Annotated in this window: 54 protein-coding genes, 2 tRNA genes and 2 pseudogenes; 14 read left to right on the top strand and 44 right to left on the bottom strand. The window is 38.9% G+C overall.

Going from position 1 to position 49,772, the window contains the following annotated elements; genetic code table 11:
* Positions 1-451: TonB C-terminal domain-containing protein (locus AVJ19_RS12625; RefSeq protein WP_162626601.1), on the top strand; the 451-nt coding region annotated here is incomplete at its 5' end.
* An 86-nt stretch (positions 452-537) separates the two neighbouring features.
* Here the strand turns inward: AVJ19_RS12625 and AVJ19_RS12620 are convergent.
* The 3 genes and pseudogenes from AVJ19_RS12620 to AVJ19_RS12610 form a co-directional block, all read right to left on the bottom strand.
* Positions 538-626, bottom strand: a pseudogene (locus AVJ19_RS12620) (IS5/IS1182 family transposase); the annotation flags it as partial.
* A 227-nt stretch (positions 627-853) separates the two neighbouring features.
* Positions 854-943, bottom strand: a tRNA-Ser gene (locus AVJ19_RS12615).
* Positions 944-1,041: 98 nt separating this feature from the next.
* On the bottom strand, positions 1,042-3,075 hold the full coding sequence (locus AVJ19_RS12610; protein ID WP_111860047.1) for an NADPH-dependent 2,4-dienoyl-CoA reductase: 2,034 nt from the start codon (positions 3,073-3,075) through the stop codon (positions 1,042-1,044).
* A 235-nt stretch (positions 3,076-3,310) separates the two neighbouring features.
* Here AVJ19_RS12610 and AVJ19_RS12605 point away from each other — a divergent pair, with 235 nt between their 5' ends.
* Both AVJ19_RS12605 and AVJ19_RS12600 read left to right on the top strand, forming a co-directional pair.
* Positions 3,311-4,129, top strand: coding sequence for a hypothetical protein (locus tag AVJ19_RS12605; RefSeq protein WP_111860046.1), 819 nt, complete (start codon positions 3,311-3,313; stop codon positions 4,127-4,129).
* Between the two features lie 68 nt (positions 4,130-4,197).
* On the top strand, positions 4,198-5,013 hold the full coding sequence (locus AVJ19_RS12600) for a hypothetical protein (RefSeq protein ID WP_111860045.1): 816 nt from the start codon (positions 4,198-4,200) through the stop codon (positions 5,011-5,013).
* Positions 5,014-5,071: 58 nt separating this feature from the next.
* Here the strand turns inward: AVJ19_RS12600 and dld are convergent, their stop codons facing one another.
* From dld to lldP, 4 genes are all read right to left on the bottom strand, one after another.
* Complete coding sequence (gene dld, locus AVJ19_RS12595; RefSeq protein WP_111860044.1) at positions 5,072-6,763, bottom strand: D-lactate dehydrogenase; 1,692 nt, start codon at positions 6,761-6,763, stop codon at positions 5,072-5,074.
* 168 nt (positions 6,764-6,931) lie between these two features.
* Positions 6,932-8,086: an FMN-dependent L-lactate dehydrogenase LldD gene (lldD, locus tag AVJ19_RS12590; RefSeq protein WP_111860043.1), complete on the bottom strand. Its 1,155-nt coding sequence runs from the start codon at positions 8,084-8,086 to the stop codon at positions 6,932-6,934.
* Between the two features lie 2 nt (positions 8,087-8,088).
* A complete protein-coding gene (gene lldR / locus AVJ19_RS12585) occupies positions 8,089-8,832 on the bottom strand; it encodes a transcriptional regulator LldR (protein ID WP_111860042.1) in 744 nt (247 codons plus the stop codon).
* Positions 8,833-8,863: 31 nt separating this feature from the next.
* Complete coding sequence (gene lldP, locus AVJ19_RS12580) at positions 8,864-10,534, bottom strand: L-lactate permease (RefSeq protein ID WP_171334209.1); 1,671 nt, start codon at positions 10,532-10,534, stop codon at positions 8,864-8,866.
* A 601-nt stretch (positions 10,535-11,135) separates the two neighbouring features.
* On the opposite strand from lldP, the gene AVJ19_RS12575 reads away from it, so the two are divergent.
* The 3 genes from AVJ19_RS12575 to AVJ19_RS12565 all read left to right on the top strand — a co-directional run bounded on the left by AVJ19_RS12575 (position 11,136) and on the right by AVJ19_RS12565 (position 13,066).
* Positions 11,136-11,837: a PolC-type DNA polymerase III gene (locus tag AVJ19_RS12575; RefSeq protein ID WP_111860040.1), complete on the top strand. Its 702-nt coding sequence runs from the start codon at positions 11,136-11,138 to the stop codon at positions 11,835-11,837.
* A gap of 84 nt (positions 11,838-11,921) precedes the next feature.
* A complete protein-coding gene (locus tag AVJ19_RS12570) occupies positions 11,922-12,515 on the top strand; it encodes a hypothetical protein (protein WP_111860039.1) in 594 nt (197 codons plus the stop codon).
* A gap of 203 nt (positions 12,516-12,718) precedes the next feature.
* Positions 12,719-13,066, top strand: a complete 348-nt coding sequence (locus AVJ19_RS12565; RefSeq protein ID WP_111860038.1) for a hypothetical protein — start codon at positions 12,719-12,721, stop codon at positions 13,064-13,066.
* Between the two features lie 348 nt (positions 13,067-13,414).
* Here AVJ19_RS12565 and AVJ19_RS12560 read toward each other — a convergent pair whose 3' ends face one another.
* Both AVJ19_RS12560 and AVJ19_RS12555 read right to left on the bottom strand, forming a co-directional pair.
* Positions 13,415-14,116 carry a hypothetical protein gene (locus tag AVJ19_RS12560; protein ID WP_111860037.1) on the bottom strand — a complete coding sequence of 234 codons (702 nt, stop codon included), beginning with the start codon at positions 14,114-14,116 and terminating at the stop codon, positions 13,415-13,417.
* Between the two features lie 78 nt (positions 14,117-14,194).
* Positions 14,195-14,270, bottom strand: a tRNA-Arg gene (locus AVJ19_RS12555).
* A gap of 187 nt (positions 14,271-14,457) precedes the next feature.
* Here AVJ19_RS12555 and AVJ19_RS12550 point away from each other — a divergent pair.
* The 7 genes and pseudogenes from AVJ19_RS12550 (at position 14,458) to AVJ19_RS12520 (ending at position 21,274) form a co-directional block, all read left to right on the top strand.
* Positions 14,458-15,393 (top strand): ABC transporter ATP-binding protein, encoded by a 936-nt coding sequence (locus tag AVJ19_RS12550; protein ID WP_111860036.1) that lies wholly within the window; start codon positions 14,458-14,460, stop codon positions 15,391-15,393.
* Complete coding sequence (locus tag AVJ19_RS12545) at positions 15,390-16,163, top strand: ABC transporter permease (RefSeq protein WP_111860035.1); 774 nt, start codon at positions 15,390-15,392, stop codon at positions 16,161-16,163. The genes AVJ19_RS12550 and AVJ19_RS12545 overlap by 4 nt, the downstream gene beginning before the upstream one ends.
* Positions 16,163-16,978 (top strand): NADPH-dependent 7-cyano-7-deazaguanine reductase QueF, encoded by an 816-nt coding sequence (gene queF, locus AVJ19_RS12540; RefSeq protein WP_111860034.1) that lies wholly within the window; start codon positions 16,163-16,165, stop codon positions 16,976-16,978. Before AVJ19_RS12545 ends, queF begins: the two co-directional genes overlap by 1 nt.
* A 22-nt stretch (positions 16,979-17,000) precedes the next feature.
* Positions 17,001-17,652, top strand: a pseudogene (locus tag AVJ19_RS12535) (hypothetical protein).
* 244 nt (positions 17,653-17,896) lie between these two features.
* Positions 17,897-18,745, top strand: a complete 849-nt coding sequence (locus AVJ19_RS12530) for a metal-dependent hydrolase (RefSeq protein WP_111860033.1) — start codon at positions 17,897-17,899, stop codon at positions 18,743-18,745.
* Positions 18,746-19,378: 633 nt separating this feature from the next.
* The gene (gene mltB / locus AVJ19_RS12525; protein ID WP_111860032.1) at positions 19,379-20,380 is read left to right on the top strand and encodes a lytic murein transglycosylase B; all 1,002 of its coding nucleotides are present in this window, start codon (positions 19,379-19,381) and stop codon (positions 20,378-20,380) included.
* Positions 20,381-20,662: 282 nt separating this feature from the next.
* Positions 20,663-21,274 (top strand): septal ring lytic transglycosylase RlpA family protein, encoded by a 612-nt coding sequence (locus tag AVJ19_RS12520; RefSeq protein ID WP_111860031.1) that lies wholly within the window; start codon positions 20,663-20,665, stop codon positions 21,272-21,274.
* Between the two features lie 502 nt (positions 21,275-21,776).
* Here AVJ19_RS12520 and AVJ19_RS12515 read toward each other — a convergent pair.
* From AVJ19_RS12515 to AVJ19_RS12450, 14 genes are all read right to left on the bottom strand, one after another.
* Complete coding sequence (locus tag AVJ19_RS12515) at positions 21,777-22,529, bottom strand: TIGR02594 family protein (protein ID WP_111860030.1); 753 nt, start codon at positions 22,527-22,529, stop codon at positions 21,777-21,779.
* Positions 22,530-22,544: 15 nt separating this feature from the next.
* Complete coding sequence (locus tag AVJ19_RS12510; protein WP_111860029.1) at positions 22,545-22,820, bottom strand: hypothetical protein; 276 nt, start codon at positions 22,818-22,820, stop codon at positions 22,545-22,547.
* Between the two features lie 76 nt (positions 22,821-22,896).
* Entirely contained in the window at positions 22,897-23,304 is a 408-nt protein-coding gene (locus tag AVJ19_RS12505; RefSeq protein WP_162626600.1) for a hypothetical protein, read from the bottom strand.
* A 52-nt stretch (positions 23,305-23,356) separates the two neighbouring features.
* Positions 23,357-23,587 (bottom strand): hypothetical protein, encoded by a 231-nt coding sequence (locus AVJ19_RS12500; protein ID WP_111860027.1) that lies wholly within the window; start codon positions 23,585-23,587, stop codon positions 23,357-23,359.
* A complete protein-coding gene (locus AVJ19_RS12495; protein WP_111860026.1) occupies positions 23,580-25,466 on the bottom strand; it encodes a hypothetical protein in 1,887 nt (628 codons plus the stop codon). The genes AVJ19_RS12500 and AVJ19_RS12495 overlap by 8 nt, the downstream gene beginning before the upstream one ends.
* 12 nt (positions 25,467-25,478) lie before the next feature.
* Complete coding sequence (locus AVJ19_RS12490; RefSeq protein WP_111860025.1) at positions 25,479-25,871, bottom strand: hypothetical protein; 393 nt, start codon at positions 25,869-25,871, stop codon at positions 25,479-25,481.
* Positions 25,868-26,170, bottom strand: coding sequence for a hypothetical protein (locus AVJ19_RS12485; RefSeq protein ID WP_111860024.1), 303 nt, complete (start codon positions 26,168-26,170; stop codon positions 25,868-25,870). The genes AVJ19_RS12490 and AVJ19_RS12485 overlap by 4 nt, the downstream gene beginning before the upstream one ends.
* On the bottom strand, positions 26,167-27,462 hold the full coding sequence (locus tag AVJ19_RS12480) for a hypothetical protein (protein WP_111860023.1): 1,296 nt from the start codon (positions 27,460-27,462) through the stop codon (positions 26,167-26,169). Before AVJ19_RS12480 ends, AVJ19_RS12485 begins: the two co-directional genes overlap by 4 nt.
* A gap of 54 nt (positions 27,463-27,516) precedes the next feature.
* Positions 27,517-29,139, bottom strand: a complete 1,623-nt coding sequence (locus AVJ19_RS12475) for a hypothetical protein (protein WP_111860022.1) — start codon at positions 29,137-29,139, stop codon at positions 27,517-27,519.
* A gap of 7 nt (positions 29,140-29,146) precedes the next feature.
* Positions 29,147-31,135, bottom strand: coding sequence for a hypothetical protein (locus AVJ19_RS12470; protein ID WP_111860021.1), 1,989 nt, complete (start codon positions 31,133-31,135; stop codon positions 29,147-29,149).
* Complete coding sequence (locus AVJ19_RS12465; protein ID WP_111860020.1) at positions 31,125-31,547, bottom strand: hypothetical protein; 423 nt, start codon at positions 31,545-31,547, stop codon at positions 31,125-31,127. The genes AVJ19_RS12470 and AVJ19_RS12465 overlap by 11 nt, the downstream gene beginning before the upstream one ends.
* Positions 31,548-34,592 (bottom strand): tape measure protein, encoded by a 3,045-nt coding sequence (locus AVJ19_RS12460; protein WP_111860019.1) that lies wholly within the window; start codon positions 34,590-34,592, stop codon positions 31,548-31,550.
* A gap of 90 nt (positions 34,593-34,682) precedes the next feature.
* The gene (locus AVJ19_RS12455; RefSeq protein WP_111860018.1) at positions 34,683-35,228 is read right to left on the bottom strand and encodes an antA/AntB antirepressor family protein; all 546 of its coding nucleotides are present in this window, start codon (positions 35,226-35,228) and stop codon (positions 34,683-34,685) included.
* Positions 35,229-35,437: 209 nt separating this feature from the next.
* Positions 35,438-36,304 carry an ORF6N domain-containing protein gene (locus AVJ19_RS12450; RefSeq protein ID WP_111860017.1) on the bottom strand — a complete coding sequence of 289 codons (867 nt, stop codon included), beginning with the start codon at positions 36,302-36,304 and terminating at the stop codon, positions 35,438-35,440.
* Between the two features lie 213 nt (positions 36,305-36,517).
* On the opposite strand from AVJ19_RS12450, the gene AVJ19_RS12445 reads away from it, so the two are divergent.
* Positions 36,518-36,772, top strand: coding sequence for a helix-turn-helix domain-containing protein (locus AVJ19_RS12445; RefSeq protein WP_111860016.1), 255 nt, complete (start codon positions 36,518-36,520; stop codon positions 36,770-36,772).
* Positions 36,773-36,785: 13 nt separating this feature from the next.
* Here AVJ19_RS12445 and AVJ19_RS12440 read toward each other — a convergent pair whose 3' ends face one another.
* The 21 genes from AVJ19_RS12440 to AVJ19_RS12355 all read right to left on the bottom strand — a co-directional run bounded on the left by AVJ19_RS12440 (position 36,786) and on the right by AVJ19_RS12355 (position 49,625).
* Positions 36,786-37,013 (bottom strand): hypothetical protein, encoded by a 228-nt coding sequence (locus AVJ19_RS12440; RefSeq protein ID WP_111860015.1) that lies wholly within the window; start codon positions 37,011-37,013, stop codon positions 36,786-36,788.
* 75 nt (positions 37,014-37,088) lie between these two features.
* Positions 37,089-37,613: a hypothetical protein gene (locus AVJ19_RS12435; RefSeq protein ID WP_111860014.1), complete on the bottom strand. Its 525-nt coding sequence runs from the start codon at positions 37,611-37,613 to the stop codon at positions 37,089-37,091.
* Positions 37,613-37,894 (bottom strand): hypothetical protein, encoded by a 282-nt coding sequence (locus AVJ19_RS12430; RefSeq protein WP_111860013.1) that lies wholly within the window; start codon positions 37,892-37,894, stop codon positions 37,613-37,615. Before AVJ19_RS12430 ends, AVJ19_RS12435 begins: the two co-directional genes overlap by 1 nt.
* 59 nt (positions 37,895-37,953) lie before the next feature.
* Positions 37,954-38,532: a hypothetical protein gene (locus tag AVJ19_RS12425; protein ID WP_111860012.1), complete on the bottom strand. Its 579-nt coding sequence runs from the start codon at positions 38,530-38,532 to the stop codon at positions 37,954-37,956.
* A gap of 22 nt (positions 38,533-38,554) precedes the next feature.
* Complete coding sequence (locus AVJ19_RS22680; RefSeq protein ID WP_265736088.1) at positions 38,555-38,686, bottom strand: hypothetical protein; 132 nt, start codon at positions 38,684-38,686, stop codon at positions 38,555-38,557.
* Between the two features lie 105 nt (positions 38,687-38,791).
* On the bottom strand, positions 38,792-38,950 hold the full coding sequence (locus tag AVJ19_RS22245) for a hypothetical protein (RefSeq protein ID WP_171334208.1): 159 nt from the start codon (positions 38,948-38,950) through the stop codon (positions 38,792-38,794).
* A 224-nt stretch (positions 38,951-39,174) separates the two neighbouring features.
* Positions 39,175-39,915, bottom strand: a complete 741-nt coding sequence (locus AVJ19_RS12415; protein ID WP_111860010.1) for a hypothetical protein — start codon at positions 39,913-39,915, stop codon at positions 39,175-39,177.
* A complete protein-coding gene (locus tag AVJ19_RS22240) occupies positions 39,905-40,075 on the bottom strand; it encodes a hypothetical protein (RefSeq protein ID WP_171334207.1) in 171 nt (56 codons plus the stop codon). The genes AVJ19_RS12415 and AVJ19_RS22240 overlap by 11 nt, the downstream gene beginning before the upstream one ends.
* 7 nt (positions 40,076-40,082) lie before the next feature.
* On the bottom strand, positions 40,083-40,520 hold the full coding sequence (locus AVJ19_RS12410) for a hypothetical protein (RefSeq protein WP_228203360.1): 438 nt from the start codon (positions 40,518-40,520) through the stop codon (positions 40,083-40,085).
* Entirely contained in the window at positions 40,510-41,007 is a 498-nt protein-coding gene (locus AVJ19_RS12405; RefSeq protein ID WP_111860008.1) for a phage virion morphogenesis protein, read from the bottom strand. The genes AVJ19_RS12410 and AVJ19_RS12405 overlap by 11 nt, the downstream gene beginning before the upstream one ends.
* A gap of 6 nt (positions 41,008-41,013) precedes the next feature.
* A complete protein-coding gene (locus AVJ19_RS12400) occupies positions 41,014-41,460 on the bottom strand; it encodes a gp436 family protein (protein ID WP_111860007.1) in 447 nt (148 codons plus the stop codon).
* Between the two features lie 7 nt (positions 41,461-41,467).
* The gene (locus AVJ19_RS12395; protein WP_111860006.1) at positions 41,468-41,752 is read right to left on the bottom strand and encodes a hypothetical protein; all 285 of its coding nucleotides are present in this window, start codon (positions 41,750-41,752) and stop codon (positions 41,468-41,470) included.
* A 9-nt stretch (positions 41,753-41,761) separates the two neighbouring features.
* The gene (locus AVJ19_RS12390; protein WP_111860005.1) at positions 41,762-42,838 is read right to left on the bottom strand and encodes a major capsid protein; all 1,077 of its coding nucleotides are present in this window, start codon (positions 42,836-42,838) and stop codon (positions 41,762-41,764) included.
* 12 nt (positions 42,839-42,850) lie between these two features.
* The gene (locus AVJ19_RS12385; RefSeq protein ID WP_111860004.1) at positions 42,851-43,228 is read right to left on the bottom strand and encodes a hypothetical protein; all 378 of its coding nucleotides are present in this window, start codon (positions 43,226-43,228) and stop codon (positions 42,851-42,853) included.
* Between the two features lie 3 nt (positions 43,229-43,231).
* Positions 43,232-44,188: a hypothetical protein gene (locus AVJ19_RS12380; RefSeq protein WP_111860003.1), complete on the bottom strand. Its 957-nt coding sequence runs from the start codon at positions 44,186-44,188 to the stop codon at positions 43,232-43,234.
* Between the two features lie 3 nt (positions 44,189-44,191).
* Positions 44,192-44,368 carry a hypothetical protein gene (locus AVJ19_RS22035; RefSeq protein WP_162626599.1) on the bottom strand — a complete coding sequence of 59 codons (177 nt, stop codon included), beginning with the start codon at positions 44,366-44,368 and terminating at the stop codon, positions 44,192-44,194.
* The gene (locus AVJ19_RS12375; protein ID WP_162626598.1) at positions 44,365-44,616 is read right to left on the bottom strand and encodes a hypothetical protein; all 252 of its coding nucleotides are present in this window, start codon (positions 44,614-44,616) and stop codon (positions 44,365-44,367) included. Before AVJ19_RS12375 ends, AVJ19_RS22035 begins: the two co-directional genes overlap by 4 nt.
* 76 nt (positions 44,617-44,692) lie before the next feature.
* Positions 44,693-45,970 carry a phage minor head protein gene (locus tag AVJ19_RS12370; protein WP_111860001.1) on the bottom strand — a complete coding sequence of 426 codons (1,278 nt, stop codon included), beginning with the start codon at positions 45,968-45,970 and terminating at the stop codon, positions 44,693-44,695.
* Between the two features lie 2 nt (positions 45,971-45,972).
* On the bottom strand, positions 45,973-47,430 hold the full coding sequence (locus AVJ19_RS12365) for a phage portal protein family protein (RefSeq protein ID WP_111860000.1): 1,458 nt from the start codon (positions 47,428-47,430) through the stop codon (positions 45,973-45,975).
* Between the two features lie 15 nt (positions 47,431-47,445).
* Positions 47,446-49,122, bottom strand: a complete 1,677-nt coding sequence (locus tag AVJ19_RS12360) for a terminase (protein ID WP_111859999.1) — start codon at positions 49,120-49,122, stop codon at positions 47,446-47,448.
* Complete coding sequence (locus AVJ19_RS12355; protein WP_111859998.1) at positions 49,119-49,625, bottom strand: DUF2280 domain-containing protein; 507 nt, start codon at positions 49,623-49,625, stop codon at positions 49,119-49,121. Before AVJ19_RS12355 ends, AVJ19_RS12360 begins: the two co-directional genes overlap by 4 nt.
* Between the last annotated feature and the right edge of the window lie 147 nt (positions 49,626-49,772).

Here is a 49,772-nt window from a genome sequence, read left to right as displayed (position 1 = left end):
AGATGCTGCTGCAAAAGCCAAGCAAGAGGCAAATGAAAAAGCCAAAGCAGATGCTGCTGCAAAAGCTGAAGCAAAACGTAAAGCCGATGCAGAAGCGAAAGAAAATGCAGCAGCTGAAGCTAAAGCCTCTGCTGCCCAAAAAGCCAAAGAAGAAGCGGCAACTAAACGTGCTGAAGCGAAGAAAATTGCTTCTTCTGCAAAACGTGATTTTGAAAATAAAGTCCGTAGTGCATGGCGTATGCCAAGTGGCTCTTCAGGACAAAAAGCTTCTGCACGCGTGACATTAACTGAAAGTGGTGCTGTTGCCTCTGTGGTTGTGAATGCTTCTGATCCAGATGTAAAAGCAAGTGTGGAACAAGCAGTACGAAATGCTGCACCATTCCCGATGCCTTCTGATCCAGATGCACGACGTGAAGCTCGAAGCTTTACTGCAAGCTTTACAGTAAAATAATCATGAAAAATAAACCCTGTTTCGACAGGGTTTGTTTTTCTTTATATCAGGAAAATATCTTTGAAAAATTAGGGGCTATTGATACTTTAAGTATAGAATCTACCCGATAAAAGTGCCAAACAAATATACAGACTAAAGCAACCTCCCCCTCATAACTACACTTTAACTTATCGTATTAAAATCTCCCAAAAGGAAGTCTCCTATAATTTCAGCACACATCACAAAGCAAAGGTGTAAATTAAATGTGAAGTTGAATTTTTGGGTTTATGATAATTTCGATTTCACATTTGAAACTGAAACCCAATTCAAGATTAAAGTCATCCAATGCTTAATGTAGTTTAGGTTATGGGAAAATATATAGACAATAAAAAAGCCCTTGTTTTCACAAGGGCTTTTTGAATTTGGCGGAAGCGGTGAGATTCGAACTCACGGAGGACTCGCACCCTCGTCGGTTTTCAAGACCGGTGCATTAAACCGCTCTGCCACGCTTCCATGTGCGCCATAATACGAAGCTTTTTCGATTATGACAAGTAAAAATTACAGCCAAAGCATTCAAATGCATAATGTTTCATCAAATGCCTCGGTTTTTCTTAAAGTTTGGCTGCTATTTCAGCACCTTCACGAATTGCACGCTTTGCATCAAGCTCACCAGCCAACTTCGCACCACCAATAATATGATACTGTGCTAAGGTAGATTCACCCTCTTGCGGCATTAAATCTTTTACAGATTCCTGTCCTGCACACACCACGATTGTGTCTACACGAAGCAATTGATCATGCCCATTGGTTTCAATCCATAAACCTTCATTGGTCACTGCTTTATACTGCACACCACGCATCATACGGACTGCATGCTTTTTCAACTGTGCACGATGTACCCAACCTGAGGTTTTTCCTAAGCCAATACCCAATGGCGTAGTTTTTCGTTGCATCAAATAAATCTGACGAATTGGTGCTTCAACTTCAGCAGGCACAGAACCGCCTTCGGTCATATAGTTTGGATTTGGGTCTACGCCCCATTCACGTTGCCAATCTGCCAAAGGCTGTGGTTGAGGCTGATGTTCAGGTTTCAACAAAAATTCTGATACGTCAAAACCAATCCCGCCCGCACCGATCACAGCAACACTATGACCCACAGGCGCACCGCGCAATACTTCTGCATACGACAACACTTGTGGTGCATCACTGCCTTCAATTTTCAGACCACGCGGCACAACACCTGTTGCAATCACGACTTCATCAAAGCCTTCACGTTCCAATTGTTCACGATTCACTTTGGTATTTAAGCGTAAGTCCACACCTGTTTTTTCGATTTGAACTTTGAAATAACGAATAGTTTCATGGAATTCTTCTTTCCCCGGTACCACTTTCGCCAAGTTAAACTGACCACCCACTTCACTCGAAGCTTCAAACAAAGTCACTTGATGACCACGTTCAGCCGCTACAGTTGCCGCAGACATCCCCGCTACACCACCACCAACAACTGCAATTTTCTTCGGCTTTTTAACTTTTAAATAAACCAATTCAGTTTCATGTGCTGCACGAGGATTCACTAAACAACTTGCACGTTTATTTTGGAATGAGTGATCTAAACATGCTTGGTTACAAGCGATACAGGTGTTAATTTCATCAACACGATTGGTCGCAGTTTTATTCACCCAAAATGCATCAGCAAGTAATGGGCGTGCCATTTGCACCATATCCGCTTTGCCTGCTGCCAAAATTTCTTCAGCAGTTTCAGGCATATTAATACGATTCGATGCAATTACAGGCACAGAAACATGCTTTTTTACTTCTGCGGTGTAATCAACAAATGCCGCTCGAGGTACCGAAGTCACAATCGTAGGAATGCGTGCTTCGTGCCAACCGATACCTGTATTTAACAAGGTAATGCCTGCTTTTTCCAAAGCCTGCGCAACAGTGATCACTTCATCCATGGTGTTGCCATCATGAACTAAATCAAGCAATGACAAACGGAAACAAATAATAAACTTTTCACCGACTTTTTCACGAATCGCTTTCACGATTTCCACAGCAAAACGCATACGGTTTTCAATCGGACCACCCCAACGGTCTTCACGCTGATTGACATGGCGACTTAAAAATTGGTTGAGTAAATAGCCTTCTGAACCCATGATTTCTACGCCATCATAGCCGGCTTTTTTCGCTAAACTCGCTGTTTTTGCATAATCCTGAATAGTATCCAAAATCAGACTATCGCTCATTTGACGTGGTTTAAACATCGAAATCGGTGATTTGATCGGGCTTGCAGACACCACAAAAGGTTGGTAGCCATAACGCCCTGAGTGCAAAATTTGCATCAGAATTTTCGCACCATGCTTATGAACTGCATGCGTCACAAGGCGATGTGGTGCAACATCACCCAAGGTATTCATCGTACCACCTGCGGGTAACAACCAACCTTGGCGGTTTGGCGAAATACCACCTGTGATAATCAGCCCAACACCACCTTTGGCACGTTCACCAAAATAGGCTGCAAGTTTTGGATAATTATAAAAACGATCTTCCAAACCTGTATGCATCGAACCCATCACGACACGGTTTTTGATGGTCGTAAATCCCAAATGCAATGGCTTTAAAATATGTGCATAGCTAGTTGTCATGATGAATCCTTTTAGTTTGGCTTTGCAACTTGTTGCATACTACTTTATCGAGTTTTAGAAATTTTGTGATGACTATTTATGATTTTTTCATTGTTGATTTTGTCAATTCAGTCAATCCTGTCAAGTCCAATCGCAGTCTTATCAAAGAGATCAATACAGCTTTACAACAATCACGTATAAAAGTTCAGTTAGGCTAAATACACGAATAAAACTTAGAAATGAGAAGATCTTCCCGATGAGCCATCCTGTTTTTTTAACACATTCAATCTTTAACCACATGCCAATGGGCAGTGAAAATCAGTGGCATGATTTTTTTCATACTGCATCCTTTGAATTGGAAGCTGATGCTTTTATTCCGATTTTATGGTTAATGCTATTTCGTCAGGAAAATTTAAAATGGGCAAAATATACGGATGAATTTGATATTTCTAATGCCGATGCTCAAGTGGATTTAGAAGAATACCACGATCAATTTGGCGATGCACAATATGCCTATTTGGTGATTGATCAACAACAAGCTTTGGCAAATTTAACTGAACAAAAATATGTATTTATAGAATTTTTTAGTGCTGAGAATATTGTACATTTTGAACAGTTTAAAACACTCATTGAACAACATTTTCCACAATATATTTTACTTAGACCAAGTGGTTTGGCTTTAGATTTAAATGATGCTGAATTTTTATTGCAACCTTTACAACAACTTGAACATTTTCAGCAAGATCCATCACAGCACTTAGGTTTTGCGGAGTTTCATCGCCAAGATTTCGCTCGTTTTAATGATCATCCTTATTATTTTTATGGCTCAAATCCGATGGAGATGATTACACCCTCTCTCAAAGAAAATGTTGATGAATTAAAAGATATTGAGGATATTAACACCACAACTGAATCATCAAATTGGGCGATTTGGATCTGCACAGCAATTGTTGTTTTAGCCACTTTAGCCGTTTATTTTATGACACAATCAGTGCTGTATTCCGCTGTTGTATTTTTTGTCAGTGCATTTATTTTAGGTTTTATTTCATCGAAAATAGGGAACAAAGAAAATTAATCCAAAACATGAGTAGTGATTCGAAATAAACTCAATGTGAATTTCAAAATCAATATGAGAATAATAAGATGGGATTGTATGCATTTTTAGACAGCTGTGAATTGGATCATATGCCAAATGGCAGTCTAAACGAGTGGGACAGCTTAAAGCCGAATGCATTTTCATTGGAATGTAAGTCTTTTATTCCACTGATGTGGTGGTTACTCTATCAACAGGATAGTATCCAACATGCACGCTATGTCGATGAATTTGATATAGATGACCCACAATCCGATATGGCTCGTGAGGAATGTATCGAGGATTATGGTGATGCAACCTATCCCTATTTTGTTATTTCTCAATCTCAAGCCTTACACAATCTTATACGACGTAAACAGGGATTTTTAAGTATTTTCGGGCAAGATTTCTCAGCATATTATGATGATTTTTATCAGCTCATTGAAATATATTATCCGAACTATATTTTATTCAGACCCAATTATTTAGATTTATCTGAGCAATCAGAACAAGAGTTTCGAGATAAACTTTCTATTTATGAAGCCTTAGAATCCATGCAGATCGAAGCTCATCAAAATTATTGGGACACAGTTCAAACTGATCTATCACATTGGGAAAGCGATTTAAGATATTTTCTGTTGGGTACACGCTATTCAGGCGAAGAAATCGAGCAACTTCAATACATTCAAAACCAATATTATATTGAATCTGCATCTAAAAAGAATGAACTGCCCGAATGGTTATCATGGCTATTCGCTATAATCATAGCAATCCCTGCTATCTTCGTTTGGTTCAAAACCCATTCTACTTTTTATACTGTTATGGCTTTTAGTGTGAGTGCATTCCTCATCGGTATATTACTCATCCGATTTTCATCACATAAATAAAAAACAGTCTGATTAATCAAACTGTTTCGACTATACACAAACAAATATTAATGAACGACTATTTCCAATTTTTTAACTTCGATGTATGCCCAATTCCCACATTAAAGCTATTGGTTGGATCAAGCTTCTGATAATGATTTTTCAAAGCAGGCTTCGCCACATATAAATGTCCGACATTATGTTCCGCAGGATACTCCGCGCCACGATCATCGAGTAAATGCCACATTTCATGTTCCATTGCCAAAGGATCAACACCTTTTTGCACAATATAATCCTGATGAAACACATGGCACAGAAAATGTCCGTAATACAATTTATGGATAATTTTTTCATCCATCGCTTTAGGTAAAGTTTCTACCCATTCACGATCATTACGGCGTAGCGCAATATCAAGCGCGACAATATCTTCCACTTCGGAGCGATGCGTATCACGATAACGAATTGCTGCGCCTGCTACCGCAAAACGATGTAAAAAGGCTTTACGCCCTTCTTCATCGGTACATTTAAAATAATTGCCCGAAGTCTTATCTGAAAAATACGTTTTTAAATATTGCTCAACCTGATCAACATCCTGATTTTCAATCCGAATCATCAAATGATGTTCATATAAATCACGAAACTCATTCATACGTTGTGGTAAATGATTTGGCATGAGTTTGGTCACGAGTTGCAGAACTTTATCCGACAAACCACGCAAGCCAACTTTTTCCAGATAACCATCCACTTTATCTTTCATCGCAAATGCAGCAGGTACTTTTGCCGTACCGAATTTTTCAATAAACATAAAACTGTCTTTGCCATATTCTGCACCAATATCATAAGCAACACGGTGAATATACTCGCCTGCAATCGGCAACCGTGGCAAATCTTTCAATAAGAAACGACGAATTTCGGTCAAATCATCCTGTGAGTTTGTACCTACATAAAACACCTGACTTGGAATCTTTTCAAAGGTATCCAGACGCACTGCAAATACACAGACTTTCCCTGCCGAACCTGATGCTTCAAATAGGCGTGATGGATCTGCATTAAAACGTGCAGGGGTATTTTCATCGACCTGTTTCACATCATGTGAATAACGTTGATCGGAAGCACAGCAACTTGAATTGTTAATAATGTCATGGCTTTGATAATTTTTATTTTCAAGCGAAGTTAGAATTTGCTCAGGCGTTTCACCCAAATTTACACCTAAATGATTTACTAACTCCAATTCGCCTAAATCATTAACTCGTGCATATAAAGCCAACTCAGTATAAGCAGGACCACGGCGCACCAATGCACCACCTGAGTTATTACAAACCCCACCAAGCACCGATGCACCAATGCATGAAGAACCAATCACTGAATGCGGTTCACGATTAAATGGTGCTAAATCTTTTTCAAGTTTATCCAGTGTCGCACCCGGTAAACAAATCACTTGTTTACCCTCATTAATGACCTGAATGCCCACCAATCTTCGGGTACTGATTAACACCACAGGACGGTCATAGTCATCACCAAATGGCGTTGACCCACCTGTCAACCCTGTATTGGCAGCCTGCATGATCACCACACAATCCGCTTCAACAGCCGTTTTTAAAACCTGCCATTGTTCTAGTAAACTGCCTGGTGCAACAACTGCAAGCACTTGTCCTGCACCATAACGACGACCTTGTCGGTATAGGCGTGTATCAGCATCGTCGGTTAAAACATGCTGTTTCCCAACAATGTTAATGAGATTTTGAATGGTGTTTGAAGCTGAGGTTTGCATAGTCGATTCATTCCATAAAATGACAGATCGAAAATTTTTTTAATATTAATTTCAGGGCTTTTAATCCACCCCAACCCTCCTTTTAAAAGGAGGGAGTTCCCCTCTTTCATAAAGAGGGGTTAGGGGAGATTTATACGATTTGAATAATCATAATGAATGATGATCAAATCACCCCACCAACTCTTTCTCTAACTTCACCAAACAATCCTCAGTAATATCTGCAATTGTTTTCGCACCTGTTAAAGTCATCGCTACACGCATTTCTTTATCAATCAAATCAAGTAGATTTGAAACACCCTCACCGCCTGCTGCACCCAATGCATAAACAAATGCACGACCGAGCATACAAGTATCCGCACCCAAAGCTAACATACGCACCACATCCAGACCGTTACGAATACCTGAATCCGCTAAGATTTTAATGTCGCCTTTGACTGCATCTGCAATTGGAGGTAACGCACGTGCAGACGATAAAACACCATCCAACTGACGACCACCGTGGTTCGATACCACAATACCATCTGCACCGAAACGTACCGCATCTTTAGCATCTTCAGGATCAAGAATACCTTTGATCACCATTGGACCATCCCAAAATTCACGGATCCACTCAAGGTCTTTCCATGAAATAGAAGGATCAAAGTTATTACCTAACCAACCAATATAATCTTCCAAACCTGTAGGTTTACCGAGGTATTTAGAAATATTACCCAAGTCATGTGGACGCCCCATCATGCCAACATTCCATGCCCAATGTGGATGAAAACAAGATTGCATATAACGGCGCATCGCTGCATTTGGACCACTCATACCAGAGTGTGCATCACGATAACGTGCACCTGGTACAGGCATATCCACAGTAAAAACCAATGTTGAACAACCTGCTGCTTTAGCACGTTCCAAGGCATTTTTCATAAAACCACGGTCACGCAGTACATATAACTGAAACCACATCGGACGGTTAATTGCAGGAGCAACTTCTTCAATTGGACATACAGATACAGTGGATAAAGTAAATGGAATACCCTTTTTATCTGCTGCAACTGCCGCCTGAACTTCACCACGACGCGCATACATACCTGTCAAACCCACAGGTGACAAAGCCACAGGCATCGACAAAGTTTCATCAAACAGTTTGGTTTCTAAACTGAGCTGTGACATGTCATTTAAAACACGTTGTCTTAACGCAATTTTTGATAAATCTTCTACATTACGCTTTAAGGTATATTCAGCATACGCACCACCATCAATATAGTGGAATAAAAATGGCGGTAAACGACGACGCGCGGCTTCACGGTAATCATTCGCAGAAGAAATAATCATAACTATATCCTGTTCAATCGGCTGGCACGCTGACGACGGGCTTCTTCCTCATCAATCATCCGAACCTGCTGTACTACAAATTCTATATGTCCACAAACTGCATTCCGCGCAGCTTCTGGATCATGACGTTCAATTGCATCCATGACCTGAAAATGTTGATCACGTAACTGATCATAACGACGTGCTTCGGTATAGACTTTGCGTCGTCCCAAAACCACGTTGAATTGCAACAAATCGAATAAACCACGCATCATCTGAATCAGCACCAGATTATGTGATGCCTCTGCAATCGCCAGATGAAACTCAGCATCTGCCCTTGAGGCTTTATCATCATCACCCAAAGATTGAAAATGGGTAATCTGATCATAGCAATAGCGAATCTTTTCAAGGTCTGCCTGGGTTGCTCGCTTGGCTGCATACCAAGCTGAGCCTCCCTCTAAAATCAATCGTGCTTCCTGTACATCAAAACGATAAGCAGGATCTTCATCAATCAAATTGCTTAAAGGGTCAACAATCTGGTTTTGCGACCAATTTACCGGCAATTGTTGCAAAAATGTTCCCGCTCCAACTTTGCTGACCAGCATGCCCGTACTGGTCAATTGCGAAATGGCCTCTCTCAAAGAGGAACGGGATACCTCAAGTTGTTCACATAGCTTACGTTCCGCAGGTAAACGGTCTCCGACTTGCATATTGTTGCTTTCAATCAACAACTTTAACTTTTGTACAATTTTGTCGGAGACTTTCATCTGCTTTCCTCAGCTCACATTCAAAGTCGTGTTATGGAATCATCCATGGGAACACATAGGCTTGTAATGTGATAATAATACCAATCATCACCGTAAAGGTAATACTGTGCTTGACGGTAAAACGGAACAAATCAGATTCTTTCCCCACTAAGCCGACTGCTGCACAAGCAATTGCAATCGACTGCGGGGAAATCATTTTACCTGTCACACCGCCACTGGTATTGGCTGCGACAAGAAGCACTTCAGGCACACCGATTTGCTGTGCTGTAGTGGCTTGTAAAGCTGAAAACAATGCATTTGCTGATGTATCCGAACCTGTCAAGAACACACCCAGCCAACCTAAGAATGGCGAGAAGAATGTAAATGCTTGACCTGTATGTGCAAGTGCCAAAGCAAGTGTTGCCGACATCCCTGAATAGTTCGCAATGAAAGCAAAAGCCAACACCATACCAATTGAATAGACTGGAATTTTTAATTCATTGACAGTTTCAGCAAATGTTGCCACCGCATCTTTAGGCTTCATTTTCAAGTAAATGATGGTAATGATCGCTGCAATAAAAATCGCAGTACCTGTTGCTGACAACCAATCAAACTTATAAATGGCATCATAGTCTTTGATTTCATTGACTACGGGTGGCATTTTTTGCACAAGCTGATGCAAAAATGGCACTTTGATCGAAATCACCAAATCCGCAAGCGCACCATCTTTGGCAAATAAAGCTTTAAATGGCTGAATACTCCACACTGTTACCATCGCAGTTAAAATCGCAAATGGTGACCATGCTTTGGCAATTTGACCAATCGTATATTTTTGCTGTTTTTGCTCAGCTAAATTTTCCTGAATCTCAGCATCTTCATTGGCAAAACGGAAAATATGTTTCGGCTGCCAAAATTTCAATAAAATCGTCAATGACACCAAAGCTGCAATTGCGGCAGTAATATCAGGCAATTCTGGACCGACGAAGTTTGAAGTCAGGTATTGTGCCAAAGCAAAAGAACCACCACCAACAATGACTGCTGGCCAAGTTTCTTTCACACCACGCCAACCATCCATGATTGCCATGATCCAGAACAAAACAATAATGACCATAAATGGCAACTGACGACCCACCATTTGACTGATTTCCATGGTGTCCACACCCGAAACCTGCCCTGCCACAATAATTGGAATACCCATCGCACCAAATGCCACAGGTGCAGTATTCACAATCAAACACAAACCTGCTGCATAAAGTGGTTTAAATCCAAGCCCGACCAATAATGCTGCGGTAATTGCCACGGGTGCGCCAAAACCAGCTGCACCTTCAAGGAAGGTACCAAAAGCAAAACCAACGAATAGCATCTGTAAACGCTGATCTTCAGTAATCGACAGGATTGATGAACGAATAATATCGAACTGCCCTGTTTTTACTGAAATTTTATACAGGAATACCGCCCCAATAATGATCCAGGCGATTGGCCACAGACCATATAGAAAACCGTAGACCATTGAAGCAAATGCCATTGCGACAGGCATTTGATAGGCAAATAGCGACACCAAAAGTGCCAATACCACAGTAATTGTGCCCGCTACACTTCCTTTCATACGGAACACAGCAAGTGCAAGAAAGAAGAAAATAATCGGGATTAGAGCAATTGCACTGGAAATCCAGATATTACCCATAGGATCATAAATCTGTTGCCACTGTTGAAGCATTGTCATCTCCTTGAAATGCTTGCTAAAACATTAAAATCGGTCTAAATGCAAACACAAAATCACAATATTGGTCATACCAATATTGTGATTAATAATAAATTCACATCAATATAATGCAATAATTGTAATTTACAGTCGAATAAAAGATCAATAATAAAATTAAAACTCCATATTGGTCATACCAATTTATGATTAATTTTTGAATGCTATATCTTATAAATATTTAAATAAATAATTGATTTTTCTTATATTGAATTTGAAATATCATCTAGCATTAGACTTTAGTCTAGCTTAAATTTTTCTGTATAGATTCAATGCAATGATGTTTCTTGAAGAATTGGTTAACCACTTTTTCAAATCTCTATAATCTGCACTTTATAAAATATCAATGAACTTTCCAAAATCTGTTGCACCCTGTACTCATTCTGTAAACGAAATACTTTTATTTTCTGCATAAATACTTAGGCTATTTAAAAAACTTAGCTCAAATCTAAAATATTGCTTCTTACTTTGCTTAATTTTTCAAGTAATCATCAATAATTTGTGCAGAAAAAAATACTGAATGTTAAAGTAGACAAATTGACTTTTAATAAATATGGAATAGGTTATGCAAGCCATTATTCTTGATACAGAAACACATACATTAAATGGTTTACCCATTGAGATTGCGTATGCACCTATTCAAATCGAACAAGGCAAACTTAGTTTAGACCGTGAGCAAATTTTTGATCAACTTTATAGTATTGGTGATGAGAAAATTTCATATGCGTCTATGGCAGTACATCATATTTTAGAATCAGATTTAGTTGGGCAACCTGACTTTTCTACTTTTACGTTACCAACAGAAACGACTTATATCATTGGTCATAATATTGATTATGACATTCATGCCATTGAAAAATGTGGTGTCGATACATCAAAAATTAAAGCGATTTGTACCCTTGCATTGGCACGTTTAGTCTGGCCAAATGCAGAAGCTCATAATATTTCAGCCTTAATTTATCAAATCAGTAAAGGCAGTGACAAAGCCCGTACTATGCTTAAAGGCGCACATCGTGCAGATGCAGACATTATTTTAACAGCGAATATTTTGATGCACATCATTCATCAGTTGAACATTCAAAGCATTGAAGAACTATTTACTGCATCTGAAGACGCACGTATTCCACGCACAATTAATTTTGGTAAACACCGTGGTACAGCGATTTCCGAGCTACCCCCTGACTATACAAAATGGTTACTCAAGCAAGATGACCTTGATCCTTACCTGCGTAAAGCACTCGAAAATAGCGCAATTATTACATTATAAATTATGGTATTTGTCATCAAAATGACACCTTATTGTCATTTTGATCCTCTATCCTAACGATTGCTTTTCGGGGGATAGAGCAACATGAATCATTATATAAAAACTGAACTTGGCAAACAGGCTTTAAAACAACGTTTATTTGATTTAAGCCCAAAGCTTCGGCGACTTTTACTTTTAATTGGTACATCTGACTTTCAAAAATTAACGATACAATTACAACAAAATATTGCTACACCAGAGATGTTGCAATATTTAGAACAACTCGGCTTAATCCAAAACCCTCAAATCAAGCTAACTGAAATTAATGAAAAATCTGAAAGCATTCCGTCACAAGAAAATATTGAACAAGATATTGTTGTTCAAAATGCTGCCGTTGAATTACAAATTTCAGAATCTAGTCAGACACTTGCCCCGCAAATCAACCTTGCCCTTGAAAATGAAATTATTTTGCCGAAATTAAATTTTCATGAAACCAAACATTTAATGGTGCAATTGTTACGTCAAAATTGCGGCTTAATGGCAAAAATGCTGATTCAAAAAATTGAAAATGCCGAACATTCTCAAGCCTTAAAACACTGTCAAATGCAGTGGTTAACGGCTTTACAAGAAACTCGGATTTCACCTATAGAATTAAATAAAAATTTGCAAATGATCAATCATTCCATGCGTCATTTTTAATCCACTGAATAGTACAAATTATTGTTAATTTTACTTAATCCAGAGTTTTTACATCTCAATAAAATACATAATTACCTTATAAAACAAATGTTTTTGTTGATTATCTCCATTTAAAAGCAGAGTTCATTTTATTCATACCACTTAAGCATGATCCACAATTTGGCAAAAAACTTTTATAAGCTCGCTAAAGAGGGAGAATTGCAATGAATTTGACACACTGCTTACACTTTTCAACATTTGATAATCCAACCCAACTGAGTAAAATCGGAAATTGGGTGATTACTTTTTTAAATACCACAGAGAATTCCCCGACTCAACTGGCGATTAGCAATGTCATTCCACGTCAAATTTCCAATGATTTACAATTGCGTACATTACATATTCAACAGACAGAACAAGAACTTGTATGGCAAGTGCTCAAACTGGAATATTTTGATAGTGCTCATGCGCAAATGTTTGAAGCAGATTTAAATACTGATTTAACCCAAAATTTTATACAACAGCTCATGCATGAGTTTGCTCGTTATGATGTTGAACTATGCTATTCATAAGAGAAAGTTCTCATAAAAATAAATCAGGCATGAAAAAGCTCGCATTTCTGCGAGCTTTTTATGTTGGAAAGCTAGTGCCTATTTCTTATCTGAACTTAAAGTTGCAAATTCAACAAGCTGTCATTGATCTGTCCAACTTCTTCGTAGCATCTTGATGATCTACTGTAGTTTTAATATAAATCTACACTTCAAAATAGGCAAGACTGCTTAACATTTCAGCACAAAGCTAGTATTAAAATCCAATTGAATCATCGACTATTCAGCCTTATAATTTTGCGAGTTTAAAATATTATTCATTACATTACTTTTTAAAATTACCCATATTCAAGTTATCTATAGACATTTGAATCAAAAACCATTTGCTTTTAAACGCTGCCTTAATGGATCTGTTACCTCTTTCATACTTTGCTTTAATTCTTTAGTCATAGAGATACCTATTTCAGGAAAAATTAAATATGCCATTTTTTCTGATAAATCTGCATAATTTTGACCATCATTGGTTTTAAAAGCTGCCAATTTTACCTTTTTTGATAAATTTGGAAAAAACTCATCCATATCAGTTTTTAATTCCACACCGCTATACACCAAATTTCGCCATTGATTAGTTTTTAGATCTCGTACAAAAATTACATCATACTGAGAGGAAATTTTTTCTTGATAAATCTGATCTATCGCAGAAATAGGAATCACGCAAACTTCACCATAATCTGCCAGAAAATTGGCTTTTGCTGCATGAAACTGGATATGTTGTGAGCTATATGCATCTTTAAGTAGATTAAAACTTTCTTCTGTATTCTCTAAGTAGGCTTTTTCATCAATCCAATCCTCACCATCAAATACTTGACCAGCATGATGAGTACGAAAAACCTGAGCATAATCGGTATCTTGATAATGCTTAATTAACTCTTCAACTGTGCCTGTTTGAATAATCTTTATTTCATCATTCATTTGTTTTTCAAGCTTTGGATAATCCGTTTTGCAACTTAAATCTTGGGCAAATGAAAATGTTGAAAACGTCAGTGCTGATAGTAAAAAACAGATTTTTTTCATTAAAATTTAACCTATAAATGTATTTTTAATTGATGTGAATATTACAAGAAATTGTCAATAGAATAAGTATTTTTATAATGGTGCGCCCAGCGAGACTCGAACTCACTCCACAGGCTTCGGAAACCCGTACTCTATCCAGTTAAGCTATGGGCGCTTAAAAGAAGTGGGCACATCATATCAAAAAAATAACTTAGGTAAAGCATATATCTACCATTCTCATGTTTCGCTGTCTAAGCTTTGTACAATGTTCCATTTGCGCAACGCACAATTCCATGTAATGCACTTGGTTTATTTGCCAAGTTCACTCACAATATAGCCTCCTCCATCCATGTGAGAATTTCATGACTGATGCATTGACGTTAAGAGATTTATCTAAAACTTATCGCAACGGCTTTCAAGCACTGAAAGGTATTAATTTAACTGTGCCAGAAGGCGAATTCTATGCACTTTTGGGACCAAATGGTGCGGGAAAATCAACAACGATTGGAATTATCAGCTCTCTTACACGTAAAACGTCAGGTACAGTTGAAATTTTCGGGCATGATTTAGATATACATCCATCCCATGCAAAACAATGCCTAGGGGTTGTTCCTCAAGAGTTTAACTTTGGACAATTCGAAAAAACCTTTGATATTTTAGTCACTCAGGCAGGTTATTACGGCATTCCTAAAAAAATTGCGGAACAACGTGCCGAACATTATCTGGAAAAACTGGGGCTGTGGGAAAAACGTAATACCCAAGGACGCATGCTTTCAGGTGGTATGAAACGCCGTTTAATGATCGCCCGTGCGATGATGCATGAACCCAAACTGCTAATTTTGGATGAACCTACAGCAGGCGTGGACATCGAATTACGTCGTTCGATGTGGGATTTCCTGACTGAAATGAATGACAATGGTACATCGATTATTTTGACCACGCATTATTTGGAAGAAGCTGAAATGCTGTGTCGTCAGATTGCCATCATCGACCGAGGTGTCATTAAAGAAGACACAACAATGAAAGCCTTTTTAAATCAGCTCAGTGAAGAGTCTTTTATTTTCGATCTGGAACATCCGATTGAACCGCTGCATATTGAAATTATTGGACTGAAATTTAACTTGATTGACCCTGTCACCTTAGAAGTGACGATGGATAAAGCTCATTCTATGAATGATTTATTCCAATTATTAGAAGCACAGGGCATTCGAGTACGCAGTATGCGTAACAAGTCCAACCGTTTAGAAGAATTATTTGTAAAAATGGTCGAAAAAAATCTTGAGGAGAAAGCGCAATGAATTTCACCCAAATGAGAGTTGCGCTCTATACGCTCGTGGTTAAAGAAATTCGCCGTTTTATGCGAATTTGGCCACAAACGCTGCTACCACCTGCGATCACCATGAGTCTGTATTTTGTGATTTTCGGGAATTTGGTGGGTTCTCGAATTGGACAAATGGGCGGTTTCAGCTACATGCAGTTCATCGTACCTGGTCTGATCATGATGGCAGTGATTACCAACAGTTATGCCAACGTATCTTCAAGTTTTTTCAGTGCTAAATTTCAAAAAAGCATTGAAGAACTGACCATGAGTCCCGTACCATTACATATGGTTCTGTGGGGTTATGTGATTGGTGGCGTGTGTCGTGGTGTCTTAGTTGGACTGATTGTGACTATTATGAGCCTATTTTTCACAGACTTAGCCATTCATAATATTTTCGTCACAATCTATACCGTCATTATTACTTCGCTGCTATTTTCTTTAGGTGGTTTTATTAATGCGGTCTATGCCAAATCATTTGATGATATTTCCATTATCCCGACCTTTGTATTAACCCCCCTCACCTATTTAGGTGGTGTATTCTATTCAATTAGTGCTTTAAGCCCATTTTGGCAAAATCTCTCTTTAATCAACCCGATTGTCTATATGGTCAATGCTTTCCGTTACGGCATCTTAGGTCATAGTGATGTGAATGTCTCATTATCATTAATCGTTGTGACATTATTTTGTGCTGTACTGTATGGCGTGGCTTACTATTTACTTTCTCGTGGTTCAGGAATGCGTGAATAATGACTGTTGTTGAACAATCTCTTTTAGGTAAAGATACCGAATATCCTACCACTTACAGCCCTGAAGTTCTTTTCCCAATTTCACGTGCACAAGCACGTGAAAACTACAAACATGTAGAAGGCATTTATACAGGCAAAGATTGGTGGCATATTTTTGAAATTTCTTGGTTAAATGCACATGGCATTCCACAAGTTGCGATTGGTCGTATGACTTTGCCTGCATCTTCTGAGTTTTTGATCGAATCAAAATCATTAAAGCTGTACTTTAACAGTCTGAACTTTACTCAGTTTGCCTCCAAACAAGCATTTATTGACACCGTCGAAAAAGATTTGTCAAATGCAGCGCAAGCACCTGTAACACTGACCTTATTTCAAGTGGATGCGCTGGACATTACCAAACCACAAGGAATCTGTATTGATGATCAAGAACCTGACTGCTTAGTCAATCATCCTGATGCTTCTTTATTACAGTTTGATCCATCCGAAGAAATCGTTGAAGAACAAGTGTTTTCACATCTTTTAAGAAGTAATTGCCCTGTGACAGGACAGCCTGACTGGGGAACGGTTTTTATTCGTTATCGTGGTAAAAAACCTTGTTATCGCAGCATTTTAGCTTATATTATCTCTTATCGTCAGCACAATGGTTTTCACGAACAATGCGTGGAGCAAATCTTTGCCGATCTTTGGCAAAATTTGCAACCTGAAAAGTTGATGGTCTATGCAACTTATACACGCCGTGGTGGTTTAGATATTAATCCATGCCGTGTGTCCGATGAATCATGGATGCCAAGCCCAATCCGATTGGCGAGACAATAAGATAAAACATTGAGGTTTTAACATGCCCTTTTTTGGTTTTGTACCATCTGATGAACTTTTAAAGAATATTCAGACTGGTATTGAGAAAAAAAAATTCTAATGAACCACTGTATCCACTACGTGATCAAACTGCACTCTTAATTAATGATGAAATTATAGATGCATTGCTCGTAAAGCTTGTTCAGCATTTTCCTGCAAGTGAAAAACGCGATACTGCCGAAAAATTAGCAGGTTATGTCAAATCGACTGTTTCTGTTTTACTGAAGCAACTGTTAAGCAAAGCAGATAATAATGTCGTGCGTCAGTCTGTAGAGTTTTCTGAGCGTAGCTTGTTTAAAGATCCAGCAGGTGAAAATCGAGTTGGAGCAACGCTTGATGCAGCTTTAGTGACAAATTTAAAGCTTACTTTTGCTGAAATTAAAGCAGGCAATAAAATCGACAAAGAAGCTTTAGCTGAACTGTATAAACAGTTTGCTGATGCTGCGATTCGTCATTTTATGATTGATTTTAATAAAACCTTAGACCTCGGCATGATCAAGCGTAAAGCATCTGACATTGGTGCAGCGGCTGTGACCAAAGCAGTACATATCGCCATTAATAAACTTATTCCAAGCCTCAGCCGAGATGAGTTAAAGGCGGTTGCGGAATATCACGACACTCTATTCTTTAACTAAGTTTATTCTTTAATTCAGACCACTCTTAAACTTAACTTGTGATTTGTAAAAATGCTCTTTTCTAAGGGCATTTTTTATGCGTAAAATTTTTATACTATATATAGCAGCATCAGTCCTATTTACACGATATTGCTAAAAATAAACGCTATAGCCAATGTTTAATGACATTGTTATGGCAAATTAACAGATATCTAAAAGTCTATTCACAAATACACAGTAAAACAAAAATGTTATAGGTAAAATAATGCTCAAAAATATCACTAAGCAATCACAAAAATATCAACAGCGTTTAACCTCTGCGATTCAAATCCGTAAAACTCGCTTTAATGCTCAATCTGTCCAACATCACTATACTGATGCAACTCTCATCTCACACTTTCTCACTGCTCTCTCAATTACATTTCCACAAGGCGAACGCTTTTTTGTAGAAACAGTACGAAATGTACGTGATCAAATCGAAGATCCACAACTACAAGCTGATATTTCTGGTTTTATTGGGCAAGAAGCACATCATGCCCAAGCACATGAACAATTTAATGCTGCTGTACAATCAGCACAATACAATCTAAAAAAGTATGATGCTGCATTTGAAAAAGAAATGTTACGTTTAAGAACACTCACTCAACGCCGCCAATTGGCTGCAACTGTTGCTTTAGAGCATTTTACTGCATTGATGGCAGGTTATATGCTGAAATACCCTGAATTTATGTTTAAAGGCTTATCTGCAAACATGAAACAACTGTGGTTGTGGCATGCTGTTGAAGAAATTGAACATAAACATGTGGCTTTTGATGTATACCAGACCATTTTTAATAACCTAGCACAGCGCCGTAGAAGTATGCGTACTATTAGCATTGGTTTTATCAGTGGCACAACGATGATGACGGCAGACTTACTGTGGCAAGATCGCAAACAAAGTCTCTACCAGCCTGTAGAATTACTTAAAAATATCAAAGCTTTGTTTGGCTTAACACTCATGATGGTTCGATTATTTTCTGAATATATCGCATTTTATGATGAGGATTTTCATCCTAAGCAGCTTGATCAGCAAGAGCTACTCGACATGGGACGCCAACTACTTAACCCAAACTAAAAATTGATTAATTTTAATATGTTAGACTCAAAAAATCAGGTGATCTCTTAAAATTGGAATACTACAGTTGAGAAGCTTCATGAATGGAGAGTCTACATATTATATTCGTTAAATAAATATTTTTTACCAAATAGTAAAATTAATCTTAAACAATGAGTGAATTTTTTGACCATAAAATATACATCAAGGAATAACATTCATTTAAAATAAATCAATAATTGTCATACCCAGATGTGGGTCAAATAGAATATTGACCTTTTATTCTAAATAACTTCATTTAAACCATCACGACAAACCAATATCAAACTTTCTTTTTTAACTTTACAATACTTATTCTGTACACATCTTAATCATTCTCACTTTTCATATCTTTTTATACATTTAACTTTTGAATGGATCTATATCCATAATTCATAAAAATATGTTGATTGATGCATAGGCTTTGTCATGTTTTGTTTATGTATTTGTAAAGTACAGTCAATGCAATGGTATGTTAGCAAAAGTCGTTCAGTTGTGTCGTTTTTAGCATGATTTTGCAACACAAAGCATTACATTGTCAGCGACTTTTGGTATGGTGATGTCCATCACATTTACACTTATTTATACCCATAGAAAATTAGGAAATAATATTTCATGTTAAATTTTGGGCTTTTTCAGAAAGTAAGAAATATCGGCTTCTGTGCGGCAGCATTATCCATTACCAGTTTTTGTCAAGCAAATGACTTTGCCAATGATCCGAACTATAACAATTTTAAATTAAAGACAATGCAAACCTATGGTCTAAGCAGTGAACAAATTGACTGGGCAATGAATGGTTCACGAAATTTACCAAATATTATCAATATCATGAATAGACCAGGTGAAAGTAAACCTTGGTATCAATATAAAACTAATTTTTTAGCAGAAGGTACAATTCAACGTGGTGTTCGCTTTAAAAACCAGTATGCCGATACATTAAATCGTGCAGAACAACAATATGGCGTTCCACAAGCGATTATTTTGGGGATTTTAGGCGTTGAAACAGGTTATGGTGCAAATAAAGGCTCTTTTGTGACTCGTGATGCTCTCGCAACATTAGGTTTTGGCTATGAGCGTCGTGCGCAATATTTCCAAGATGAACTTTCAGCATTAATTGCTTGGTCATATAAAGATGGGGTTCCAACCAATTCAATTGTAGGGTCTTATGCAGGAGCTGTCGGCTATCCACAATTTATGCCAAGTAACATTCCACTTTATGGCGTAGATTATGATGGCAATGGTCATGTTGACCTACGAAATTCAGCTGTAGATGCCATTGGTTCCATCGCAAATTATCTTGCACAAAAAGGTTGGCAGCGAAATCAACCCATTGCATTTCAAGCACGTTATACAGGCAACAATCCTGATGCCATTATTGCTAAAGATTTAACACAGCCAACCCCCTATGGCGCCCTGAAAAATCAAGGTATCACCCCAATGAATCCGATTGTAAAAATTGATGATTTAGACCTAGTCAATGTCATCCAATTACAAGAAAGTTATGGTCCTGCTTACTACATCACTTACCCAAATTTTCAAGTGATTACGACCTATAATAAAAGCCGTATGTATGCGACTGCTTTATGGCTTTTAGGCACAGAAATCGTCAGCCGTTAAGACTTATTTTCTTCCCGAGTAAATAAGTCAAGAATTATTTTCATTAAAATGATTTGTTTTTAATCATTTTACATATATAGTTACAATTATGGTTATTTTTCATACTATTTCCGTAAGATTTTGTCCTTTTTGTAACTATTCATCAAATATTAGTAGACACATTCGTTACTGCATGAATATTATCCCCTACCGTTAAATGTGGTTGCAAAAGTAAATTTACAGACTTTAAATTTTATTTTTGAGTTTTAAAAATAGCTTTTTAAGGTTCCCAGGAGTTAAACAATGCATGCTTCACTAAAATATATGATCGCCCTGACCATGGGGTTGAGTATGACGCAAGTCAACTCAGAAATGGTTCAGTCATCATACTTAAACAACGATTCAGATAGTTCAAGTCTTGCTTCACGCGTTGTAAGTAAAGATTCAACTAACTTTAATTCACACTTTTCAAACTTAAACAGTTTGTCAATTACTGAACGTTCTAGCGATAAAATCCGCCGCGATACACTCGCAGCAAAAGTTCAAGTGCGAGAAGACGAGCCTTCAGTCATTGATAAATTAAATGCTGTTGCATCAAATACTGTTCGTAAATTTTCACAAACAGGTGTTGCATCTTGGTATGGTCGTCAATTCCATGGTCGTAAGACTGCAAGTGGCGAAACTTTTGATATGAACCAATTAACCGCAGCACATCGCAGCCTGCCATTAAACTGTTACATTCGTGTGACGAATAAAAATAATGGCAAAAGTGTTGTGGTAAAAGTAAATGACCGTGGTCCTTTCCATGGTAACCGTGTACTTGATTTATCTTATGGCGCTGCAAAACGCCTAGGTATTACTAACTCAGGTACAGCAAGCGTAAGTATTGAACGTGTAGATGGTCCTAACTCTTAAGTTTGCTACCCCCATTTAACGGAAAAAACCACATTTCTTGTGGTTTTTTTATTAAATGGCTTTTTTCCACTCATGGTCCATCTAAAATAAAAATATAATATTTCAAATTAAAAACATTTCTATTTCTAAAACCACTGTCACTTTGCTATAAAATACATTGACCAAATAGACCTAAAACTTTGCACATCCACCCTTTGACCATTTTGCTTTTCTCGTTTATATTTTTCATAGTAGCTAAAAATAAATGAAAGAAGTCTAGTGCGCACGGAGTGCAATATGAAATCAATTACTGAATGGTTTCATATTTTAAAATTATAAAATAAATTCAACTATTTATATTAATCTATTATTTTATGGTGTAAATACAGCGTAAATTAACGAGAGTTATTTACGCACTGCACACAAACAGTCACATGAACTTTTGTGTTGATCGAATGAGCTGTGCAACTTGTGAGTAAGATGCACAGCAATAAAATAAGACTATTTTGCATAGTAAAGCGCATTAAGCCTCACTCACCTTCGTCGCACTCACACCACTCAACACTGGCAACTTATAGCGAAATTCCGCAGGTCGGCTCGTTTTACCATACCAACGGAACTCTTGAAAATCGCTGTCATTATATAAAGCATAAGAAACAGCATTGCCTTGATTACCACCAATACAAACTAATTTCCCTGTTTTTTGATCACGACCAACAACGAAACAAACATGACCACCGCCCTTGCGAGTTTTGATCGCAACACAACCGTAGGCAGGTTTTACGAGTTTAGATCCGTAGTTCACATAGTCGAGTGCCCGGTACCAATGCTTTGGATATTTCACACCTGCGACTTTTAAGCAATGAGCAACAAACGTCCCACACCACGGGGTTTCATCATCAGTGAACCAGCCGCCCAAGCCTTTAATCCATCCCAAAATGGTTTTGTTATGTTGCTTACCCGCAATTTCACGTAAACCAAGATGTTTTTTGGCTTCAATCATCCACGCTAAATCGTTTGAATTTTGTGGTGTGGTCAAAAGACTGTTGATGCCATTTAACTGCGGTGCATGTAGCTCAGGTTGATAGATTTTCTTGCCAATCAAGCCGAGTACTGGAATTACAATTCCAACAACGACAGCTTCATATTCTTTCGGAATGAGCTGAAAATCTAATGCCCACTGCAGCAATGGAATAAGCACAAGCATAAAAAAAGCTCCCAGCATTGGGAGCTTCACTGACAAATATTGCCACGGGTTTTCATTGATTAGTTTCATTTTTTGACTCACTTTTTAAATTTTCATTCGTTGCTTATCTTTAGCTTCACGCATTTCAATCTCATGTAGCTCTTGTTCACGTTTATCTTTGCGTTTTTGAAATTGGCGATTTGATAAAAAGTTCATAAAGCTAATGATTAAGCCCGCCAAACCAATACCCACACCAATTAAAAACCCCCAGTCTAATGCTGCCGCCCATGACACTAATGTCACCCCTGTACCTGTTACTGTTGTTACTTTCCCCGCAATTGCTGCTGATGTTTCTGCAACTGCGGTTGTGGTTTCCGACATAGGTTTCTCCTTAATTTTTGGCAATAAAAAACCACCCGAAGGTGGTATGTAATTCAGTTCTGTATCTAAATTTAGATCATTTACATTGATTGAGTAATGATTTCTTTAAAGAACCATCTCCATCAATAATGTCAGAAATTTTGCAATTATTCCCCTGACAAACGACTTTGTAAGTTACTTTCACTAGATTTTGTCCCACTTTTTGAAAAGAAGGTTTTTGACGATATTCAGGATCTTGACTTTGCCACATTTGATCCTGCCAAGCTTGACTGCAATTTTGCCAATTTCCCTCTCTTAAATTATTTTGAGCTTGCTCTAGGCCATTATCATAATACAAAGCTAATAACTCATCTCCTTTTTCCAGTTTCTTACCTTGCTGATAAATTTCCTTCAACAGTTGAATCTGCGGATCTGTATTTGCGAAAGCACTACCACTTACACTAAATACGAATGCTGATACCAAACAGATAATTTTATTTTTCAAAACCCACACCACATTAAAATAAAAATATGATTATAAATGCTATTTTGAAAATTCAAACTTCTATTTGAATGACCTCTCCATTTGGCGCAAGCCGCTTAATCTCTTGATTTGATACAAATACTCGGTCATTTAATTTATAAACAGCACTACTGGTACACATCACTAGCCCTGAATCATCTGCAACTAAAACCTTGTAATTCGGATGATCAACACTGGTAACTGTGCCGACGAATTCGGGTGCTTTGGGCATCAAATCAATTAGACGCTGTAAAACATTACTCATTGAGAACACGCTCCACGGTTAGATTCTGATTGACCACAGCATGTGAAAATGACACTGAAACACTTTCTACAATGCCCCACCACTCGGCATTAAATGCAATCACATCACCCGGTTCACATTCCCCAACATCTTTTTGCATGGGAATTTCCAAACTATGCGTTTCAATCATCCCTGCCTTAGCAAGTAATGCCTTTCCATAACCACCCATCGAAACTGCAGTAAATAGCGAATTACTCACTGTTTCTTGCAATGTATCACCTGCTGTACCTGTACGTTTGACTTGACCTGTAAATCCTGTGCGGTCATTGGTTAGTGTTACGCCATTGTAGTCAGGATAAGGTTCATAATCAGTGGATTGACTTGTCACTAAGCCCTCAGGCAACAATCGATCATAGTCGTCGAATTGCATTGCATCCCAAAAAGTCTTTTTATATTTAGGTTTAACACTTAATGTGTTAGAGCCTTTTTCACTATAAACAAAGCCACCACCCGCTTCGGCAATCTGTTTAATGGTTGCGATTGGGGTTTGATTGGCATAGCTTAAGCTGTTGGTGGGTACGATCCAACCGAGTTCATCAATCAGTTGCCAATTTAATTGTGTATCACTATTCACACGATCTAGTTCAGCTTGTGCAAGTTGTACTGATGTTCGCTCATTCTCTTGAAGAAATGAACGTGTTGGTGAATAAGGTGCGTCAAGTAATGCGGTTTGACTTCGCCCTGTTAATTTCCACACGTCTTCAGCAAAGCGTCTGGAACGACTACGATTTTCAAGCAGCATGTGATGAATATTGTCATTGACTTGAATTTTCAGAATTACAGGTTGTGCGTTGATGGGTTCTAATTTGCTAATCTCAGATGCAGGCACAGTTAAATTATAGGACCAACACCATTGGCTTCGACTTGTGTTGTAGTCTCCATCGATTACAGTGATTTTTTCGCCATTATCTAGACGACTGACTTCAATATTATTCACGATATACCACCAATTACGTGGCGCAAGACTGGGAATACAATCTTCATCGCCAAAGTTTAAAACAACATTGTGTGGATCTACTTCATGCAATAAGCAGATAAAATTCAGATTTGGATCACCGATATATTCTTTCGGTTTAAGTTTTAGCCATGGCAAAATCGGATGCTTGCGATAGTAAATTGATTGTGCTTGCTGCCAAGGAATATCGGATTTAGTAACGAGTTCTAAGCCTTTATCCCAACTAAAACCAATCCGCTTTTCAAAGACATGTGCGACTTCATGTGAAAAAGTGAATTGCTTACGCTTTCTAATCAATTCATCCCAATGGTTGTTGCGTTGAACTCTTAATTTTTTGCTTTCATCAAACAATACATTGCGAGCAATGACGCACTTTTCAGCATGATTCCAAGACACATTTTTCGCAGTATTTAACCCTGTACTTTCTTCAAAAACTGTCCGAATATCACGCTGTAAAACTTGTGTTCGATCATATCGATTTGAAATGTAACGACTCAGGCTTTGTGCTTGCTCAAAATAAAAAGCACTGTTTTGCGCTCTAAAATTTGGCTTAGCATAGCGTGCGGTCAGTGAGATTTCAGTGCCAACCGCTTTTTGAAACATCGTTGTTAAAAAAGAGCAAATACCCTGATTAAAATTAAGATCATAAGTCCCGAGAATATCAGTAAAGAACGATAGATCTACAACTGCATCAATTCGATTCTGATCAGTAGGTACAGCATCTTGATATGTGCCTACAATTTTAGCGATAAAGCTTAGATCAACTTCAACATCAACAATGTTTAAAACAACTTGTTCGCCAAAATTTAAATCTGTGCTGCCAGTGCTGAGTTCATCAAAATTCAGAACAACATTATGCGAATCAGGCGGTGTATAGTTCGACACATGTACACCTCATTATGTTGATGGTTTTAGAGTAATAGAGTCAAGTTTAAATGAACCACCCAACACTAAGTCTCGTGTATTGAGCACCATATCAACAACACAATCAAAGTCCGCAACCACTTGCCCTTCGCCATTCAGCAACCTTGTCCAGACTGCTGTCCCTGTTTTAATCACGGTTTCTTCTGAGCTTGGCATTAAGTCGATACTGTCCGTATTGATTTGCTTAAAACAAGGTTTGGGTAATGTCACAGTGACGAGTTTTGCGGATTCATTGGCTGCAATGGCGGTGTTTACAGGTTTGGCATCATCATAAAAAGTAAAGGTAGCATTGGCGCTACCTTTGTCTATAAACAGGATTAAAGCCTGTAGTAATGACAGACTTGCATTTAAAGACGGTCTAATCATTTCGGCACCACATTATCTTGAATGACTGCGTTGTATTGCTTGGTATCATCAAAAGCAACAACAAATGTTTTTAAGTCTGTATTTAATCCATATATTTGGTAATCACCATTTGCATTGGGCTTTCTAACTGCAAGTGGTTGCAAGTTTGCCTTGTTATATAAAACCACCAAACAATTTCTATATTTCTCACCTAGTTTTTTGGTTGATCCCTTGATGCTTGCAGCCGTGTTTTTTGAACCAAAACCAATATCTTGCAATAAATTTCCACCTGGCATGACTTTTCGAGAAACGGGTTTCACTCCAACTCTCCTAAATGAAAATAAAGACCACCAATTGCATTCGTATCATCCTGTGCAAAGCACAAAGAATCATATACATACATATTATTTTCTGAAAAAATAGGGGTCGTTTGTTGTATATTATGATTTTTTCCAGACCAAGCAACATGCTTTAAACTCCCAAGTAATCTCGCATTACTCGAAATAGGGATTTCTAGTGCCGATACCATCCCTCCATTGTAAATATTTGAATAACCTGAAGAGTAATCAGGAAGAATACCATAGCATTGCTGGTGTGGTGATTTCTTTAATGAGATATCGTATTTCGGCGTTATTATATAGCCTGAATTTGCATTATAAACAAATGCATTTGTTTCATTATAAGCTGCATCATTCACACTTGCATTTCTCAATGTTAATGTTGAAGCTAAAAACCAATTCGGAATTACATCATTTGGCAAAGCATTATTAAATACACCTAATCCATATAAAAATTTTCGGGCTGTATGTTGTGAATACCCTCGGTTTTGCAACACTAAATACAAGGAATCGACACCACCAATGAGGGTAAATCTATTATTAAAATTAGGTGGCTCAAAATAATCAGGGGCGTTATACACAAAATTACCTGAATTTAATAAACCTCTCGACCAATACCATCTTGCCCACCCTCTTACCACACCCTCACCTGTACCTGTGATTTTCCAATTCTTGGCAGGATCAGTCGGATCAAAAGGTAACTGTAAAACTTCAGGATTTTCATAATCATCAATATGCGTCATGTTTTCAAGCAAGCCCACCATTGCATACTTTGCATAGCTTGAATCGTAAACACCTGTTGTACCATCTGGGCTTGTGAGTGACTCATCCACCCGAATGAATGGATGTTCAGCACGTGGGTTTTTAGCACGATACACACGCTTTACATCGCCTGTATCACGAAAAATAATTTCATAACCGAGTGATGCGAGTTTCCCTGTGCCTTTGGTGGTGATATTTTTCTCAGTGATTGCAGTACTTGGTTTTAAAATCAACTCGGTTGCACTTGGTGTGCCTTTGATTCGATATTTTTGATTCAAAGAACTTGGTGTAAAACCTGATAATTCTACAACTTGAAATAACAGCGCATTATGTGCTGAATACAGCGTGATATGCACATCACCTTGATCATCAATTGAAGCTGCTGTGATTTCTGTAAAATCAATGCCCGTAACCAATGCTTTATCAAGCAAGCGAATCATATCGCCCCAATTATTATCTAAGACCAAGCCATTTAAATGGCTAAAAAATTGTACATCAACATCAGTCGCCATAATTTTTACTCATAAAAAAGACCGCACAAAGCGGTCATAAGATTCATTTGAATATCAAACAATACGATCAATATCACCACGTAACATAATCTGGAATTGATCTGAAATTTGACTTGGTTCTGATTGTTTTACAGTACGAATCGCCCAAATCGGGAACGTTGCCGCAACGGTGTTAAAGCGTAAGGTATTGCCTGATGCCCAACCTGCACCCCATCCCTCTTTTTTTACGATAAAGTATGGTGCGCCTGTGACAGGGTTAATTGGCTCACAATCCGCATTAATATTTCCTGTACCAATTTGCCCCGACGTTTCGCCAATGATTCTGAAATTAGTGCCATCACCAGTCAACACCAAAGTCCAACGTTCCTGCGTTGCACCATTGTTAGTGACTTCAATCGGATATAAAGCATCATTGTACTGCGCTGAAATTGCACCACCTGACGCTTCATCTTCCCATACGCTATTCCATGTTTGCTGTACAAACTTTCGTGTATAACGTGCTTGCATATCACCAATGACCAAAGCAGATCCAACAATTGAATCCTCTTTAGGGTAATTATGTGTGACAGGTTTGGTAAATGTGATTTGACCGTTAATCTGCACATCCTTGATCAAACCCATGTCTTGATAACGATATTTTGCAGAAAGCGGTGGTACTAAGGCATTTAGCGCAAAGTCACCACTTAAAGTGAACTTACCATAATCATAGTCCACGACATACATGTCATAAGGCACTTTAACGCCATTACTGTCTTCGAGTTCACAGTAAGCAATACGCTGATCATCTAACTCATACGTTTTCCCTGCCACATGATCAGGCATTTGATACATTTTCGTTGCACTGATAATTCCAATGTCACCCGTGCGGAAAATCGGAACGCGCCCATCAAGGGGTAAGCGTGTTGCAGATAAACCCAGTATTTCAGCGTCAAGCGGAATATAACTATAGGCTACAGCGTTATAACGCACAGATTCAGGGGCAACCCAAACAGGATAATTGATATATTGTTTGCCTGACTCTTCATATTCAAGCTCTACGCTATACCAATTCTTTGCTTCAATGTCTTCACGGTTTGCAGCAGTAATTTCAGTCTTTTTATAGAAATACAGATCCACAAAACCTGTATCGTAATTAATCCCGCCATGTGCCTCGGCAGTTTCAATCACACCATTATCATTCGCTCGCAATGTGAGTTGACCAAATTCCAAAGTTCCCACAACTACAGTTAAAGAACTCGGGCGAATCGGAATGGCAGGTGTGCGAAAACTGACTTGGTTGATTGGTGGAATATCAGTGGTTGTTGTTAAACTCTGCAAAACAAGATTATTGTCAGTATTGGGTGTCCAACTACTTAGCTCAATCTTGCCTGTGCCATATTGCACCGTGCCTGATAATGTTCCGCTGTTGTTCGATGGATCCACATCACGATACAACGTCCCCACACGATCAATAAAAGTATTATTGCCCAATTTAAAGCGTACCGAACCTGCAATAATCTGCTCGTCAAAGCCATTGGTGATGTCAAACTTTAAGCTATTGGCAATAACTTGCTTTGTGCTTTGTGTTGAGCCTAATGCACTGACAAAAGTTGCTTGAATATCTGTGATAGAGCGTGCTTTTAATTCAACTAATTTCTCAGAAACATCACTAATTTTGGGTAATTTAAAAAAACTCATAACTCACCTATGCAGAAGCATAAACAGCAGTTGAATACTGATTTGCCACATATGATTGTGTATATTCTTTTGCCATCAGCACAGGGGTAATCACAACTTGATTGGTTGTGTAGTTTACTGTGCCAAATACTGTGCCACTGCTATCAACCAGATTTCCTGTTGTGCCATTTACAGGTACATCAAACACATCCAAATACTCACGCTCAAGACCATTTTCAGCAGTCAAAGGAATAGTGAGTTGAATGCTGCCTGGTTGTTTGGTCCCGCTTGGTAAAGAAAATGTCAGTTTATTCGCACTATCAGGAACAACATTACTAATATCTGCTTTTGACGATGTGCTGAAATTAAATTCAAAATTAAATACAGTGCCTTTTTGTGGCAGCTTATTCGGTACCAAGCGACCTGTATTATTAAATGGGTTAAATGTGCCTGTTGCATCGCCTGTAAATTTATTACCACTGGTTGTTGCTGTCTTCTCTACACCTTCAAGCAGCCATTTCACAGTCAAGCCGCTTACCCATGCATTTTCTAAACTATGCTCGGGCGTGCCTAAATCAAATTCAAATGCTGCAGCTTGAACTGCTAAATTTGATCGAATGAATGTGGTGATCGGTGTGCCCCAAAGTAGCAAGATCGGCGTATCCACATCAGGCAAAGCACCTGTAGTCAGTAACCATGATCCTGTTTCATAATTGATTGTGCCTGAGCCGAAAGATGAACTTGCACCAGTGAGCATGCCTGAACCGTCGTCTTTCAACACGTAGAATTTACCTTGTGCCATGTAAGAGATCGTTAAAGAACCTGGTGCAGGAATCGGAGTAATCACGCCCGTCCAATTTGCACTTTGATTATTCTGAGTAACTGGCAAAGCATAGGAGTGATACGGCTGCACAGGTGCAGAAGCAGGCTTAAAACTAATATTTAATGTTGTATTTCCTGCACCTGCAGATTGCGTCCAGCGAATCAAGCCGCGTTGATAATCAATCGTACCAACCTGAATGCCATTGCTGTTTTTTAAAATACCACCCTGATCCGTGATCGATTGGTTGAAAAGCGTAAAAGCCACTGTACCCGGCATTACACTCGATGCTAAATACAGATTTTGATTTTCACCAATACTCGTTGGATAACTCGCTGAGATGGTCCCGTTATTCCCTGCAATTAATGTCATATTTTCCGAGTTGGCATTCACATCAATAATCGGGGTTTCAGACTGAGCCGCAGGAATAAGTTGAGTAAACATACTCTTTGCATTGACTGTGTATGTGCCCACATTCACATCATCAGCAACACCTACACTTGAGTAATAATTGCCTGTATCTGCAACAAGTGTTTCACGTAGTATCGAAGTGGACTTTTGCCCGTTATACCACTGTTGAACCGACACCCCGACAAAGTCAATTAAAAGAGGATCATTTAAAGTATAAGTTGCAACTTTATATTCGACTTCTTTACCATCAATGATCATCTTAGCAATACGTGTTTCAACTTTTGTGATACGCACATATTGCTCAAACTCTAAAGCACCACCTTCATTTGAAATAATTACGAAAGAATTCCCTGCACTGAGTTCAGTTTCACTCGGAAACATCACAGTTTGTAGAATCTTCATGCCTTTCCAGTGGGTGTCGAGTGGCAAACCCACTGCTTGACCACCTTTTGCTAAATAGCTTTCTACACGGTTTTGCGCACTTTGGCGTTCATCTGTCCAGTCTTTGGTGCTGAACAATGTTGCTGATACATTTGGATCTTCGGGCAGTTCAGAAATAAATACTGTGGCACCCATAAGTACATCAGTGTCATTGGTGGTCACGGCGGGGAAAATCTTCCGCATCGACACATCACCCATCGTACGGTCGAGTTCTGAGATATCAGCAAATAGATTATTGCTTTGACCATCGATAAGTTGCTGACCTGAGTATTTTCCACCACCATCAGCAGTATCACTCAAACGTTCAGACTTATAAATGACAAGGTTATTGGTTTCAATCGGCATCTTTTAGCTCCAAAAATTTGATCGTGACTGAGTAATAGTCATCTTCTGAAACAGTCGGAATATCTTTGACAGTTTTAGGATTTGAAATCGCACCGTCTTGATGATTAAAAATCACATTAAAACGGCGGTTGTCGTGTGGATAATCAAACTCAAGTGTGAATTTCTCATCTTGCAATGCTGACCAGTCTTGCAGTTTTGACAACTCACGGCGTTTGATCCATCCCATGCCATCATTAGCAGGAACTAAAGTGATCGGTCGCCCCGACTTCTTTTTTCCCTCTTGAACAATTAAAGAGCCATCAATCGCAAACTGTTGTTTCTGCTCAATCGGCTTGTAATCAAATTCATCAGACCAAAAAAAACCGTTCTCAATAAGAACGGTTTCGCTTGTTGCTATACGTATTAGTTTCATTTAACTACTCTTTTTGATTGTTTCTAAGCGCCCAAGCATGTCTTCAAGCGCATCAACATCAGTAGAACTTCCCGATAGTGTTGTTGTTTGTTGACCATTGGTGATTTCGATTTTGCGAGTCGGTGCGGGGTTGGACATGGTTGCCAATCCATTACCATTTGCTAATTCTGCTAAACGTTTTTGAATTGCTGCCGAACCTGCTGATGCTGTTAAGCCTTGCCCAAGTATTTTATTAAATTCAGCATTCATAAAAGGATCAATGTTTTTACTCATTGTTGCTTTATCAGCATCGCGAGCTGAACTCATAATTGAACCAGCAAGTCTATTTGCCATTTTATCGTCATAACCCATTCCTTTAAGTTCAGCTAAAACTTCAGCTTTACTATATGATTTAAATGAGCCTCCAACAGCTTTACTACTGCTGCTTTTGTCACGCTCAGCTTTCTGAGCATCTGATTTAGCTGTAAGCGCATCATTCCATTCATCAATCGAGTTTTTCGCCTCCCTTGCGGCATCTTTAGCGGCATCACCCATTGCTCTAAAGCCTTGCACGGCGCTACCGCCTGCTGTGCGACTTAGGCGCTCAACAGATGATGTAAGGTTATCCATTGATTGAACAGAAGCTTTACCTGTTTCATCAACCTGAATCTGTAATTTATGGCTTGCACCTGCTGCGTTGGCTGTTGCAATTGAAGCAGCATCACCCGATAAAGCTGCGGCTTGTGCTGCTTTTTCGTACGCTTTTTGCACACCTTCTGCTGTAGCTTGCCCACTATCACGTACATTAATAAAATCCATCATCGCTTGTTGTGCAGCAAGTTTTAAATTTTCTTTGGTTTCAATACCAAGGCGTTTAAAAGATTCAGTCACAGGATTAATATCATCTGGTAATTCTTGTGCTTGCATGCGAATTGCAATTAAACCCTGCTCCACCTGACTCGTTGAAATTTTTCCTTGATCGCCAAATTCTTTTAGCTTGGCTTTTGCTGCATCAATCTCAACCTGAGATTTGGCAGTTTCAAGCCATTTAAGCCATGCTTGATATGTAATGTCGGCAGCTTGTTGACCTGTTGCGCCTAATTGACCAAGCCCGCCTGAAAAAGTATCTAAATCTCTTTGCCCTTTATTAAAACCCTCTGAAACTCGATTAAAAGCAACATCCAAATCTAAACCCAAGGCAACACCTGCTTTACGTGCTTGATCTATAGATGATTGAGTTCCCTGTGTTACTTCCGCACTTCGTGCAATACGAGCAGTATTTAATTCACGCTCTTTCGCATCAATAGCCGCTAATGATGTTTGAGCTGATAGTAAAGCATTCAAATCACCTGATTTTTTTGCATCTTCGATTTGCTTTGTAAGTAAAATTCTCTCCACGGCGCTAGTGCGCAAAAAGTTTTGATAATCTGTTTCAGCTTGTTTGGCGCGCCCAACAGCAAGTTCATTCGCCTTTGCGGTTTCTTCAGATGTCTTTTTAGCCTCAGCAAGCGATGCAACTGCAACTTTGCCTGATTGATCAAGTGTGACCATATAGCCTTTAGCCAATAGATCTGCTTGAACAGTTCCATCCATCACGCCTTTATTTGCTGCAATTGCAGCCTCAGCATAAGCTTGCACAGCCTTAATTTTTTCAGCTTCAGTGGTTTTTTTAGCTGTGGCTTCGGTATTTTGGTCTGCTAAGAGCTTTTCTAATTTCTCTTTTGATGATGCAACAGCATCAGCATCTTTCTGCGCTTGAGTTTTTGAAATTTCATCTAAAGCTAAACGTGCTTTAGATTCAAAACCCATAACCCCATCAGTAGCTTTATTGTAGTATTCTTGGGCTTTTTTAGACATAGCATCCATGTTTGCTATGGCTTCTTCCTTCCAAGACCCCCATGTCACTTGAGATTTAAGCTGATACCATGCAGAAGATAAATCAAACATTAATCCAGTGAATTGATTTACAGCTATTCCTATTGTAGTAAAACCATCACTAAGTAACCCAATTGCAACATTGAGAATCTGAACGAATTTTGTAAACCCATTTGTTTTAGCTGCCGCCTCATCAACACCATTAGAAAATGAAAAGAACATATCTAAGTTGCTATTTAATCTATCAAACAGCGCCTCAAGCGTTAAACCTACGGTTGATGCAAGTTCTTTTAGTGCATCATAGGCTGACAATAATGCTGTCTTTAACGCCTCAATTGTCGCAGGGTCGATCTTTTTAAGTTGATCCCCCACCCAAATAAAACCTTCACCAATATCTTCTAAAACAACATCCAGCTCTTGAATATTATCTGCAAGCGTTACAAGCCATTGCGCTACTGTTGCACTTGCGCCATTCGCTTGATCCATCTGACCAATAAGAATTTCCCAACTCGTTGAGATGCGTTGTAAAGCATTGCCAATGGTGGTTGGGAATTTATCATACGTTGCTTGAACAGATGCAGCTTGACTGCTGATCGCTGTAACAACACGTTCAGAAGACAGCTCTCCCGCCTCTGCCATTTTTCGCAATTCGCCAGTCGTTACGCCCAAGCCTTTCGCCAATGCTTCAGCAAGACCATAACCACCCTCCATGATTGAGTTAAATTCTTCTCCACGAAGCACACCACCTTGCATTGCCTGAATAAATTGGGTTACTGCTGCGTCCGCAGCCTCGGCAGAACCACCGCCAATTTGAATCGCTTGGGTGACTGTTTTAGTTAAATCCAACGCCTGTTGCTGCGACATCCCCATGTCTTTTGTGACAGTGTTTAAGCGGGTAAATAAGTCAGCAGTTGTGGTTAAATTTGAGTTTGTGCTTAATGCGATCTGATGCACACCCGAAATCGCTTGCTCAAAGTTACCACTTTCTTTTGTTGCAATGCTGATACGAGTTGAGAGGTTTGTATAAGAATCTGCTGCTTGAGCTAAGCCCTGCACACTTAAGCCCACACCAACGGCAGCCATGGCAGCAACTAAGGCATTTACAGCAAACTTTGCGCCATTCATGCCTTGTTGCAAGCCAGTCGTATTGGCTAACAGGTTTAAGCTAAAATCCATTGAATTTGAAGCCATTTAATTTCCTCAGCTTTTCTTTAGGCAATAAAAAACCTCCATTAAGGAGGTGGATGGATGGCTGAATGGTCATTTTGACCATGTAGGTTTTTAATGAATTAAGTCATTATCTTTATTTTCTAAATCCAAGGATGGTTGTGCCTCTTTAATCAGCTCATCCAATTCTTTAAGCATGGCTGGTTTAGTCTGTTTACCCTCTACAGACAAAAACCGTCCTGCTTCAGACAGGCATTGTGTGATTAATTCAACTTGTGCCGAAAGTTTGCCAATACGCACTTGCAAACCATCTTTAAGTTGGCGAGCCAACTCCTCTTGTTCGATGTAGTATTTACGGATCTCATGACCCTTTTCATTACGCTCCATCATTCCGAGATGCTTAGTCATATCTACTGAGATAATGTATTCGTTTAAATATTTTGCCCCTGATACCTGCTCGTCTTTTTTGACGACAAGGGTGTAATCATAATTTTCTTCAAATTTACACTGCTTAATTCGACGCTTAATCCAATGAGAGAATTCTGCTTTCACTTCAAGCATCTTGTGTAAGTCACGAGCATTCACACCAAGTTGAACTTTTCCATTTAATTCAACTTCAGTAAATGGGGTTTGGTTTTCAATTTTTACAATTGCATTCATATCGTTTACCTCGTTACCAAATAAAAAAGCCACACAGACATGTGGTAACGAGACACATCTGTATAGCAAAACTTAAACGCAAATTTTCGCTTAGCTTTAAAATCAGCTAGTTATAAAAACCCCGAACAAAAAGTTCAGGGTTTGAAAAGGTTTAAAAAATTTAGGTAATAAAAAACCACTCTTTCGAGTGGTCTTAATTTATTTAAAAACTATATAGGTAACTTTTGCTGATATGTTCCAGTGAACCAATCAAAGTCTCTCACACAATTTTCCAATTTTTGCTTTTGATCAGCTTTCACAAACCGCCATGCGAGACTTGAGCCATCTGTAAAGTGATCAACCACTCTACTGTAAAGTGTTGGGTTTAATTTCTTAATTGATTCACCATATACACGCCACCACTCTCGTACCCAAATCATGTGAGTTGCCAAGGCGTGGATGTTTTGTATATCTGCATCAGTGAATTTTTGTTTCTCCGCATTACTATATAAAGCAATCAAATGATGCACATATTCCACGGCGACAGGAATCGCATCGTATGGAATGAGCGCTATATCATCAACATTAAAGCGCTGATGAATTAACTTCCATGCATCACTAGAACTTAAATGCTTGGTTTTAGCAACAAGCATAGTATGAGCATCGTGTAAAGCGGTGCGTTCCGATTTGTGGGTTTTAGCTAAAATCTCTTGGCGGTGAAAGTAGCAATCCTCTAATTGTTCAAAGATATCCCATGCTTGATCAGTATCAAGCATCTTGGCGTGTCGTGCTGCACCACGCTCTGTCCAGAGGGTTAAAACACGAGTTTTGCTTGAAATTTGTGCGTGAACATTATTCACGAGCAAATCACTTGTAACTGTCTTCAAGCTAGTCATAAAGTCCTTTAATTCCTGACCAACGATTTTGAAGAAGTGCTTACCCTCAATAAAACGAGCCTTATTATTTGAGTAGTTTTTACGAATATTACTTGCATCCGTACCATAAAAATTAGCCAACATTTCATTAGTAACAACTGGAATGGATTTGAAGTTAATGATCGACACTTCAATATCATTAATTTGTGCTATATTTGACATATCAATTTTTCTCTAAGAATGTTGATAGAAGCCCTTGCATTTGGTTGGTAGCCCGCAAGGGCTTTGTTGTTTCAGGTTACATTCAAACCTCAACCTGATATATGTATCTTATTTAATAATTTTAAATATTGCAAGACTTAAAATTATTAATAAATAAAAATATTGCAACTTTTTTATGATATAGTTTTTCTTATTAACTCAGAGGTATTTAAAATGGTTGTGAATAATAAAATTACTAACTTGCGAGAACAGGCTGGTATGACCATCTATGAGCTATCAAAAAGATGCGGCTTTATTAGTAATGGAAAGGTTGTAAGTGGCGCACTACTTAATGCTGAAAAAGGTAAAAATATCACCATTGAAACAGCATTTTTGATCTACACCGAACTCAAAAATGCAGGCGTATGCGAAAATTTTGAAGATGTTTTTTGGCTTGATGATTCCTCTGAGTTAAAAAAAGCACCCTAGGGTGCTTTTATTGCTAATCACCACACTGAGAACACACCCAGCGATTAACAGCAGCTGAGGCTGGTTTTGCAATTGCATGCCACATCAAAATCAACACCCAAACAATTAACCACAACCCACCTGTAAAAATAGTTAAAACTAAATGCATTAACCAACTTATTTCTTTTGTATTCTTTTGATGGAGTGTTTTTCTTCCACAAGAATTACACATCATCATTTGTTGAGCTACTTTTTTAGCCACCTTTATCACCCTTTATAAAAAATTAACAGTAATCAATTAATGTATTAGCATTCCCTTGGTAATTAGAACTGATTCTTATAAATGTGTCTGAAATACCTTCATTTTTTGCATAAACTGCAAAAAACCATCGATAGCATAATCATAAGAATTTAGTAACTCTTGTTTTAACTTTATCTCACAATCGGTGGTTGGTTGGCGTGCTTCTAGGTCACGCTTAATCTGCTGCATATCTTTTACAGGTTGAGATAATGCAACCCTAGATGTTGAGCCAGCTACCCTAAATGCATCACTCCATCTGCTAGCTAGATTTGCATAAAATTTCCTACCCTCAGTATTCATCTTTTGAGACTCGATTACTTTTTTAGCCTCAAGGTAATCCATCATGTATTTGCTCTGCAACGCTTTAATTTTTAAATCCGTTTCAGCTTTTTGCGCTTCCTTTTGCTCATTCTTACGTATTGCTGCTTTTTCAGCTTCCAATTTTTGCTGATGTGTAATCTCTGCTTGTTTTAATCGCTCAACATCTTCTTTGTTACTCTTATTCAAAAAGTAACCCACAACCAATACAACAATTACAAGAGCGCCAACAAAATACCTCATCACCGCACCCATTCGATTTTATAAACACTACCATTTACAATGGTGACAATATAATTTTCATTATCGACTTTATAACTCAAATCAGTAGCAGCACGTGGGCGATCCTGACGATCTCGTAACACATAATGATGTACATTACTTGGATGACCAAGCTTACTTTGCACTTGTGCTTGCGAGTTCCCAATCTCAACAAAATCATTTGATGTACGAATAGAACGAACTTCGGTAGCAGTAGCCAATGTCGAAACACACAATAGGCACGCTAAAAACAACTTTTTCATAAATACCCCCTTATTTTTAAACAAGAGTATCTAAAAGTTAAATTTTGAGCAATGCCATTTTAGTCTTTGCTCACTTCTTTTGTATAACCGCTAAAGCCTTTTTTATCGGCATGATAAGCAACTCGCATCGCAGAGCTTTGACTTAGAATACTGTTGCGCTCATGACGTTGAGCAGCCTTTAAATATTCTAAAAATGCACCAAAGCTGTAGTTTAAAATATCCTTATGCTGATGCCCTTTACTAATGAGAAACTGAAACGAATCAAACCATGTTGTTTTATCTTTTTTGTCTTGCGGCTTTTTAGCATTCTCTTGCTCAAAGTATGCTTTATTCACAACCAAAAGCATTTCAAAGATTTCAATAAGCTTGTCTGGGTAATCTTCTTTTAATTTAATGACCAAATCTTTTGATAGTGTTGTTAATTCACTAACCAACATAATCACGGCGATTTGATTTGTATTGATAAGTGGGTGCAAGTCTTCAGTACACCAGTCTTTTTTCAGAGCTAAACGAATCTGATTTGCAAAGATCTCAATCTTATCTAATTCACAAACGAGAAATTGACGAACCACCACAGCGCTATCTTCATCAATTTCAACACTATATGTTCTATTTTCAGCAAGAAAAAAATCATTCATTAATGTTACTCACTATTTTGAACTACATTCCCATTGTTAATTTAATCAAACCCACAACAGCAACAATTAATCCTGCAAGACTTCCTAGAATAAGAGAAATCGCTTTACCATACGCCATAATTACAGCAACTCGACCAGCATCTTTAGTGTTCATTTTACCCTCTATACTTATATTGGGATTGGGTTTTTCTTTAGGTATAAAAAAACCACCCGAAGGTGGCACTGATTTGAATCACATTTGTAATGTGAGTAAAAATTACTATTTGATTACTTCAACCAATTTAGCAACTGCACTAACAATACTGGAAAGTTGCCACAAAATAATTGATAACAAGAAAACTCCCGTTACTTTCCAAAAACCATATTTTTCCATGATAACCTCTACTTTTTGCAATATTACTGCTATAATTTCAGGCATAGATTTCTTTCCTCTTGCTTTTCTCGGTAAGTTGAAATACAAAACCCTGATAGCGACCAACTATCAGGGTTTTTCTTTGGACTAATAAAACTATAAGTTTGATTCTTTAATTAACGAATCAAATAAAGTCTGGTTAAGCTCTAATCAGGATTAAAGTTAAACTCACACTAAAAAACAGGCACAAAAAAAGACGCTAAATGCGCCATCGTTTGTGCCTGTATTGCTTAAATGCGGAAACGCTCAATATGCCCAAAGATACTTAACTCAGCATCATTGGCTTTACTGATATCAGCTAAACATGCACCTGAAATATCACAACTCCCCCATTCGTCATTGATTAAGCCAAGCTCTGTTTCAGGAGAGAATTCAACTCGCCACAATGTCACGGCGATTTTGTCGCCTGAATATGTGTCGATTCCTTTGAAAAAGAAGCGGTATTCTTCACCAAGATTATTGGCAATCGTGACTCGATCCACAGCACCTGCTGTACCAGACCACTTTACAGCACCCGTTATTGCTTCATTAAATACCACAGTACCAAATGCTTCATCCACTTCATATTTTGTATCTGGAATTGCAACATCAGAGCCATCTTTAAACGTCACATTACTCAAGTTGCGATGACCAAGATCAATCATCAGATCTTTTTCAACACTTCCAAGCGATACATCTACAATTGGACTACTTGCAACTTCAATTGATTTACCACTCACAACCAACGCAATATTTTCTTTATTCAGTTCTTCAAGTGTTCCACTGATTTCAACACCTGTTTGCTTGCGAAGTACTGCATCTTTGGCACGATTACCTGTTTTACTTTCAAAATGATCAACACTTTCAGAAGTAATACTTAATGTTAATTCAGGCGCATTACCAACAGATCGTAAACCTGCAGGTGCACCATTCACCATTTTTGCCAAAAACAACTCACCTTGTAGCGAGATTAAATCAGGTTTATTCGACATTTTTTACCTCTGCTGCCTTTTTAAGTGTTGGCTTAGCTTCCACTTCTTCAATATTGCCTTTTGCCAAATGATGTTTAATTTCGGCTTCAGTGAAGCCGCCGACATAGTCGCCTTTTTTAAAGCGACCGATTGGCTTTAAAGCCTTGTATTGTTTACTCATTGCTTACCTATGTTTTAAATGATGATTCAAAAAGAAATGGGAAATACACCCGTCCTGCTTTGCCTGCAAAGTTCACACCTGCAGAAACACGTACAAATGGTGTTACCCCCACAAGATTAGGTCTAAACCCCTGCATTGCATTTAAAATATTACGAATGTGTGGGTCTGCGAGCTTGCGAATATTGGATGTTTGACCTGATTGGGCTGTTGGATCGTAGATCATTAAGACTACTAGCCATTGCTGATGCACTGTTGTAGCACGCCCATTCGCTGCACTTTCACCAACCCGATCACCTACATAAATTATCGCAACAGCAGTATTTTGTGGGCTTATTGAAAATAGGCTTTCCACAAAAAATGGGGTGAGCACTTCACCAATGTTGGGCACTTCGCCTTCAATTCGTTTTTTTATCTCATCTTCCAATGCGAAATAATCATTTAGCACTATTTAATGCCTCCCTTAAATATTCCTCTATTTCAAATAAAATCTCTTGTGAATCATCTACTGAAATACCAAGGAATGGACGTGCAGGAATCGTGACTGACTTCAATTGAACCCAGCCTCCAAGCGGTGTCTTAAACTTCAAGTAAGTGCCATTCTTTGGCTTAATCGTGCCACCAAAATGCATAAGGGGTGCATAAACAACATTGGTTCCGACAACAATCTTGTTGCCACTAATTCTGACAAGTATTGAGTTATGCAAACGTCCTGTATCACGTAACGTTTGCCCTCCTTGCACTTGAGCACGCCATGACTTTTGCCATGGCTTATCATCTGTGCCAATTCCTGTTTGAATACGTTGTTGTGTGTTATGAACAAGAATATCGCCAATATCACGCCAAAGATCAGATGGATCTTCAACTTGTTTCTCAACACGGCGCATAAACTCAATAAGCTTATCTTGTCCATGCATCTGAATAGCATCAACCATAAGACCTCACTTAATGTTTGGCATCATATCCAAAACAGCATCAGCAAACACGCCACCTCGATACGTTGTGCCAATCGGCATGGTTGCGGGTGATGTATCTGCTTTCACGACTTCTTCTTGACCTGTCGAATCAGTGATCTTGATTGTTAAAATTGCCTTACCATCTGCAACACGCTTTAGAAATGCGATTGCATCCTCATAGCGTTTACGTGCTTCTTCACTTGCTTCATTTTTCCAGAGAAAGTAGCGAGCAATATCACAAATGATAATTTTCAGATTCTTGGGAACTTCAGGTAATGGGATGGGATATTTCACTCCCACATAGCCATCCGCTATATCCGATGCATCCTGAATAGCAGAATTGATTGATTCAACTCCGCCTAAGGTGCTTTCAAGATTGGCAATTTCATATTCACTGAAACGCAGGACCATATCATTACGATCCGCGTACATAGATCACCTATTTTTCAGGTGCTGCTGTCTTTTTAATTTCAGCAGCGAGTTTCTTTTCGGATGCTGCAAGCGACTTTTCAAGTTCTGTCACTTTGGCTTTCAGCTCAGCATTCTCAGTGGTTAAGCTCGCAATCTGAGCTGCTGAACCATCATCCTTTTCAAGCTCTGGCTCTTTCGGCTCTGCGATAGCACCAGATACTAAAAGGGCTTGAATGCGTTCATCACTCAAGCCCTTAATTTCATCACCTGGCATAAAATGCCCGATGGATTGTTGCGCAATATACTTTGGCATTTTTACCCCTTACACAATAAAGCCCGTACCACCGCACACACCATTTTTATTTGATGGCACAGCAAGTGGGGCAGATTCGGTCATTAAGAAAATACCGCTTGGATCTTCGTTATACCATTGGCGGTCAAAGTATTTCTGTACAGCGCCATTTGCTAATGTGTTTTTAATTTTACACTGAGCAATAGAGCCATTTAAGTCCGAGATAGCACCAAAATAATCATCAGGAATAAAACGCTTAACGCCTGATTTCAAGCGATAGGTGCCGTCATAAACCCAAATTTCTTTGTCATCAATATACCCCTTGAAAGAAGCATCCTCTTGAACATTTAGGCTTGGTTTATATGGCACGGCAATACCTGCATAAGGCTTAATGAAACATTCTTTGAACTCTTCATTTGCAAATAACGCAGCCCAAACTTTGCCCGACATCAAATAAGCTTTCGAGCTTCCACCATTTGCATCAAGTAGTAGCTTTTCGATCAACTCCATATCTGAAACTGGTTTTGCACCAGGTTGGTTCCATGGGGTTGCAGGCGTAAATGTCAAAGATGCGTCACGCTCATAATCAACCATGTTGTACTCATAGTCATCTGACTGAAGCAGATACTTACCATTTAACAATAACTCTGTCGCCATCAGTAAAATTGAGTTATCAATCGCATCATGGTTGCGCTTCATTACCGCAATTTGAGCAATGATCATTTTCTCTTGATCAGATAATTTTTGACTACCTGTTGAGATAATACCTGCAGTACGCAAACGCTCCATTAAAGCTTCATCAAATGACGTTGCAGCAGTAACCATATTTTTAGGTTTGTAGTATGCAGGTTTAACAAAATCAACTTTTGCAGCGCGTTTAGTGTCAAATGGTTTACCAGGTTGTTGTGGTGAGACCAATGGGGCAAGATCATGGACTGTATTGAGTTCAGCCAGTGGGACTTCATCACGATCAAATGCAGGGCGATTTGGATAAAACTTTTCTAAAATCCAAGTGCTCATTGGTTTATAGTTTGAGTGAATCAACGCCAACTCACCTACATCGAGTAATTCGAGTGGTGCACCATCAATAATAAATGATTGAGCCATTAATTTAGATCCTTATACTTTTGAGAATTCAATATGGTTTAGGGTTGCTTTGGCGCGTGCTGCATCATATTTAGCAGTGTCTAAATACACACCTGCTAAACAGATCGCTTCAATACTGAACACGCCACCAAAATAAATTGGGATTTCTATCCCGTCTGCTGCCATTTTGGTTGCCTGAGCAGCTGTTACATCTTGACCACACACAACATTCCATGTTTTTTCATCAAGCGCATGATCAACTACATTGGCTTCAGATAGTGTTAATAGATCACCTGCTTTATATGCCTTTGCGGTTGTAACTTTGGCATTCGCACGGCGCAGCTTGGAAACATCTAAATTAAATAAGCGTGTCTCGCGAGTTACTGTGCCTAAGTATGTTGTATTACCCATGGATTAAGCTCCCTTGTTTTGCGCTGCAAATGCTTGAGCACCTGTTGTAAATTGGTGTTTATCTTCACCACCCTGTTGCCCGCCACCTTGTCCACCTGTTGCTTGATGTTGGAACAAGTGCGCCAAATGCGGTGGCACTGCATTGTTTTGCTGTGGTGCAGGTGCAGGCTGCCCACCCGCAAACTGCTTCATTTGTTGCGACATGAATGCAAAAGATGAATCATCCATATTGGTATAGGATGCTTTTTCTTCTGCGCTAAATTGTTTATTCAGTGCAGTTTCAAGTGATTTAATGCCTTCCTCACGCTTATCTGCTTTGAACTTTTGGATATCTTTTTCAAGATTTGTATTTTTACCTTCTAGCTCCGTAATGCGAGCTTTTGCTTGTTCGAGTTCGGTCACGTCTGTGTCCTCTTGATTAAAATTAGTTTTAGGGGTGTGGCTTGCTGCCACAGCGTTGGTATTGTCATCTGCACCCAATGCACAAAATGACACTTCACGAATACGACCACCACGGAACACGGTGATAGGTCCTTGATGCATCTTTCCATTCACTGAGACAGATGCACCTGCTTGAATTTCTTCGACTGCCTTAGGCTCAATTCGCACAGACATCTGCCATGGAAAACCATCATCAGAATCTTGTGCAACCTGAGTCCCGAACTCGTTACTCATCAAGTCACCTGAAACGGTTAAACCTGTTTGATGATCAATAGAATGGGTATTGATCGCACCGGCACGCTGTCGTGGTGAATGTTCGAGCAGTGCAGGAATACGACCTTTTAATTCCATTGAATCCAAATCAAAAATGATTCGATCCCAATACCAATGATCTGTGATGGGTTCACCACTGTAGGCAACACCTGAAAAAGTACGTTTTTTCTTGCCGTCTTCAGCATTATCAATACTCAGTTGCCCGAGCTGAAAACAGTACTGATTGGGCTTTTCATCTTCTGGCATTTTTCATGCTCCAATAAAAAAACCACCTGTTAAGGTGGCTTCAAATTTAATTTCTTCGTCTTTTTGGATACATTTAATAGCATGTCGCATTAACAACATGTGGTATCTAATTTCATCCCACACACTTGGATATATATCACTATCTTGATATCCGCTTTGCATTACATCCCAGTCAGTCATAGCACCTTTCCTAGCAAAATACCTATTACTAAACCAAGCGAGAAAATAAACGATGCTCGCTGATAAAATGAAGGAATATATCGAAACTTTTGATTGTGCTCAGGAATAATAAACAGGCGTGGCGGCACAACAAATTCAGGTTTTGGTTCAATCTGAATTCTTTTTGAATACAGTGGATTGTCTAGTAGATCTTGATCCATAGTTTTTCTAAATTTGACTTTCGCTTCAGCTATCTCAGCCTCGCTCATAGGTTTTACATACACGGCGCAACCACAAGGGTTGTAACCGTTGCCATTGCGTCCATTAAAACCATGGCGACATGAATTACATTTGACTACCACAAACCACCTCACTTAATTCACCATTCGCCACAAACAACCGCTTTGCAACTTCATCAGTGCGTTTCAACACAATATCTGTATCAGTCACACTCACCACTTCAAGATTTAAATCAGGTGCAAGCAGTGAGCCATTCAGACCATTAATTTTAGACAAATCAATTGCATGACCTTTCATATCCAAAATCGTGATATTTCTGCCTGCCTGCTCCGCTGTTTTAAACAGTGTTGGTGTTTGAATGCCAATGACATTACCCTTTTGCAAATTAAATGAATCAAATCCTTTCAGGTTATTGCCTGTAAGTTTATTCTTTAGATTCTTTGCAAAACCAAACATCGACTTAAAAGAATCCATCATCCAATCAACAATAGATTTAGACTTCAAATCAATGTCTTTTTTCTGCACTGAATCACGCAGTAGATCTGTGAGCGTTTCATCTTCAGTTGTAAGCTCAACCACAAAACGAGCTGCAGACGGCGCAATATCTTTGCTTTTACTCGCCACACCTTCCATAAAATCATCCAACACTTTGCGATTGGCTTGATCAAGCGGCTTTAGTGAATCAACAATCGCCTTTTCAACTTCATGCTCAAGTAAAGCTTTACTTTTAATCTCAAGAATTTCAGTTGAATACGGGATGTCGATTAGGTTATCTACTATTTTTCGTTCAAGCACTTCATTTAAATGCTTTCCATAAGTCGCAGGGTTAAAGCTCCAACCTGATTTACGCTCAACATTTGGCAACTTATCATCTGGCGTAATGCCTTGCTTTTGAGCTTGCTTTTCAGTCAAAGCAGAAACACCACAACGACACATGAAATCAATTGGCGGATAGTGTGTCTTCCAGAAATCATCATCAATATGTCTAATGATTCGATCTAGAGCCAAATGTGTTGGACGTGTTCGACTATCATTGATAGCGCTATACATCAAATAAGGTCGAGATTCCTTATTTCCCTGTTGTTGCTCCCATTGACCGTGTGCATACGCCATTTGCATATTGGTACGATAAATATTTGCAAGATGATGTTCGGAAAGCTCAATACCCTCCAATTCAATCTGCTTTTTGAAATCTGCAAAAGTACTACCACTTTCGAGTGATTTATTGACAAGCTCAAGTACAGTCTTGATTTGATCAATTGAAGCTAATCGACTTACGGTCGCTGCATAATGACGAGACTTTAAATCAAGTAGGTAAAAATCATCAGGCAACACAACATTGCGACCACGTGCATAGCGTAGCGCTTCAACATAATCGACCATGTTTATTTCCCTTGCTGTGCGTGCACATACCCCATTACATCTGCCATAAACAAGGCTTTTGACATGATGATTTCAAACTCATCCACAGATGCACCCTTGGTAGCCGAATAAAGCTTGGTTGTTAAATCATTTGTGTCTTTGGAGTCAGCGACAATCTGCTTTAAGTCATCTTCATTCAGCAAAACTTTAGGCTGATCAGTTGCAAGTTGCTCAAGTTCTACCTGTTCAGGCTTTAGATTTTGAGTTTGCGCTTTAAAGCCAAAAGCATTTTTAGGTAATGCGTGGAATTGTGTTTGTGGTATCTGCGCAGGTTCAGCAATGTCACCATCTTGCAAGCCATATTCACGTTGGAAGTATTGTGGTGTGAGGTTTGCGCCTGCATTCTTCAAGTGCACATCACGCTCAGCCTGCTCTTTATTAAGCGGCTTAGACTCCTCACCCAATATTACTTTGTGGTCACCCCAATTATTTAGCTTACAGAGAGCATTAACAATCGCCTGCAATGTTGGCGTGATTAAGCGCATATCAGATTTCAATTTGTCACGTCGAACATTTTCATGCACTTGACCCAATGCACGACTTCCTGTGCCATCAGTCCCACTTGTTAAGGTTTGTCCTAAAACAACTTTTTGAATCTGGCGTAGCAATTGATTATTGAATGATTCAAATGAAGAACCAGCTGTGCCACTACCTGGTGTTGAGAGTATTTGAACATCATCCGCACCATCAATCGATAGGACGCTTTGCGCATGAGCGTTCAATAATGCGTTATTCATGTCGTCAGTCGTTGTGTTTTTGCTTTTGACTTTGCCTAGTAAAATTGGTGTGCCAAACCGCTCTAAAAATTTAGCCCAAAATTTAAAACCATTTTGCTTAAAAAAGAACAACCAATACAAAGTGGCCAACAATGCTTTTCCATACGGCTGCTCATAACTCGCTTTACGGCGTGTAAGGAAAAACTTGAAAGTTTGATCAACCTCTCTCTCATCAACAGTACCTTCTTGCCGATAGATTAAGCGCCCGTCATTTTTTGGCTCAAACCACTGCATTGGTTTTTCACCAATCCACTCAAATCCGATATATCCCTCTTTCTTGATTTCATATACCGCCTCTTGCACAGAATAACCAAGCAAAAGTGCACCAAAGCAACATGATGCAATTTCAAAATACCATTCCAGTAATTCTTTTAAGATATGTGCTGCTTCAGGGGTGTTATTTGGCTCGATTCGAATTGGCTCAGCAAGCAATGCATCTAATCGTGTTTCGATTGTTTGTGCAATCTCTTCATCATCCATGATGACTTTGAGTTTATGCCGCTGAATACCTGCCTTTCTTAAAACCTCATCTGTGTCAGGTTGACGACCAAAATTCACCAAAAACCGTGTAACGGCTTCTTGAGAGTATAAGCTCCCTTGAGACAAAGCCTTTTTTGACGCTTTGTCTTTATTTGACTTTGCCATGTATTTACCTATGAATTAGAAAACTCGACCACCCGCACCTGCAGGTTTAAGACCTTTGCGCCCCTGAACACCACTAAAGCAAATCATTACGCTGTCTGCTCGGTTTGGAGATGAGGCACCATCAGGTTGTTTATTGACTAGAATCTTACCTGCACCATTTTTTGTGTATGTAGGTTGTGACAGTTCAGTTGTTAAGGCTTCTAATTCAGCCTTTGGTAGATCTTCACTGGACAATGAAATAATCGAATCAGAATCAAACTCCATCCCCTTCAGCGCACGATATGTGTTTTGGAATCGTAAACGGAGTGACCACCATGCTTGCGCTTTCAAGTTTGCAAAGAAATCAATATTCTTTCGCGCTTCAACCATTTCTTCATCTGGCTCAAATACAGAACCTGAACCCCTAAATGGATCCACATCAACCTCAGGAATGCCTTTTTCTTGATTTAGCTCATTAATCACACGCGCATCGCCTCGACATCCAGCTCCCAACCCATCAGCATCGTAAAGAAAATGATCTAAATTACGCTCAAGACTAATATCAATGGCTTTTTGCGTAGTTCCAAATATGTCATCCCCAACACCTGACCATGTAACTAAATACTGCAAGACAATACCGTGACGATCAGCAAATGAATTCTTATCTTTACCTTCATCTGCAACATCGAGACCACCTATGCGTTCGCCCGATGGTTGAATTTTAAGTTTAATATGAGCATCAATTGCGGCTTGAACCCAAGCACTTGGAATCAACACGCCTTCTACAGATGCAGCATAATTAATATCGACCTCTTGTGCTAAAACCACATCATCCAAAGTTGCGATTTGCTTTTCATACCATGGATGAATCAATTTTCCATGTAGCTCAACTCGCCAATTCTTATCAGGATTAGCACGCCAAGGCATAGTAAAAATAGAATAGCGACCACTGAAACGGTCTCGGTAGAATCGATCACCAATACCATTGGGTGTAGAACCCTTAATATGCACGTTGGTATTCTGTGATATTGCTGCATCTACTGCTTCTTGATGTTCTACGAATGCCCATTCATCAAGAAAGTACATTGTGGTACGTCCACCACGACCAATGTTATCGCCAGACTCACCTGTGATGGTTGCACCATTGTCCGGGTTGATGATTCGCATATAGTTGTCATGAACTTTTTCGACAAACTTTTTAGGCTTCATCCAATCAGGCATTTTTGAGAACATGTCACGGAACTTATGAAATAGGGTTTTAGGATCTCCCTTTTTATCTACAAGTTCTTCTTTACGACTTCCCACACCGCCTGCAAAGCCTTCGACAAACAACCAGCGATGCAGGAAGAAACCTAAAACAACGTAAGACATCCCCTCATCACGGCTTTTTTCAATTAAGCCATGGGTTTGGGTGTTCTCACGCTCCAATAACCAATCAACCAACTCAACTTGCTTAGGGCGCAGTACAAACGGAATGTTTGCAGGTAGACCAAATGCCATACCACGTGGATCGTATGTCCATATCCAATTATTAAACCAATGTATTGGATCGGTTTTGCATTTATATATTTCTGCCTGAATGCTTGCCTCGTTCTGTTCTATAACTGCTTTGTAGTAATAACGGCGTGTCATCTCCGCAACAACTTCAGGCAAGCGTGTATTAATCGTCCACGCTTTGATAAGCGGGGCGATTTCATCTAATGCGTATGTCATAACTTGCCTGTAATTGCTAAACGTGAAAGCTCAGTTGGTGTGAGATTCGCTATTTCTTCAGGTGTGTATTTTGGTAGAGATTGTTTTTGCTCATTCTCGGTTTTTATTGGTCCACCATCTTTCCCATAGATCTCTATTTTCTTCTCGTAATGACCTTTCATAATCTTCTGAATCTGATCAATGAGTTTTATGGCCAAAATGGTATTGCCTTTCTTTGACACCAAAAGATCACTCAAGATTTGTAATTGAACAATGTCATTTGCACCAATGATGTTGTGCAAAGGCTGGGCTAAATATTCCTTACGAGCCTCATTAAATAGATCTACAAATTCTTGCTGTAATTTAGCTCCAGCCACCTTAGTTGGGTCGTAATACTCAACTTGTTGTGGTGTAACATCGAGGTTGAAATTTTTCTTGATGTCCTTCGCCACTTCTGTGGGGGTCATAAACTGTGCAAGTGACCGTACTATAAAGATTTTTTCAGCTTTTTTAAGCCTTGCCATAATTCACCATCCATCAAGATTCATCAAGAATAGTGGGCAAAAAAATTTGAAACTATCCTACTACACACGTCCCACAACACTTAGAAATATCAACATCAGGAACAAACGGCGCATTCTTGGTGATTTCGACCAAACGCTTGACGCTTT

Origin of the sequence: Acinetobacter sp. CFCC 10889 (assembly GCF_003268395.1) — a bacterium.
Taxonomy (GTDB): domain Bacteria; phylum Pseudomonadota; class Gammaproteobacteria; order Pseudomonadales; family Moraxellaceae; genus Acinetobacter.
The sequence above is the reverse complement of the archived record's forward strand: the minus strand, read 5'-3'. Positions and strand labels throughout refer to the sequence as shown.

Bases quoted from the DNA above. Each gene is read 5' to 3' on its own strand.
- AVJ19_RS12610 (WP_111860047.1), bottom strand. From the start codon at position 3,075: ATGACAACTAGCTATGCACATATTTTAAAGCCATTGCATTTGGGATTT.
- AVJ19_RS12605 (WP_111860046.1), top strand. From the start codon at position 3,311: ATGAGCCATCCTGTTTTTTTAACACATTCAATCTTTAACCACATGCCA.
- AVJ19_RS12600 (WP_111860045.1), top strand. From the start codon at position 4,198: ATGGGATTGTATGCATTTTTAGACAGCTGTGAATTGGATCATATGCCA.
- dld (WP_111860044.1), bottom strand. From the start codon at position 6,763: ATGCAAACCTCAGCTTCAAACACCATTCAAAATCTCATTAACATTGTT.
- lldD (WP_111860043.1), bottom strand. From the start codon at position 8,086: ATGATTATTTCTTCTGCGAATGATTACCGTGAAGCCGCGCGTCGTCGT.
- lldR (WP_111860042.1), bottom strand. From the start codon at position 8,832: ATGAAAGTCTCCGACAAAATTGTACAAAAGTTAAAGTTGTTGATTGAA.
- lldP (WP_171334209.1), bottom strand. From the start codon at position 10,534: ATGACAATGCTTCAACAGTGGCAACAGATTTATGATCCTATGGGTAAT.
- AVJ19_RS12575 (WP_111860040.1), top strand. From the start codon at position 11,136: ATGCAAGCCATTATTCTTGATACAGAAACACATACATTAAATGGTTTA.
- AVJ19_RS12570 (WP_111860039.1), top strand. From the start codon at position 11,922: ATGAATCATTATATAAAAACTGAACTTGGCAAACAGGCTTTAAAACAA.
- AVJ19_RS12565 (WP_111860038.1), top strand. From the start codon at position 12,719: ATGAATTTGACACACTGCTTACACTTTTCAACATTTGATAATCCAACC.
- AVJ19_RS12560 (WP_111860037.1), bottom strand. From the start codon at position 14,116: ATGAAAAAAATCTGTTTTTTACTATCAGCACTGACGTTTTCAACATTT.
- AVJ19_RS12550 (WP_111860036.1), top strand. From the start codon at position 14,458: ATGACTGATGCATTGACGTTAAGAGATTTATCTAAAACTTATCGCAAC.
- AVJ19_RS12545 (WP_111860035.1), top strand. From the start codon at position 15,390: ATGAATTTCACCCAAATGAGAGTTGCGCTCTATACGCTCGTGGTTAAA.
- queF (WP_111860034.1), top strand. From the start codon at position 16,163: ATGACTGTTGTTGAACAATCTCTTTTAGGTAAAGATACCGAATATCCT.
- AVJ19_RS12530 (WP_111860033.1), top strand. From the start codon at position 17,897: ATGCTCAAAAATATCACTAAGCAATCACAAAAATATCAACAGCGTTTA.
- mltB (WP_111860032.1), top strand. From the start codon at position 19,379: ATGTTAAATTTTGGGCTTTTTCAGAAAGTAAGAAATATCGGCTTCTGT.
- AVJ19_RS12520 (WP_111860031.1), top strand. From the start codon at position 20,663: ATGCATGCTTCACTAAAATATATGATCGCCCTGACCATGGGGTTGAGT.
- AVJ19_RS12515 (WP_111860030.1), bottom strand. From the start codon at position 22,529: ATGAAACTAATCAATGAAAACCCGTGGCAATATTTGTCAGTGAAGCTC.
- AVJ19_RS12510 (WP_111860029.1), bottom strand. From the start codon at position 22,820: ATGTCGGAAACCACAACCGCAGTTGCAGAAACATCAGCAGCAATTGCG.
- AVJ19_RS12500 (WP_111860027.1), bottom strand. From the start codon at position 23,587: ATGAGTAATGTTTTACAGCGTCTAATTGATTTGATGCCCAAAGCACCC.
- AVJ19_RS12490 (WP_111860025.1), bottom strand. From the start codon at position 25,871: ATGATTAGACCGTCTTTAAATGCAAGTCTGTCATTACTACAGGCTTTA.
- AVJ19_RS12480 (WP_111860023.1), bottom strand. From the start codon at position 27,462: ATGGCGACTGATGTTGATGTACAATTTTTTAGCCATTTAAATGGCTTG.
- AVJ19_RS12475 (WP_111860022.1), bottom strand. From the start codon at position 29,139: ATGAGTTTTTTTAAATTACCCAAAATTAGTGATGTTTCTGAGAAATTA.
- AVJ19_RS12470 (WP_111860021.1), bottom strand. From the start codon at position 31,135: ATGCCGATTGAAACCAATAACCTTGTCATTTATAAGTCTGAACGTTTG.
- AVJ19_RS12465 (WP_111860020.1), bottom strand. From the start codon at position 31,547: ATGAAACTAATACGTATAGCAACAAGCGAAACCGTTCTTATTGAGAAC.
- AVJ19_RS12460 (WP_111860019.1), bottom strand. From the start codon at position 34,592: ATGGCTTCAAATTCAATGGATTTTAGCTTAAACCTGTTAGCCAATACG.
- AVJ19_RS12455 (WP_111860018.1), bottom strand. From the start codon at position 35,228: ATGAATGCAATTGTAAAAATTGAAAACCAAACCCCATTTACTGAAGTT.
- AVJ19_RS12450 (WP_111860017.1), bottom strand. From the start codon at position 36,304: ATGTCAAATATAGCACAAATTAATGATATTGAAGTGTCGATCATTAAC.
- AVJ19_RS12445 (WP_111860016.1), top strand. From the start codon at position 36,518: ATGGTTGTGAATAATAAAATTACTAACTTGCGAGAACAGGCTGGTATG.
- AVJ19_RS12435 (WP_111860014.1), bottom strand. From the start codon at position 37,613: ATGAGGTATTTTGTTGGCGCTCTTGTAATTGTTGTATTGGTTGTGGGT.
- AVJ19_RS12430 (WP_111860013.1), bottom strand. From the start codon at position 37,894: ATGAAAAAGTTGTTTTTAGCGTGCCTATTGTGTGTTTCGACATTGGCT.
- AVJ19_RS12425 (WP_111860012.1), bottom strand. From the start codon at position 38,532: ATGAATGATTTTTTTCTTGCTGAAAATAGAACATATAGTGTTGAAATT.
- AVJ19_RS22680 (WP_265736088.1), bottom strand. From the start codon at position 38,686: ATGAACACTAAAGATGCTGGTCGAGTTGCTGTAATTATGGCGTATGGT.
- AVJ19_RS22245 (WP_171334208.1), bottom strand. From the start codon at position 38,950: ATGCCTGAAATTATAGCAGTAATATTGCAAAAAGTAGAGGTTATCATG.
- AVJ19_RS12415 (WP_111860010.1), bottom strand. From the start codon at position 39,915: ATGTCGAATAAACCTGATTTAATCTCGCTACAAGGTGAGTTGTTTTTG.
- AVJ19_RS22240 (WP_171334207.1), bottom strand. From the start codon at position 40,075: ATGAGTAAACAATACAAGGCTTTAAAGCCAATCGGTCGCTTTAAAAAA.
- AVJ19_RS12405 (WP_111860008.1), bottom strand. From the start codon at position 41,007: ATGGTTGATGCTATTCAGATGCATGGACAAGATAAGCTTATTGAGTTT.
- AVJ19_RS12400 (WP_111860007.1), bottom strand. From the start codon at position 41,460: ATGTACGCGGATCGTAATGATATGGTCCTGCGTTTCAGTGAATATGAA.
- AVJ19_RS12395 (WP_111860006.1), bottom strand. From the start codon at position 41,752: ATGCCAAAGTATATTGCGCAACAATCCATCGGGCATTTTATGCCAGGT.
- AVJ19_RS12390 (WP_111860005.1), bottom strand. From the start codon at position 42,838: ATGGCTCAATCATTTATTATTGATGGTGCACCACTCGAATTACTCGAT.
- AVJ19_RS12385 (WP_111860004.1), bottom strand. From the start codon at position 43,228: ATGGGTAATACAACATACTTAGGCACAGTAACTCGCGAGACACGCTTA.
- AVJ19_RS12380 (WP_111860003.1), bottom strand. From the start codon at position 44,188: ATGCCAGAAGATGAAAAGCCCAATCAGTACTGTTTTCAGCTCGGGCAA.
- AVJ19_RS22035 (WP_162626599.1), bottom strand. From the start codon at position 44,368: ATGACTGACTGGGATGTAATGCAAAGCGGATATCAAGATAGTGATATA.
- AVJ19_RS12375 (WP_162626598.1), bottom strand. From the start codon at position 44,616: ATGAGCGAGGCTGAGATAGCTGAAGCGAAAGTCAAATTTAGAAAAACT.
- AVJ19_RS12370 (WP_111860001.1), bottom strand. From the start codon at position 45,970: ATGGTCGATTATGTTGAAGCGCTACGCTATGCACGTGGTCGCAATGTT.
- AVJ19_RS12365 (WP_111860000.1), bottom strand. From the start codon at position 47,430: ATGGCAAAGTCAAATAAAGACAAAGCGTCAAAAAAGGCTTTGTCTCAA.
- AVJ19_RS12360 (WP_111859999.1), bottom strand. From the start codon at position 49,122: ATGACATACGCATTAGATGAAATCGCCCCGCTTATCAAAGCGTGGACG.
- AVJ19_RS12355 (WP_111859998.1), bottom strand. From the start codon at position 49,625: ATGGCAAGGCTTAAAAAAGCTGAAAAAATCTTTATAGTACGGTCACTT.